This is a genomic window from Amycolatopsis sp. lyj-109, assembly GCF_046548995.1.
Lineage (GTDB): Bacteria > Actinomycetota > Actinomycetes > Mycobacteriales > Pseudonocardiaceae > Amycolatopsis.
Window position 1 is genome coordinate 1 of record NZ_JAJPWR010000031.1, and the last position, 57026, is coordinate 57026.

The window sequence follows — 57026 nt, forward strand, 5'->3', positions numbered from 1 at the left end:
CAGCAGATGCCCTCTCACTTAAGGTCTGTTTGTTCCCTAGACAAGAACAATCATCCCAGGTCAGAGGGCATCTGCCCGTTTACGACATACCCCCGGCCAGCACATTCACCGGTGGATCCGGGTCCGAAGCCCTGAATGACTCATTCAAGACACCGCGGCCACACCAGCGCCACCGAAACCGCCCCCTTCGGACCCGCCCCCTCGACTTTGCCGAAACCCTGGCCACCCCGCGGGGGCGCCCCCCGGGTCCAGCGTATCGGCGCAGACCGACCAAAACCGGCCGGAAATCCGTTCGGCAGCCGGCTTGTCCACACCATGGCGGCGCTGTGGACAACCGGCCGCCGACGGTGTGCGGCAGAGGGCTGAGGTGAGCACCCACCCGCAAGCACGAAAAAGCCCCGCACCCCAAACCAGGGCGCGGGGCTTCCCGAAACAAGAATCAGCCGGTGCGCACGTTCGACGAAACCAGGGCCGCCAGCCGGTCCCCGATCGCCTGCGTGGCTCCCGGCGAAGCCTGGTCCCGCGTGGCCAGGTCGAACGCCACCGACGCCTCGATCCGCCGCGCCGATTCCTTCTGCCCCAGGTGGTCCAGCAGCAGCGCCACCGACAGGACCGCCGCCGTCGGGTCGGCCAGTCCCTGGCCCGCGATGTCCGGCGCCGAACCGTGGACCGGCTCGAACATGCTCGGGTTGCGGCGGGTCATGTCCAGGTTGCCGCTGGCCGCGAGGCCGATTCCGCCCGTCACCGCGGCCGCGAGGTCGGTGATGATGTCGCCGAACAGGTTGTCCGTCACGATCACGTCGAACCGGGACGGGTCCGTCACCAGGTGGATGGTCGCTGCGTCCACATGCGAATACGCGACCGTCACGTCCGGGTGCTCCAGCGAGACCTCTTCGACGATCCGCGACCACAGCGACCCGGCGAACGAGAGCACGTTGGTCTTGTGCACCAGCGTCAGGTGCTTGCGCGGCCGGGCCTCGGCGCGGCTGAACGCGTCCGCCACCACGCGCCGGACGCCGAACGCCGTGTTGACGCTGACCTCCGTCGCGATTTCGTGCTCGGTGTCCTTGCGGATCAGGCCGCCGGTACCCGCGTACGGGCCTTCGGTGCCTTCGCGCACGACGACCATGTCGACGTCGCCCGCGTCCGCCAGCGGCCCCCGGACACCCGGGTAGAGCCGCGCCGGGCGCAGGTTGACGTGGTGGTCCATCTCGAACCGCAGGCGCAGCAGCAGGCCGCGCTCCAGGATCCCGCTCGGCACCGACGGGTCGCCGACCGCGCCCAGCAGGATCGCGTCGTGCTGGCGGAGCTCGCCGAGGACCGACTCCGGGAGCAGCTCGCCGGTCGAGTGCCATCGCGCGGCGCCGAGGTCGTAGTTCGTGATCTCCGCCGTCGGTACTACTTCGCCGAGCACCTTCAGCGCCTCGGAGACCACCTCGGGCCCGATCCCGTCTCCTGGGATCACCGCGAGCCGCATCCACACACCTCCGTCGACCGGACCACCGGCGCACCGATGGCCCACCGCAACAAAACGCCAGCAGCCGGAAGGTTACCGGCCGTAGACAAACCGCCGTAGCCGCACCACCCTTATGCCGCATCCTCCCACGAGGTGAGACACCCAATCGGGTGAACGCAAGCGGGGCGCCCCCGGCGGAAATCCGCCGGAGACGCCCCTGTTCCTGCACAAATCGATCTTGCCGCGGACTAGCGGTGACCAGCCCCGATCGGCTGACGCTCGTTCCCCGGCCGGGCGCCCTGCGAAGCGTCCACCTTGACCACGTTCGCCCGGTTGCCCGCGGCGTTGTGGTGCTCGATGGCCAGCAGCCCAAGGGCGTTGTCGGCCGCGACCGACGCCGCGTTCCGGGTCACGACCAGCGCCGTCCCCGGCTTCGCGACGTAGCCCAGCGCGGCATCGCCGCCGCCCTGCACCGCGTAGCCCGGTGCGAGCGCGTCGAACGACAGCGGCGTGCCGACGTAGTCGATCAGCCCGTTCGTGGTGCCCGGCGCGACGTAGAAGCCGCTGACGCCCACCGTGTAGGAGATCCGGTGGGACTCGGCGTTCGCGTCGATGCCCAGCGCGGCCAGCGAAACCGGCAGCGTGAGCACGTTCGTGTCGAACACGTTGGTGTCGACGTCGCCGAGCTGCCCGTTGACCGCCTGGACGTCGACGGTCGGGAAGCCCGGGGTCAGCGCGACCGTGTTGGCCAGGAGGACGTCGGTCGACGTCGCCTTGGTCACGTAGGTCTCGAAGTCCGGCTGCCCGTCCCCGGTGGTGTCGATGTCGACGAACGGCGAAGTGTTGCTGCCGATGTTCGCCCAGTCACCCCAGGTGGACAGGCCGAAAGCGAGGATCGCGTTCTCCGGCTCACCCTGGGCCTTCGCCAGCGGAGCGGTCGAAGCCGCGCCGATGTAGCGGAGGTCGCCGCCCTTGGCCGTCTTGTTCAGCGTGCAGTCGGTGACCACGTCCGCGTCGCACTCGGGCAGCTGCGGGGACTCCGCCTGCAGCTCGAGCACGCTGATCAGCGAGCGGTACCGCTGCGCGCCGCTGCCCTGGTCGACGCCCTTGCCGGTCAGGTTGAGCACGGCCTGGGTGGCGTCCGGGGTGAACTTCACCGACGGCGGCGTCGAAATCGTCGACACCGGCTTCGGCGCGGCGTAGACCGACACCCGCAGCGGCACCTTGGCCCCGCTGACCGGGGTGAAGGCGACGCGCCCGGAGGCGTCCGCGACGAACTGCCGGGCCAGGCCGGCCTGGGTGGCCTGCATGGTCGGGTCCATGACCTTGCGCAGCGCCTTGGGGTCGGTGATCTTCAGCGTCACCTTCACCTTGGCGGTGCCGCGCGGGGTCAGCTTCACCGACGGCTTGTCCACTGTGTACTCGACACCCGGCAGCGCGTTGACCGCCTGGTAGGCGACCGAGTACTCGGCCGGCGTGACGCCCTTGTTGACCAGCTTGATCGTCTTCGACAGCGTCACCGGACCGGACGCCTCGACCGTGCCGAAGCTGACGCTGACCGCGCCCGGGTCGTCGACGACGTAGGCGAGCACCTGGTTGTCCAGCGCGGCCTTCGCGTCGATCCGGCCGCTGCCGACGCGCTGCGGCGCGTAGGTGTGGCCCGCGCCGTCGGAGACGTCGTGGCCGGCGGTGTCGATCACCGACGCCTTGACCTCCTCGACCGACCAGTCGGGGTGCGACTGGCGGATCAGCGCGGTGATGCCCGCAGTGTGCGGGGCGGCCATCGACGTGCCCGAGAGCACGGTCCGGCCGTTGCCGCTGCCGCGGAACGCCGAGGTGATCGTGTCACCGGGGGCGGCCACGTCCGGCTTGAGGGCCGGGCCGCGGGTGCCGCGCGAGGTGAACGAGCTCGGGGTGTCCACGATCGTCTTGTCGTAGGTCTGGATCGACGCGCGGCCGGTGCCGAAGAGCCGGACCTGCAGCGTGCCCGCGGTCAGCGCCGCGCGCAGCGTCTTCGTGGCGGACCCGGTGAACTGGAAGACCGGGATGGCCGCGTTGCCCGCGATGCCCGCGCTGAAGTGCTCCAAAGTGGACGAGAGGAGCGCACCCTTCGCCCCGGCGGCCTGCGCGTTGTTGGAACGGGCGGCCGAACCGCAGGCGCGGGTCGAGTCGTTGTCGTCCCACTCCAGCCAGACGAACTTGCCCGCCGCCTTCGCCTTGTCGCCGGCGGAGTACGGCGCGCAGCCCGCGGCGTTCGCCGCCGACAGGGCGACGACCGGCGCGGTCAGGTTCAGCGTGTCGTAGCCGGTGTAGTTCTGGCTGTACTGGCCGGTCTTCTGGCCCGCGGCCGTCGTCGGGGCCTTGACCTCGGCGGCGTCGCGCAGGATGCCCGCGTCGCGCGTGCTGGCGACGGTGAGCGCCTCGGGGGTGTTGCCCGGGGAGCCGGCGATGTCGTTGATGTCGCCGCCGTTGCCCGCGGAGATCACCGGCAGCACGTTGTTCGCGGCGAGCTTGCGCACGAACAGCGAGTCCGGGTCGTCCGGCGCGCCGAAGTCGGAGCCGAGCGAGAGGTTGACGATGTCGAGGTGGTCGGTGAAGTCGCCGTCGCCGTCCGGGTCGAGCGCCCAGTCCAGCGCCTGCGAGGTGACGTTCGTCGAGCCCGTGCAGCCGAACACCTTGATGGCGTAGAGGAGCGACTTCGGCGCCGTGCCCGGGCCGATCTGCATCGCGTCGACCTTCTTGGCGTCCAGCTTCTTGTAGTCGCCCTTGAAGGTCTTGCCGTCGGCGGTGATGCCGAAGCCGCCGATGGTGCCGGCGACGTGCGTGCCGTGCTCGCCGCAGGCCAGCGGGTTCGGGTCCGGCTTCGGGGTGGTCTTGCCGGCCGTCGCGGCGTCGTAGTCGTCGCCGACGAGGTCGGTGCCGCCGACGACCTTGGCGCTCGGGAAGAGCGGGGTCGGCTTGGTGGAATCGACGCTCTTGTAGGCGGCCTGCGTGCCGGGGCCACCGAAGTCGGCGTGGGTGTAGTCGATGCCGTCGTCGATGACGCCGACGCGGACGCCGTCGCCGAACTTGCCGGTCTGCTGCCACGCCGCGAGGGTGTTGGTCAGCTGCTCGGCGCTGGCGTTGGTGCGGCTCTTCGGCACGACCGTGCGGATCGCGACGACGTCGGCCCGCTTCGCGACCTCACGCAGCTTCGCGGCGTCGGCGGTGACGACCACGCCGGGAACGGCGTTGGCGGTCTGGGTGACGACCTGCGGCTTGGCGTCGGCGGCGCGCAGCTGGCCGACGACCGAGTCCACCGCGGCGGCGGTGTCGGCCTTGGCGGCCTTGGCGGCCCGCTTGGCCTGTTCCTTGCCCTGCGGCTCCGCGGCCGTGAACGCGTCGACGGCCGGCTTCTTGGCCAGCTCGACGAACGCGGTGACCCGGCCCTGCGCGGCCCCCAGACGCGGCGACAGCTTTCCCTGCAGCTTCGCGTCGTCGATCTTGGCGGGTGCGACGCCGTCGGCGAGCGGCGCATCGGCTGCGCTCGCGACCGGCGCCCCGAGCGCGGCCGCCAAAACGACGGCGAAGGCCGCCGTCGTGGCGCGCGCGGGGAGGCGGGATCTGCTCATGAGTCGGCCCCTTACTCGAGGTCTGGACCCGAACCTGCCTGCCGCTCCTGACACCCCCGACGGTGAAGCGCGGCGCAGCGTCATGCCCTCGACGACGCGTGGTTCGACCTCGCGGGGAGAACCTAATGCCCCAAAACACCTACTTACGTAGGCAAAGGACTCCGTTATGTAGTTGTGATTGCGCACGAAGGCCCCCTGCCGGGTGACAGGGGGCCTTCGAAAGTGTTACGTCAGTTGAAATCGACAGCACGGATCGTGTGCGCCCCGACCGAGGCGCCGATCGGCTCCAGCAGGTGCGCGTCGATGTGGCGGTCGACGCGCAGCAGCATCACCGCGTCCGAGCCGTCCGTGGTCTGGCTGATCTGGGCGGCCTCGATGTTGATGCCGGCCTCGCCGAGCAGCGTGCCGACCCGGCCCATCACGCCCGGCCGGTCCGGGTACTCGACCAGCAGCACGGTGCCCTCGGCCCGCAGGTCGAAGCCGCGGCCGTTGACCTCGACCAGCTTCTCGACCTCGTCCAGGCCGGTCACCGAACCGGACACGGTCAGCACCGCGCCGTCGGCGTGCACCGCGCGCACGGTGACCAGGCTGCGGAACTTGGGGCTCTCCGGCTCGGTCTCCAGCTCGACCTGCACGCCCAGCTTCTGCGCCAGCTGCGGCGCGTTGACGAAGGTGACCTGGTCCTCGACCACGCCGGTGAACACCCCGCGCAGCGCCGCCAGCTGCAGCACGCCGGTGTCCTCGCTGGAGATCTCGCCCTTGACCTGCACGGTCACCGACGTCGGCGACGTCGGGTTGAGCGCCGTCAGCAGCTGGCCCAGCTTCTGGACCAGCGACAGGTACGGGCGGACGTGCTCGCCGACCGCGCCGCCGCCGGAGACGTTCACCGCGTCCGGCACGAAGTCGCCGCGCAGGGCCAGCAGCACCGACTTCGCGACGTCGGTGCCCGCGCGGTCCTGCGCCTCGGCCGTGGAGGCGCCCAGGTGCGGCGTCACGACGACGTTCTCCAGGTTGAACAGCGGGCTCGACGTGGTCGGCTCGGTGACGAAGACGTCGACGCCGGCGCCACCGACGTGGCCCGAGCGCAGCGCGTCGGCCAGATCCTCTTCGACGATGAGCCCGCCACGGGCGGCGTTGACGATGATGACGCCCGGCTTGGTCTTCTTCAGCGCCTCGGCGTCGATGAGGCCCTTGGTTTCCGGGGTCTTCGGCAGGTGGATGGAGATGGCGTCGGCGCGGGTCAGCAGCTCGTCGAGGGTGACGAGCTCGATGCCCAGCTGCGCGGCGCGGGCGGCCGAGACGTAGGGGTCGTAGGCGATGAGGTGCGTGTCGAAGGCGGCGAGGCGCTGGGCGAACAGCTGGCCGATCTTGCCGAGGCCGACCACACCGACGGTCTTGCCCTGCAGTTCGACGCCGGAGAACGAGCTGCGCTTCCACTCGCCGCCGCGGAGGCTCTGGTCGGCGGCCGGGATCCGGCGCGCGACCGACAGCAGCAGGGCGACGGCGTGCTCGGCGGCGGAGACGATGTTCGACGTCGGCGCGTTGACGACCAGGACGCCGCGCTCGGTCGCGGCGGGCACCTCGACGTTGTCGAGGCCGACGCCGGCCCGGGCGACGACCTTGAGCTGCGTGGTGGCCGCGAAGACCTCGGCGTCGACCTTGGTGGCGGAGCGGACCAGCAGCGCGTCGGCGCTCTTCACCGCCTCGAGCAGCGCGGACCGGTCCGTGCCGTCGACGTGCCGGACCTCCACCTCGTCACCGAAGACGCTCAGAACGGAGGGGGCGAGCTTTTCCGCGATGAGGACGACGGGCTTGCTGGGCTTGCTCACGATACGGCTCCCACTATCTGGTCACTTCCAGGACGCTCTGTGTCGACAAACGGTCAAAGCACGTCGTTGTGCCCCGGTCGAGCCGGAGTTTAACGCGCGCGCCGGACCTGTGGCGTCGTCTGGTGTTAACTCGCCCGCAATCCCTCGAAAACAAGAGCCAGCAGCCGCTGCATGCCCCCTTCACCGGGCAGGTGCCCACCCGCCCAGGATGCCGCGTGCAGCAACAGAAGCAGTTCTTCGGCCGTGACGTCCCCGCGGAGTTCGCCCGCACGCTTCGCACGTTCCACTAGCTGGGAACCGACGCCGCGCATTGCGTGGCACGACTCGTACAACCGGGACGATTCGTCGTTCAGCGCGTCGGCGGTGAGCTCGACCAGACCGCGGAAGGTGCCGGTGGCGTCCCCGAGCCCGGCGAGCCACGAGTGCAGGGCGTTCAGCGGCTCCGGGTGGACGAGCAGTTCGCGGGCCCGCTCGGCCTGGGCGTCGAACCGGGCGCGGAGCAACGTCTCGAGCAGCGCGTCCCGGGTCGGGAAATGCCGGTAGAGCGTGCCGATGCCCACCCCGGCGCGGCGCGCGATGTCTTCCAGGGACGCGTCGACGCCGTGTTCGGCGAAGGCGCGTTGCGCTTCTTCGAGGAGGCGCTCGTAGTTGCGGCGGGCGTCCGCGCGCATCGGTTTGACGTCGGTCATCGCACTCCCGACCCTACCGGGTAGCCAATCGGAGGCTGCCTCCGTATATTAACCGGAGGCAGCCTCAGCTTACTGGAGGGACTCGAGGATGACCCTGATCGACGACACGCGGACCCGGCTCGGCGCCATCGGCGCCTGGCTGCCGAGCGCCCCACTGGCCCCACCCCCGGACGTCGAGCGCGCGGCGACGCGCCGGCTCGCCGACGCCGGCTACCGCTCGGTCTGGAGCGGCGAAGGACCCGGCACCCGGGAGGTGTTCGCCCACTTCGGCGACCTCCTGGCCACGGTGCCGGACGTCGTGCTCGGTACCGGCATCGCGAACACCTGGCTGCGGCGCGGGACGACCGCGTACAAGGGTGGGGCGACGCTCGCCCAGGCTCACCCGGGCCGGTTCGTGCTCGGCGTCGGCGTCGGGCACTCGTTCCAGGCCGCGAAACTCGGCGAGGAGTACCGGCCGCTCGACCGGATGCGGGCTTACCTGTCCGAAATGGACACCGCGGCCGCCGAAAACCCGGCGCCGGTGGCATTTCCCCGGGTGCTGGCCGCCGTCGGGCCGAAGATGCTGGCCCTCTCCCGCGACCACGCGGACGGCGCGCACCCGTTCGCCCAGCCGGTCTCGCACACGCCGTACGCCCGGGAAATCCTCGGGCCGGACAAGCTGCTGATCCCGCAGCAGACCGTGCTGCTCGGCAGCCGCGAGGACGCTCGAGAGAGTGTCCGGCGCCGGGTGGCGCAGTCGCGGGAGTACTCCGTCACCGTTTACCTCGCGGGCTGGAAGCGGCTCGGCTACACCGACGCCGACATCGCCGGGCCGAGCGACCGGTTCGTCGACGACCTCGTGCTCTGGGGTGACGCCGCGACCATCGCGAAACGCCTCGGCGAACTCCTCGACGCGGGCGCGGACCACGTGCTGCTGACGCCGTCCGCACCCGCGTTCGAGTCCACTGTGGAAACCCTGCTCGAGCTGGCTCCGGAGGTGACCCGATGAGCGTCGGGATCTGGCGGTTCTTCGACGGCGCCCCGATCGGCGCGCTCCGCGAAACGGCCGCCGAGGTGGAGGAACTCGGCTTCGACGCGATCTGGTTCGGCGAGTACGCCGGCCGGGACGCGTTCACGCAGGCGGCGCTGATCCTGGCGGCGACGTCGAAGCTGACGGTGGCCACCGGGATCGCGCGGTTCGACCGCCGCGCGCCGATCACCGCGGAGGCGGCGATCCGGGCGCTCGGCGAGGCCTACCCGGGCCGGTTCGTCGCCGGCCTCGGCGGCCACTTCCCGGGCGCGCGGCCTCTCGGCGCAATCCGCGAATACCTGGACGGGATGGACGAGGCCGAGCTGCCGGGCCTGCCACCGCCGTCGCCGCGGCCCCGGCGGCTGCTCGCGGCGCTCGGTCCCCGCGTTCTGGATCTGGCGGCCGAGCGCACCGACGGGGCGCACCCGTACTTCGTCCCGCCGGAGCACACGGCGGTCGCGCGGGAGCGGCTCGGCCCGGGCAAGTACCTGGCGGTCGAGCAGGCGGTGATCCTCGACGCCTCGCCGGAGGCCGCCCGCGAAGCGGCACGGGAGCACGCCGACCTGTACGTCCGGCAAGCCCCGCACCACCAGGCGAACCTGCGCCGCCTCGGCTTCACCGACGACGACCTCGCCGACGGCGGCAGCGACCGCCTGGTCGACGCCATCGTCGCGACCGGCGAGCAGGCGGCCGCGGCCCGGATCCAAGCCCACCTCGACGCGGGCGCCGACCACGTCTGCGTCCAGGTCCTGGCCCGCACCCCCAAGTCTTACCGCCTCCTGGCCGACCTCCGCCCGTGAGCGAAGAGTCGACTCGCGTGATCAGGAAGCCGACTCGCGTGATCAAAGCGACGACACGGCGAGGAGTCCAATCACGCGAGTCGACCCTCCAATCACGCGAGTCGACGCTCCAATCACGGGTGAGGACCTTCCTTCAGGCCGGGGTACGCTGGCGGGGCGCGGCAGGGGCCGCGTCCCGTCCGCGGAAAGGGCCGAGCCCACCCTCGCTTCACCGCACCACCAGCTCCGCACCTTCTTTCCTGCCCGGTGCCGGCGGACCACGGGCGACGAGGGAAGGAGGCACCATGGGCACGCTGCCCGCGAAACCCAGCCTGGACCAGCTCCGCAAGCGCGCGAAAGAACTCGCTCGCACCGAGAACGTCAAACTCGCCGAAGCGCAGTTCCGGATCGCCCGGGACCACGGCTTCCCGAGCTGGCCGAAACTCCAGGCGTACGTCCGCCGCGTCACCGAACACGGGGAAACCCTGCAGCACCCCTACCACCAGGACGTCGGCTACTACGCCGAGCGCGCGCTCGGCCTGCTCGCTTCGGCCGAGGACGACACGCCCGGCGCGAAGGAGCCGTTCGACCGCTGGCACCAGCCGCTCACCCGCGACGGCGCCCGCGCGGTCGTCGCCCGCGAGCACGGCTTCGCTTCCTGGAAGGCACTCCGCGACCACGTCAAGTCCCTTGTGGACAGTGGCGAGCCGTTCGCCCGCGCGTACCGGGCGATCGAGGCCCGTGATCCCGAGCGGCTCGAGGCACTGCTGGGCGAGTTCCCCGGACTCGTCGACGCGCGCGGCACCAACGGCAACGACCTGCTCGGCATGGCCGGTGCGACGCACGACGAGCGGCTCAGCCGGATCCTCCTCGACCACGGCGCCGACCCGGCCCGCGGCAACGTCCACGGCTGGACACCTCTGCACCAAGCCGCCTACAGCAACCTGCCGCTCCTGCTCGACCTGCTCCTGGAACACGGCGCCCCGGTCGCCGTCTCCGCCCGCGGCGACGGCGGCACTCCCCTGGTCGTCGCCCTGTTCTGGGGGCACCGTGAAGCCGCGGATAAGCTGGCCGAGCACAGCCGCGCGCCGGGCAACCTGCGGGTCGCGGCCGGGCTCGGCGACCTCGACGTCCTCGACGAGCTCCTGACGTCGGGCCGCGGCGGCGACCACCGGGGCTTTTACCGTCCCCACAGCGGTTTCCCGCCCTGGCAGCCGACGGACGACCCCGCCGAAGTCCGGGACGAAGCCCTCTCCTGGGCGGCGCGCAACAACCGCGCCGACGCGCTGAGAATGCTCGTCGTGAGGGGCGCCGACGTGAACGCCGACGTCTACCGCGGCACCGCGCTGGCGTGGGCGGCGGCGTCGGGCAAGCTCGACGCCGTCCGGACGCTGCTCGACCTCGGCGCCGACGTGAACTTCCGCGGCACGTTCGGCGGCCCGAACCACGGCGAAGGCGTCACGGCCCTGCACCTGGCGGCGCAGTCCGGGCACCTCGACGTCATCCGCGTCCTCGCCGAAAACGGCGCCGACCCCGGCGCGCGGGACGCGATCTTCGGCAGCACCCCGGAGCAGTGGGCGGAGGTGTGCGGGCAGCCGGCCGCGCGCGACCTGCTCCGCTAGACAACCGGAGTCAGTAGTCCGTATCGTCAGAGACGGACTACTGACTCCGGTTTGCTCTCTGGGAGGACCTCATGACCACACCCCGCGAGGTGTTCGCCGCGCTGTCCGACGGCATCAGCGAAGGAAGATGGGAGGAGCTTTCCGCGCTCTACGCCGAAGACGCCGTCGTCGAACACCCCCAGGCCGTGCCGCGGCCGACCCGCATCACCGGCCGCGCGACGGTCCACGAACGGTTCACCGGCGCCCTCGCCGGAACCCTGCGGCTCAAGCGCAAGAACGTCGTCGTGCACGAGACGACGGATCCCGAGGTGATCGTCGCCGAGTACGACTACGACGCCGAATCGGTGACGACCGGGCGGACCATCCCGACGGCCAACATCCAGATCCTGCGCGTCCGCGACGGCCTGATCGTCCATTCCCGCGACTACCACGACTACCTGCGGCTGGCCGTGATCCGCGACGGCGTCGACCAGCTGGCCAAGGCCTACGAGCAGGCGCCGCCGCGCGAACTGTCCCCGGTCACGCCGGAGGGCACGGGCACGGTGTTCGAGCGGCTCGTGCACGGCGTCGCCGGCGGGCGCTGGGACGAACTGCCGGAGCTGTACGCCGAGGAAACGCACGTCACGCACCCGTTCCTGCCGGGCTCCGGCGTGCTGCGCACCCGCGACGAGTTGCGGGCGCACTTCGCGGCGGGCAAGGCGCTGAACCCGGGGTTCGCCGTCGCGGACCTGGTCACCTACCAGGGCATCGATCCCGAAGTGCTGATCGGCGAGTTCGCTTACCAGGGCGACTTCGGCGGCCATGCGGTGCGGATCGCCAACATCTTCGCCATGCGGATCTCGGGCGGCCTGATCGTCGAATCCCGCGACTACGGCGACTACCTCGGCATCGCGGGCGACACCGGGCAGATCCCGGACCTGGCCGCGAAACTCTAGTTCTCGGGCAGGTCGAACTCGCCGTCGTGGACGCCCTTGAGGAACGCGTCCCATTCCGACGGGGTGAAGACCAGGACCACCCCACCGGGTTCCGTCGACTTCCGCATCGCGACGTAGGTGACGCCGTCGGTGTGTGGCACGAAGGCGTACTCGACAACCTCGTCGAGGGTGACGCCCGCAGGTTCACCCCGGATCCACTCGGCCCGGGCAAGGTCGAGGTGGTGCCGGATGTGCTCCTTGTCATCGGTCATGCGACCAGCGTAACGAGACCCCGAAGGGGACGCCCGGCAGCGAGCGTCCCCTTCGGCGTGGCACGAAAGATGGTCAGGCGGTCTCGGTGATCGGCCGGTCCACCCACGACATCAGGTCGCGCAGCTTCTTGCCGGTCGCCTCGATCGGGTGCTGGTTGCCCTGCTCCTCGAGCTTGGTGAAGTTCGGCCGGCCGGCCTCGTCCTCGGCGACCCATTCGCGGGCGAACGTGCCGTCCTGGATCTCGCCGAGGATCTTCTTCATCTCTTCCTTGACCGCCGGCGAGATGACGCGCGGGCCGCGGGTCAGGTCGCCGTACTCGGCGGTGTCGGAGATCGAGTAGCGCTGGCGCGCGATGCCGCCCTCGTACATGAGGTCGACGATCAGCTTCAGCTCGTGCAGCACCTCGAAGTAGGCGATCTCCGGGGCGTAGCCGGCCTCGGTGAGCACCTCGAAACCGGTCTGCACCAGCGCGGACGCGCCACCGCAGAGCACGGCCTGCTCGCCGAAGAGGTCGGTCTCGGTCTCCTCGGTGAACGTCGTCTTGATGACGCCGGCGCGGGCGCCACCGATGGCGGCCGCGTAGGAGAGGGCGAGCGCCTGGGCATTGCCGGAGGCGTCCTGCTCCACGGCGATGAGCGCCGGGACGCCCTTGCCGTCGACGAACTGGCGGCGGACCAGGTGGCCCGGGCCCTTCGGGGCGACCATCGCGACGTCGACGTTCGCCGGCGGCTTGATCAGGTCGTAGCGGATGTTGAAGCCGTGCCCGAAGAAGATCGCGTCGCCGTCGTTGAGGTTCGGCGCGATGTCCTGCTCGTAGATGTGGCGCTGCTTGGTGTCCGGCGCCAGGATCATGATCAGGTCGGCCTCGGCCGACGCCTCGGCCGGGGTGAGCACGCGCAGGCCCTGCTCCTCGGCCTTCGCCCGCGACTTGGACCCCTCGGGCAGGCCGATGCGGACGTCGACGCCGGAGTCGCGCAGGCTCAGCGAGTGGGCGTGGCCCTGGCTGCCGTAGCCGATGACAGCGACCTTGCGCCCCTGGATGATCGAGAGGTCGGCGTCGTCGTCGTAGAAAATTTCCACTGCCATGGGGGTACTGCTTCCTTTCCTGACTTACTTCTCAACGCGGTGATGTAGCGGTGATCGAACGGGCGCCGCGACCCACCGCGACCATGCCGGACTGCACGAGTTCGCGGATGCCATACGGCTCCAGCATCCGCAGCAGCGCACCGATCTTGTCCGACGTCCCGGTCGCCTCGACGGTGAGCGCCTCCGGGGACACGTCCACCACCTTCGCACGGAAGAGCTGGACGGTTTCGAGGACCTGGCTGCGCACGGTGTTGTCGGCGCGAACCTTCACGAGCAGCAGTTCACGCTGCACGGCGGTCGACTGCTCCAGCTCGACGATCTTGATCACGTTGACCAGCTTGTTGAGCTGCTTCGTCACCTGTTCGAGCGGTAGCTCTTCCACGGCGACCACGATCGTCATGCGGGACACCTCGGGGTTTTCCGTGGGCCCGACGGCGAGGGACTCGATGTTGAACCCGCGGCGGGAGAACAGGCCGGAGACGCGCGCGAGCACACCGGGCTTGTTCTCGACCAGGACACTCAGCGTGTGAACGGTCATCTCAGCGCTCGCCTTCCCCGGCGGAGTCGGCTGCTTCCACCGAAACCTCGTCGTCGTCGAACAGCGGCCGGATGCCCCGGACCGCCATGATCTCGTCGTTGCCGGTGCCGGCCGCGACCATCGGCCACACCTGGGCATCCTTCCCGACCACGAAGTCGATCACGACGGGGCGGTCGTTGATCTCCATCGCGCGGCGGATGGTGGCGTCGACGTCCTCGCGGGTCTCGCACCGCAGGCCGGCGCAGCCCAGCGCCTCGGCCAGCAGGACGAAGTCCGGGATGCGGTGCTTGTGCGTCCCGAGGTCGGTGTTGGAGTAGCGCTCCGAGTAGAAGAGGTTCTGCCACTGCCGGACCATGCCCAGGTTGCCGTTGTTGATGACGGCGACCTTGATCGGCGCGCCTTCGATGGCGCAGGTGGCCAGCTCCTGGTTGGTCATCTGGAAGCAGCCGTCGCCGTCGATCGCCCACACGGCCTTGTCCGGGACGCCGAACTGCGCGCCCATCGCCGCGGGCACCGCGTAGCCCATGGTGCCGAGGCCGCCGGAGTTGATCCAGGTACGCGGGTTCTCGTACTTGACGAACTGCGCGGCCCACATCTGGTGCTGGCCGACACCGGCGGCGTACACCGCGTCCGGGCCGACGAGCTGCCCGATCCGCTCGATGACGTACTGCGGCGACAGCGAACCGTCGTCGGGCCACTCGTAGCCGGCCGGGTAGTTGGTGCGCCAGTCGTCGGCCTGGGTCCACCAGTCGGCGAGGTCGGGCTGCCCGCTGTGGTCGAACTCCGCCTTCACGGCGGTGATCAGCTCGCCGATGATCTCCTTGCAGTCGCCCACGATCGGGACGTCGGCCTTGCGGTTCTTGGAGATCTCGGCCGGGTCGATGTCGGCGTGCACGATCGCGGCGTCCGGCGCGAACGACTCCAGCTGGCCGGTGACGCGGTCGTCGAACCGGGCGCCGAGGGCGATCAGCAGGTCGGCGCGCTGCATCGCGGCGACGGCGGCGACCGAGCCGTGCATGCCCGGCATGCCGAGGTGCTGCGGGTGCGAGTCGGGGAACGCACCGCGCGCCATCAGCGTGGTGACGACGGGGATGTTCGTCAGCTCGGCGAGCTGCTTCAGCTGCTCGTGCGCCTCGGCCTTGATGACGCCACCGCCGACGTAGAGCACCGGGCGCCGCGACTTCGCGATCAGCTTCGCGGCTTCACGGACCTGCTTGCCGTGCGGGCGCAGCGTGGGGCGGTAGCCCGGCAGCCGCAGCTCGGTCGGCCAGGAGAACGAGGTCATCTCCTGCAGCACGTCCTTGGGGATGTCCACCAGCACCGGGCCGGGTCGGCCCGTGGACGCCAGGTGGAACGCCTCGGCGATGGTCCGCGGGATGTCCGCCGGGTCCGTGACGAGGAAGTTGTGCTTGGTGATCGGCATGGTGATGCCGCAGATGTCGGCTTCCTGGAACGCGTCGGTGCCGATCAGCGCGCGGGACTGCTGGCCGGTGATGGCCACGACCGGGACCGAGTCCATGTTCGCGTCCGCGAGCGGGGTGACCAGGTTGGTCGCGCCCGGGCCCGACGTCGCCATGCAGACGCCGACCTTGCCGGTGGCCTGCGCGTACCCGGTGGCGGCGTGGCCGGCGCCCTGTTCGTGGCGGACCAGGATGTGGCGGACCTTCGTCGAGTCGAGCAGGGGGTCGTAGGCGGGCAGGATGGTGCCGCCCGGGATCCCGAAGACCACCTCGGCGCCGACCGCCTCGAGCGAGCGCACGAGGGACTGGGCGCCGGTGACGCGCACCGGCGTTCCCGCCGGTGGTGCCGGCTTCGGACGTGCTCCGGGCGTTCCGGGCGTCGGCCCGGGCTTCGCGTCGCTGCGCGACGTCGCACTGGTCATCGGATCTGCCTCGTGGGTCTCGGTGTCACTCGTTCGGGTCTTTTTTGAGCTCGATTGGTGCGGTGGGGCGGGGAATCTCTTCCCTTGGGCAACAAAAAACCCTCGCCGACCGTAAGGTCGCACGAGGGTTCGCGCGTCGACGCAGCGGAAAGCCTTCCCTAAGCGTCGACGCGCTTGGGAAGTACGAGGCCGGTCAGCGGTGTCACGGCGATGACGCTAGACCGAACGTCGGGCGGGTGTCAACTCTGCGGGATGGCGCGTCCGCATCGTGGACACGACAGCGGCGTGCGTCACCCCCGCGCGACCCGGGTCCGAGCCGGTCCGCGGGGCGGTGCACCATTTCCGGGTGGCCGAAAAACAGCAGGACGAAGGCCGGAAGGCCGTCTTCCGCGTCCCCCGCACGTCGTTCATGGCGATCGCCCTCCTGACGCTCTGCGTAACGCCGATCGCGCTCGGGGAGATCCCGTACCTGCAGTGGCTCTACATCTTCCCGATCGCGCTGGCGGTGTTCGTGATCCGCCATCGCACGGTCGCGACGCGCACCGGGCTGGCCGTCCGCACGGTGTTCGGCCACCGCGACATCCCGTGGTCGGCGTTGAAGGGCCTCGCGATCAGGAAGTCGCGCGTGCAGGCGGTGCTGAAGGACGACACGAAGGTGCCGCTGCCGACCGTGCGCACCCGGCACCTGCCGGTGCTGTCACTGGTGAGCGAGGGGCTCGTCGCGGACCCGAGCGGGGTGCTGCAGGCCGAGGACATCAAGCCCGGGACGTCGGAGAACTCGGCCAGCGAGTAAATTGGTCCTACCAGTTTCGCCGGCCACCCTTTGACCTGGGAGTTTCCCGTGCCGCCTCTCCGTTCCCGGACCACCACCCACGGCCGCAACGCGGCGGGCGCGCGCTCGCTCTGGCGCGCCACGGGCATGACCGACAGCGACTTCGGCAAGCCGATCGTCGCGATCGCCAACTCCTACACCCAGTTCGTGCCCGGCCACGTGCACCTGAAGGACCTCGGCGAGATCGTCGCCGGCGCGGTCAAGGAAGCCGGCGGCGTCGCACGCGAGTTCCACACGATCGCCGTCGACGACGGCATCGCCATGGGCCACTCCGGCATGCTCTACTCGCTGCCCTCGCGCGAGATCATCGCCGACTCGGTGGAGTACATGGTCAACGCGCACCAGGCCGACGCGCTGGTGTGCATCTCCAACTGCGACAAGATCACCCCGGGCATGCTCAACGCGGCGATGCGCCTGAACATCCCGGTGGTGTTCGTCTCGGGCGGCCCGATGGAGGCCGGCAAGGCGGTCGTCGTGGGCGGCGTCGCGCAGGCCCCGACCGACCTGATCACCGCGATCGCGGCGTCGGCGAGCCCCGAGGTCGACGAGGACGGCCTGGACATCGTCGAGCGTTCGGCCTGCCCGACGTGCGGATCGTGCTCCGGCATGTTCACCGCGAACTCGATGAACTGCCTCACCGAAGCGCTGGGTCTGTCGCTGCCGGGCAACGGCTCGACGCTGGCGACGCACGCCGCGCGCCGCGCCCTGTTCGAGGAGGCCGGGCGCACGGTCGTCGAGCTGTGCCGCCGCTGGTACGAGGAGGACGACGCCTCGGCCCTGCCGCGCTCGATCGCGTCGAAGGCGGCGTTCGAGAACGCGATGGCGCTGGACATGGCGATGGGCGGTTCGACGAACACGGTCCTGCACGTCCTCGCGGCCGCCCAGGAGGGCGAGGTCGACTTCACGATCGCGGACATCGACGCGATCGGCCGCCGCGTGCCGTGCCTGTCGAAGGTGGCGCCGAACTCCGACTACCACATGGAAGACGTCCACCGGGCGGGCGGAATCCCGGCGATCCTCGGCGAGCTGTACCGCGGCGGCCTGCTCAACGCCGACGTGTGGTCGGTGCACTCGCGGGATCTGGAGTCGTGGCTGGCTTCCTGGGACATCCGGGCCGCTTCGCCGTCCGCCACGGCGGTCGAGCTGTTCCACGCGGCACCCGGCGGAGTCCGCACGACGCAGGCGTTTTCCACCGAGAACCGCTGGTCGTCCCTGGACACCGACGCGGCGGGCGGCTGCATCCGCGACGTCGAGCACGCGTACACGAAGGACGGCGGCCTGGCGATCCTGCGCGGCAACCTCGCGGAGAACGGCGCGGTGATCAAGGCCGCGGGCATCGACGAGGACCTGTGGCACTTCGAGGGCCCGGCGCGGGTCCTGGAGAGCCAGGAGGAAGCCGTGTCGGCGATCTTGAAGAAGGAGATCCAGCCGGGCGAGGTCCTGGTGATCCGCTACGAGGGTCCGGCGGGCGGCCCGGGCATGCAGGAGATGCTGCACCCGACGGCGTTCCTCAAGGGCTCGGGCCTCGGCAAGAAGTGCGCGTTGATCACGGACGGCCGTTTCTCGGGCGGTTCCTCGGGCATTTCGGTGGGCCACATCTCCCCCGAGGCGGCGGCGGGCGGCCTCATCGGCCTGGTGGAGAACGGCGACCGCATCCTCCTGGACGTCCACGAGCGCCGGCTGGAACTGCTGGTGGACGACGCGATCCTGGCCGAGCGCCGCGCGAAGATGGAGGCGTCGGAGCGGCCGTGGCAGCCGAAGGACCGCCAGCGCCCGGTGACGGCGGCCCTGCGCGCGTACGCCCGGATGGCGACGTCGGCGGACACCGGTGCGGTCCGTGATGTGAACAAGTAAATCCGGCCCAGGCCGCCGGGGGACCCCCGGTTTCAACGTTACCGGCAAGCACCGACAGTTTCGGGCGTGAAACCGGGGGTTGTCCCCAGCCCTACCGCGTCAGACCTACCTCGTCAGAACGATGACCACCACGGCGGCCGCCGCGGCCAGCAGCAGCGAAACCAGCCCCAGCGGCAACGGCCGCTTCCGCCACGGAGTGTTCCGCTCCAGCGAAATCGGCCCGGACCCGGTGAACAGCAGGCTCAACGCCGAAGCCGCCAGCAGCAGCTCGAACTCGAACCCCTGCCCCGAACCCTCGAAGAACCCGCCGTGGAACTTCGCGTACACCGCATTGGCCGCCACCCCGAGCAGCCCGGCCGCGGCCAGCGGCGTGAACAACCCGACGATCAGGAGCACCCCGCCACCCAGCTCGGTGATGCCCGTGATCCACGACAGCAGCGTCGTCTGCTTGTGGTAGCCGTACGTCTCCAGCACCCGCGCGAACCCGCCGATGCCCGGCCCGCCGAACAGGCCGAACAGGTGCTGCAGCCCGTGCGCGCCCATGGTCGCGCCGAGCGCCAGCCGCAGGATCAGCAGGCCGAGGCCGAGCCCACCTTGGCGCGGCGTGTCGTCCGACCGATCCTCGTCGACGCCCGACAGGAGGCTGGTGGGCTGCTGCGAAAAGTCGTCTCCACTGCTCACCCGCGAAGGTTAGAAGAATCGCGCGGGCCTGGCGAGCTCAGTATTCGCCGTGGACGAGGTTGTCCGGCAGCTCGCCGCCGGCGTAGCGGGCGATCTCGGCCGCGGCCACGGCGTACGAACGACCACGGACCCCGCGCACGGCCCCGCCGACGTGCGGCGTCAGCAGCAGCCCCGGCGCCGTCCACAGCGGGTGCCCGGCGGGCGGCGGCTCGGGGTCGGTGACGTCGAGGGCGGCCCGCAGCCGGCCCGTGGTCAGTTCGGCGACCAGGGCATCGGTGTCCACGACGGCGCCGCGCGAGACGTTGACCAGCACCGCGCCGTCGCGCATCCGGGCCAGGAACTCCGCGTCGGCCATCCCCCGCGTCCGGGACGTCAGCGGCACCATCAGCACCACGACGTCGTGCAGTTCGAGCAGCCCGGGCAGCTCGCGCACGCCGTGCACACCCTCCCGCGCCGTCATCCCGACCATCGTGCAGCGCGCGTCGAACGGCTCGAGCCGGCGCCGCAGGTGCCGCCCGAGGTCACCGGCGCCGATGACGAGCACCCGCTTGCCCTGCAGCGTGTCCGCCGTCTGCCGCTCCCACCGCCCTTCGCGCTGCGCCGCGGCGAAGACGTCCAGCTTCCGGTACATCGACAGCAGCGCGGCGACGACCCACTCGGCCGTGCTCCCGCCGTGCGCGCCGCGGCAGGTGGAGAGCAGGACACCGTCGGGCACCTTGCCGACCCAGTCCTCGGCGCCGGCGGACAGCAGCTGGATCAGCTTCAGGTTCGGCAACGTGCGCCACAACTGCTCGCCCGGCGGGTGCTTGCCGGGGATGAGCACCTGGGCCTTCGCGGCCTCGGGCGGCACCGGTTCGCCCCACTGGTAGCGCACGGGCAGGACCCGCGGGACCTCGGCGAGCACGGTCATGCCCTCGTCGTCGGGCACCAGCACGGTCAGCGTCATGATCCCCAACGTAATCGAGGAGTACTCACCCATGGTTCACGCACCGGCCCCTAGGCTGGGGGATCATGCGCACCCGCTACCGCTCGGCCTTGCTGGCGATCTTGGCCTGCGGTGTCCTGCTGCCCGCCGGGTGCGCGCGGTTCGACGACACCGCGGCGGGGCAGACGTTCAGCCCCGCGCCCGTCCCGAGCCCCGAATCGCCGCCCGAGGTCCAGGGCCCCGGCGCGGACTCCGGGAGCGACCCCAAGCAGGCCCGGCCGGGCCAGTCGGCCGCGCCCGTGCCGCCGCCGCAGGGCTGCAAGGACTTCGACTCGTCGGTGATCGCGACGTGCCTGGACACCGTCGCCGCGGTGGCCGGCCTGCCGGGTGACGGCTCCACGCCGAGCGCGCTGGCCGGCGAGCGCAAGAGCGGCCGCGTCCTGCTGGCGACGGGCGGCAAGGACGCGACGGACTTCGCGAAGCTCGACGTCCAGGCGGCCGGCGACGGCGGCCTGACCGGGCTCGCGCTGTCACCGTCGTACGTCGAGGACCAGCTGGTGTTCGCCTACATCACGACTGCGACCGACAACCGCGTCGTGCGCTTCGCCAGGGGCCAGTCCCCGAAGCCGGTCCTCACCGGCATCCCGAAGGGCGCGTCCGGCAACCGCGGCACGATCGGCACCGACAACCGGGGCGCGCTGCTGGTCGCGACCGGTGACGCGGGCAACCCGAACGCCGCGGCGGACCCGAACTCCCTCGCCGGGAAGCTGCTGCGGATCGACACCTCCGGCAAGGCCGCGGCGGGCAACCCGAACGGAGCGCTCGTGGTGGCGGCCGGCCTGCACGCACCGGGCGGGGTGTGCGCCTCGGCCGACGGCGGCCGCGTCTGGGTCACCGACCACCTCGCCGACAAGGACGCCCTCTACCGCATCCAGGCCGGTCAGCCGTTGACGACGCCGGCGTGGACGTGGCCGGACAAGCCGGGCGTCGCGGGCTGCGCCGACTTCGTCGACGCGAACGGCTCGCTCTCGGTCGGCACGTCGCTGGCGGGCAATCTGCAGAACCTGCCGGTGGCCCCGGACGGCGCGATCAGCGGCAAGCCGACGGTCAGTCTCGACGGCAAGACCGGCAAGCCGCCGGTGACGTACGGGCGGCTGGCCGGCATGAGCATGATCAACCCGCAGCTGGCGGTGGCGGGAACGGTCAACAAGGACGGCGGCACCCCGGTCTCCAGCGACGACCGCGTCGTCCTGATCACCCCGGCCACGTCCGGCGGCGGCAACGGCAAGGATTGACCCGGCCGGTGCAGTGAGCTGCACTCTTCGTCATCGAATGTGATGACGATCACCCCCTTCTGGCCCACGATCCGGCGATCTTCGTCCTGTTAAGGTCACGTTCGGGCGGATCCTCACCCTGGTCCGCCGAGGGGGATTTCCGGATGGTCACGTCTTTTTGCGCTGCCCGAACGACGGCTGACATCGCGCCGCCGGCGGGCTGACGCCGTTTCCGGGCTTTTCCCGCACCCGAGCACCGGACGGTGTGGCGCCGGTGCGCGTTCACGAAAAGAGAGCCATGAGACCGGTGAAAAGACTCCAGCGGCTCCGGCGCGGCGGCTTGATCGTCGCGCTCGTCGCCGCACTGACCGCCCAAACCGTGCAACAGGCCACGGCGGCGCCGGCCGCCGCACCCCGGGCCGCCGCGGCCACGGCCTCCGAGCTTTCCCCGCGCGCCAAGGTGCTCACGATCTGGCGAGCCGCCGGCACGCAGGTCAAGGCCGAGGCCGAACGGGCCCTGATCGGCTCCGACGCCGACGTCGCCGCGTTTCTGAAGGACAAGCTGGGCCGCCTCGTCGCGCTGGACGACCGGCTGTCGGTGAACCAGATCCTCAACGCCGGCGGCCCGGCGGTGAAAACCGCGGCGCAGCAGGCCCTCGACGCCGCGGACAGCAACCCGGACGCGCTGCGCACCTTCCTCCGCGAGACCTGGACAGGCGCGTCGGACACCGACCTGCGCGTCCGGGTCAACCAGATCATGGCCGCGGGTGGCCCCCAGGTCAAAAAGGCCGCGCAAGCTGCCTTGGACAACGGAAGCTACGCCGCGCTCCACGACTTCTTGAACACGACCTCGGCCCGTGCCGAGGCGACCGACCTCCGGGTCCGGGTCAACCAGATCCTCGCGATCAGCGGTCCGGAAGCGAAGGTGGCCGCGCAGGAGGCGCTGGACGACGGAACCCCGAATCGGCTGCGGCTGTTCGTCGACCGCGACTGGGAAGTCGCCGCGGCCCGCGACCAGGAGACGGCGAGCATCCAGCAGCTGGTCGACGCGGCGAAGATCGCCGGCGCCCAAGCCGCGCAGGAGACCCAGGAGGCGAAGGACGCCGCCGATCGCGCGCTGAAGGAAGCCGACCTCGCGCGGCAGGCGAGCGAGCTGGCCGCCCAGGCCGCGAAGGCGGCCAAGGACAACGCCGCGGGCGCGGCCGAAGCCGCCGGTCGGGCCGCCACCGCGGCCAACCGGGCAGCGAGCGCCGCGGTCACGGCAATCGGCGCGGCCAACGCCGCGACGTCCGCCGCCCGGGTCGCCGCCAACGCCGCGGCGCGGGCCGCCGCGGCCGCGTCGAAGGCCGGACAGGCGTCGACCACCGCGTGGAACGCCGCCGCAGCGGCCCGCGTGGACCGGGGCAAGGCCGGGGACGCGTCCAAGGCGTCCCTCGAAGCGGCCGCCGCATCGGCCAGTGCGCAGCAGACCGTCGACGCGCTCGACCAGGCGAAAGCTGCCCTGGAACACGCCAAGCAAGCCATCGACTCGGCGAACTCGGCCAGTACCAACGCCTCGAATTCGGCGGCAGCCGCGCGCGAAGCCGTCCAGTGGGCGCAGGCAGCCGGCGCGGACGCGCATGAAGCCGAGGCCGCGGCGGCGACCGCGCAGCGGCAGGCCGACCGGGCGAGCCGGGCGGCCGCGTCGGCCCGCGCGTACGCAGGCGAAGCGGCGGACGCGGCGGCACAGGCGCGTGTGCTGGCTGTCCGTGCCGCAGCGGACGCCGCCCTCGCCGCCGCGGCGGCGAAGGACGCGGCGGACCACGCCGTCAACGCCGATCAGGCGGCCCAGCTCGCCACCGACCACGCGAACGCGGCCAGCGCGGCCGCGCAGATCGCGATCGACTCGGCCAAGCAGGCCCAGCGGATCTACGACGCCGCCCGCAAGGTCGACGCGGACCGGATCGCGCTGCAGGCCGAACAGGCCACCGAAGCCGCCCAGCAGGCCCTCGCCGTCCAGGATCGGCTCGGCCTGACCCGCAAGTGGAACGCGGCGCAGGAAGTCCAGCGCGACGCGGAAACCAACCGGCTGCTGACCGAGGCGAACGCGCCGGGTGCCGACCCGGCGCTGGTCACGCTCAACGGCCGGAAGATCGCCCTTCGGCTGCTGACCACCGGCGGCCCGTGGACGAAGTCCGCTGCCGAAGGCGCGCTCTCCGGCGCCGATCGCGAAGTCCAGGAGTTCGTCCGCACCGGCATTGTGCGGTCGGCGGCGCTGGACGACCGCGAGACCCTGCAGGAGATCGTCGACAGCGCGAGCCCGGCCAAGAAGGCGGCCGGCCAGCAAGCGCTCGCGGGCAGCGACACCGATGTCAAGCGGTTCCTCGCTACGCCGGACTACCCGACCGAAGGCAGCGACCTGCGGCTGCAGGTCAACCAGGTCCAGGCCACCGCCCGCGCCGAAGGCAACTCCGTCGTCGTCGCCGAGGCCCAGAAGGCCCTCGACGCCGGCACGGTGGCCGCGTTCCGGCAGTTCCTCGACACCGGGCAGAACATCGCCCGCGAAAAGGATGACCGGATCGCGCTCAACCAGCTGATCGCCAGCACCGCGACCGGGCCCGAAGCCCGGATGCTGGCCCAGGCGGCGCTGGCCGGGCCGCCCGACATGGTCCGGATGTACCGGCTCAACGGCCAGTACATCGCCGCGCGCCACGACCGTGAGTCGGCGGCGCACAACGCGGTCGTCTCCGGACTGGTCTCCGAAGCCACGTCCATCGCGGCGAAGGCGTCCCAGAACGCCGCGCTGGCGCAGTCCGTCGCCGCCAACGCCCGCCACGCGGCCGCGGAAGCGCTCAAGTACGCCGAGCAGGCCAACGCGTTCGCCACCGACGCGATCAACGCGGCCAAGGACGCGGAGAAGTCGGCGCAGGACGCGCGCGATTCGGCGATCCAGGCCGCGCAGTCGGCCGAAACCGCGCAGCAGGCCGCGGTCCGGGCCTCCCAGGCCGCGGTCCGGGCGACGCAGTCGGCGGTGTCGGCACGGTACTCGGCCAACCTGGCGAACCAATATGCGCAAAGCGCCGTCGACGCGGCGCACCAGGCGTACCAGGACGCGGTCGACGCCGGCAACGACGCCAACGCCGCCGTCGCGGCCGCGAACAAAGCCTGGGACGACGCGGTCACCAGGGCGAACAACGAGATCGCCGCGGCCAAGAAGAAGTTCTCCGACGACGTCAACGGTGCCTGCAACGCTGTCCCGGCGGGGCCGGCGCACGACGACTGCGTCACGCGCGCGTCCCGGATGATCAACGACCCGAAGGGCGAAGCCGAACGCAACGTCGCGGTCTGCAACCAGCTCAAGCAGTACAGCGAGCAGGTCTTCAACGACTGCCTCAAGGGCGCGTACAACCCGGCGCTGACGTACGTCATCAACAAGGCGATCGCCGACGCCAAGCAGAAGGCCGAAGACGAAGCCGACTCCGAACGCTGGTGGTCGATCGCCGGCACGATCGTCGCGGGCGCGGTGATCGTCGGCGCCGGCATCTTCTGCCTCGAGGTCTGCACGGCCCCGCTGGTGGGTGCCCTGGTCGGCGCCGAAGCGGGCTTCCTCGCGGGAGCCGCGGGCGCGGGCATCGAACTGACGATCGGCGCGGAGTTCGTCACCGGCATCGCCGCCGACTCCTTCCTGGCGTCCCGCCTGGCGGCGCTGAGCTCGGAGGAGTTCCTCGCCGGCATCGCGGTCCGCAACACCCTCGGCGACCTCGCCCGCAACATCGCCACGAAGCTCGGCGGGGCGTGCATTCCCGGCTTCGCGTCGGCCCACCTGGCCGCCGCGGCCGGCGGATACTGCCTCAACCCGATCCAGTACGAGCGCTGGGGCAGTGAACTGGCCGACAAGGCGTACGAACTGCGCCGGACGATGGGCCTGCTCAGGAAGCCGGGGATCAACGTCGCGGTGGCGAAGATCCCTGGTTACAAGGACCCCATTCTCGGCGAGGGCTACATCGGCGCGATCAGCGGCAGCAAAAAGCACGCCGAAGAGCGCATCGTCGACACGCTGCGACAGAACGGGTTCGACACGAAGACGATCGAGCGCCTGTTCACCGAGCGGAGCCCGTGCCCGGACCGGTGCTCACCGCTGCTCGGTGAAGCGCTGGCGAACGGGACCCCGGTCGACTTCGCGGTCTATTACCTGAAGGAAAGCAAACTGGAAATCGAATCCCTCAAATCGCTGATCGCCCAGCGCGCCCAGGGATATCGCTGACGAATCCGACCGCCGGTGGTGGCCGCGCGCTGCGGCGCCGGCCACCACCGGCCCGGTGTTAAGGTGCCACGGTGACCGACCCGTTCCAGTACGAGAAGGCCGCGCTGCTCGCCGACGACCCGATGTTCCGCGCCCCGGACGAGGCGGTGTCCGCGTGGCGCGAGCTGGCGGAAGCTGTGCGTGCGGAACTCACCAGGATGGGTTTCGCGGCCACGGTCCTCGACCGCTTCAGCCCGGACCCGTGGCCGGCCGGGGCGCAGATCCTCGTGCACGACATCCAGCCGTTCGGCGTCACGCTGGAATGGCACACTCCGCTCCAGGACACGGACTCCTACCGCGCGCACGCCCGCCGCCAGGATCCCGAAGACCCGCTGGTCGGCTACGTGGTCACGGCCACCGAACTGATCGTCCGTTCGCTGCTGGAAGTCGTGCGAGCTGCCGGGTTCCGGACGCTCGTCGACCACGAGGAGCGCCAGACGTACCACTACCGTGTGCTCGAAGCACCCCGGTTCCCGACGGCCTGAATCAGGCCAGCGGCTTCAGCTCCACCCGCCGTCCCTCGGCCGACGACGTCAGCCCGGCCTCCGCCACCTGCAACCCCCGGGCGGCCGAGAAGAAGTCGTACCGGTGCTGGCGCCCGGCGACGACGTCCCGCACGAACTCCTCCCACTGCGCCTTGAAGCCGTTGTCGAACTCGGCGTTGTCCGGCACTTCCTGCCACTGGTCGCGGAAGGGCTCGGTGGCCGGCAGATCCGGGTTCCAGACCGGCTTCGGCGTCGCCGAGCGGTGCTGGACGCGGCAGCGCCGCAGCCCGGCGACCGCGCTGCCCTCGGTGCCGTCGACCTGGAACTCGACCAGCTCGTCGCGGAAGACCCGGGTGGACCACGACGAGTTGATCTGCGCGATGACCCCCGACTCCAGTTCGAAGATGCCGTACGCGGCGTCGTCCGCCGTCGCCGCGTACGCCTCGCCCTGCTCGTCCCAGCGGCGCGGGATGTGGGTCACCGCCTTGGCCGTCACCGCCGAAACGGCGCCGAAGAGGTTCTCGAGCACGTAGTTCCAGTGGCAGAACATGTCGAGCACGATCCCGCCGCCGTCCTCGGCGCGGTAGTTCCAGCTCGGGCGCTGCGCCTCCTGCCAGTCGCCCTCGAAGACCCAGTAGCCGAACTCGCCACGCACCGACAGGATCCGCCCGAAGAACCCGCCGTCGATCAGCCGCCGCAGCTTGAGCAGCCCGGGCAGGAAGAGCTTGTCGTGCACGACGCCGTGGCAGATCCCGGCGTCCCGCGCGAGCCCGGCCAGCTCCAGCGCCGCCGGCAGCGTCTCGGCCAGGGGCTTTTCGGCGTAGACGTGCTTGCCCGCGGCGATCGCCGCCCGCACCGACGGCTCGCGCGCCGACGTCAGCTGCGCGTCGAAGTAGATCTCGACGTCCTGCAGCGCGGAATCGGCGTCGGTGGTCCACGCCGTCAGGCCGTGCCGGTCGGCGAGGTCCTTGAGCTTCGCGGCGTTGCGCCCGGCGAGGATCGGCTCGAGCTGCACACGGCTGCCGTCCGGCAGGGCGACGCCGCCCTGTTCGCGGATCGCCAGGACCGACCGGAGCAGGTGCTGCCGGTAGCCCATTCGGCCCGTCACCCCGTTGAGCAGCACTCCGATGCTGGACTGGTTCATCACTGCAAGCCTTCCTGGTCGGATCCATCCCACGGGATGTCGTATTCGGCCCGGCGTCCGCACATGCCGTAGCCGTCGGGATTCGACGGCGTCGCGACCCGGAGGCCGGACCGGTCGAGGTGGCTCCCGTCGCCGTCGGCGAGGGCCTTGAGGTGCGCACCGGTCAGTTCGGCGGCCCGCAACGCCCCGGCCTGCCAGCGCGGTACCCACTCTGCGACCTTCGGCGCGACGAGCGCGACGGCCGCCCGGTGGAACGCCCGCAGCGGTTCCGGATTGCCGTCCCGGAGGGCGTCACGCAGCGGCAGGTACCCGCGAACGGCCAGGTCACGGCGCCGCTGCGCGGCGTCGCCGGTTTTCGGCAACGCCGCGGCCTCGGCGTAGGCACCCGCGTCGGCGAGCACGTCGGGCGGGAACGTGAAGACGGCGTCCCCGGCCTCCGGCAGCCCGCTGTTCTGCATGAGGACCGTGACGCGCAGGCCGTCGTCCTGCACCATCCGGTGCACGGTGCCGGGGGTGAACCACGCGATCACGCCGGGCTCCAGGGGTGTCTCCCCGTAGCCGTCGACGCTCAGCGTCTGGACGGCACCCCGGCCCCCGGTGACGACGTAGGCCTCGGTGCAGGCGAGGTGGACGTGCGGGCTGCCGCCGCAGACGCCGTCCTCGGCCGCCCAGTCGTAGGCGCGCAGGTGCGAGACGCCGATGCCGCCCGGTAGCGGAAAATCGGTCATGACCAGCCGTGCCCGTCGAGGTAGCGGGTCACCCGGTCGCGGTCCCAGGCCCCGTCGGCGACGACGATCCGGTAGCGATAGGCGAAGCTCTCCCCTGGCGGCAGTTCGAACTCGTCGAAAAACGCCCACGAGAAAGCGACCATGGGCGCTTCCGCGGCCCGGACGAACCAGTGCGACTCGTGGATCGCCTTGTCGTTCTCGGGCGCGTGGGCGAAGACGAGCGTCGAATGCGCGTCGACGTCGTCGTGCTCGCCGACGAACGCGAGCCACGGCGCCTGCGCGCCCATCATCGCCTCGCCCTCCAGGTCGCCGGGGCCCAGGACCTGGCCACCGCCGAAGTCGCGGGGCCCCCGCCAGTGCAGGCCGGTGTACCCGGCCAGCTCGCGGCCCGCGGTGGTCGGGCTGCCGAACACGAGCGGGACGTCGCGGACGTTGGTCAGCTCGATCGCCCAGTCGAGCGCCCAGGACCCTTCGCCCGGCTCGACCGAGTGGACGACGATGTCACGCCGCTCCCGCGCCCACTCGTCACCGCCGTTGGCGACCCAGGTGAGGTCTTCGCAGAAGCTGAGCCGATCGCGTTCGACGGTGAAGCGGGCGAATCCGTCGTGCCGCATGGAGCCGATGCGGTCGGGCAGCTCCTGGTACCAGTCGCCGGGGACGTAGGTGTGGCCACCCCAGAAGTTCTGCCCGGACAGGTGGCTCGAGGTCATCTGCAGGCCCTTGTGCCACCGGTGGTCGGCGGGCCGGTACCCGCTGACGTGCCGGCCGCCGAGGGTCCGCAGCGGGTGGGCGTAGGGCTTGCGCGACTCGAAGGCCACCGGGTCGGGCTTGTACACATAGGACATCAGCTGGACACCACCGGCCTCGACGGACACGTGCTCGCCGTGCCGGTGGGTCACCGTGATCGTCGCACTCATCCACGTCCCCCTGCCTGGTCGCCCGCCATCGAGCGGTAGAAGGGATCGCCCGGCCCGATCTCCCCGCGGCGCACGCCGAGCCCGGTGGACGCGGACTTGTAGAGCGCGGCGATGAACTCCAGCACCTGCCGCCCGTCATCCCCGCTGCACGGCGGCCGCCGCCCGGCCCGGTAGGCGGCCAGGACCGGCGCGAACGCGGCGGCGTGCGAGCTGTCGACGTCACTGGCCGGGGTGTGCCACCGCACGACGGCGTCCCCGGTGACGTGCGGCGCCGACGTGTAGCGCCAGTCCTTGACGCCGTACCCGTAGAGATGACTGAGCTCCGCGGTGGCGCGCTCGCAGTCGATCCGGATCCGGCTCACCTCGTCCGGCGAGAGGACGCTGTTGACGACGGTCGCCAGCGCCCCCGACTCGAACCGGACGAGCGCGGTGGAGACGTCTTCGGTCTCGACGTCGTGCACCAGCCGCGCGGTCATCGCGCGCACCTCGGCCCAGTCGCCGAGCAGGTGGAGCAACAGATCCATCTGGTGGATGCCGTGGCCCATGGCCGGCCCGCCGCCCTCGGTCTCCCAGCGCCCGCGCCACGGAACCGCGTAGTAGGCGGCATCGCGGTACCAGGTGGTCTGGCAGTGCGCGACGAGCGGGCGCCCCAGCTCCCCACCCGCGAGCAGCTCCCGGAAGTGCGCGGCGGCCGAGCCGGACCGCTGCTGGTAGACGAAGGCGGCGTACGGCCCACCCTCCCGCTCGGCGACGGTCATCTCGTCGTACTCGGCGAGCGACCGGCACGGCGGCTTCTCACACCAGGCCCAGGCGCCGCTTCCGAGCACGTCCTTCGTCTGCTCGACGTGCAGGCTCGGCGGCGTGCAGATCGAGACGAGGTCCGGCTCCTGCTCGGCGAGCAGGGTGCCCAGGTCGTGGTAGGGCTTCGCGTGGCCGGTCCCGGCGCAGAACGCGGCCACCCGCGCCTCGTCGACGTCGGCGGCGGCCACGATGTCGACGTCTTCGTGGTGGGCCTCGAAGGCAGTCCGGTGGCTCTCCGCGATGGCCCCGGTCCCGATGACGGCCACCCGTAAGCGCTTTCCCTGAGCCAACCCGGGTCTCCTTCCACGGCTCCGGCGCCCCAGCAGCGCCGATCCGCGCCGCCCGTCCGCCTACGGCGGCGGCGATCTCCGCGGCCGGGCTGCGCCTCTCCGACCGTTCCAGAAAGCGCTTTCTCGCGCAACGGGCGACCATGATGTCAACGTTGTCAACGATCGCGATCCACCGGTCGGACGACTCCCCCACCCGGTCGGAAATTCTCCAGCGGCAGGACTCTTACCGAAGGGGCGCGAAGATCAGCCGCTCTTGCTGCGGCTCTTCCGCGGCTGCCGGCTCTCGGCCCGCATCGCCCGCATGTCCAGGAAAGCGGCAACACCGGACACCAGCGCCGCGAACAACCCGAGGAACCGGCCCAGGCCCGCCCCGATGGCGACCCCGGCGGCCTCGAAGATGCCGCGCTGGTCGGCGTCGAACTCCCAATCCAGGGTGACCCAGCCCAGCACCATCAGCAGCAGCGACGCCGCGGCGACCACCAGCCACAGCTGCGGCAGGCCGCTGACGCGCAGGGTCCGGATTCGCCCGAAAAAGACCACGACCAGCCCGGCCAGCAGCAACGGCAGCGGCGGGCACCAGGCGAAGAAGCTCGAGTGCCACGCGTTGCGGACGACGTCACCCTGGGGCAGCTGCGCGAGGATGTCTTCGATGTCCGGCTTGGTGGCGGTCAGCGTGGTCCACGGAAGGAACGTCGAACCCAGCGCGAGCAGCCCGGCCGCCAAGCCGAGCCACTCGCGCCAGGTGACGCTTTTGACGAATGCCGGCAACGTCAAGAACCGACGCGCTCGATGATCAGCTCACGGACCCGCTTGGCGTCGGCCTGCCCCTTGGTCGCCTTCATGACCGCGCCGACGATGGCGCCCGCCGCGGCGACCTTGCCGCCGCGGATCTTGTCCGCGACGTCCGGCTGCCCCGCCAGAGCCTCGTCGATCGCCGCGAGCAGCGCCGAGTCGTCCGAGACGACCTTCAGCCCCCGCTTCTCGACGACCTCCCGCGGCTCGCCCTCACCCGCGAGCACACCCTGGACGACTTCCTTCGCCAGCTTGTTCGTGAGTTCGCCGGACGTGACCAGCCCGATCACGTCGGCCACCTGCGCCGGAGTGATCGCCAGCTCGGTCAGCTCGACCTCGCGGGCGTTGGCCTCCTGGGCGAGGGTGTTGACCCACCACCCACGGGCGTCGTCCGGCGACGCGCCGGCCTCGACGGTGGCCGCGACGAGGTCGACGGCACCGACGTTCAGCAGGTCACGCAGGGCCTCGTCGGAAAGCGACCACTCCTGCTGGATCCGCTTCCGCCGCTCCGAAGGCATCTCCGGCAGCGTCCCGCGCAGCTCCTCGACCCATTCGCGCGAGGGCGCGATCGGGACCAGGTCGGGCTCCGGGAAGTACCGGTAGTCCTCGGCGGTCTCCTTCGTCCGGCCCGGCGACGTGGTGCCGTCGGCCTCCTGGAAGTGCCGCGTCTCCTGCTTGATCGAACCGCCGGCGGCGAGGATCGCCGCCTGCCGCGTCATCTCGTAGCGGACGGCACGCTCGACGCTGCGCAGCGAGTTGACGTTCTTCGTCTCGGTGCGCGTCCCGAACTCGGTCGCGTCCTTCGCCATCAGCGAGACGTTCGCGTCGCACCGCAGCGAGCCCTGGTCCATGCGGACGTCGGACACGTCAAGCGCGCTCAGCAGGTCCCGCAGTGCGCTCACGTACGCCCGCGCGACCTCGGGGGCCCGCTCACCGGTGCCCTCGATCGTCTTCGTGACGATTTCGATCAATGGCACGCCGGCCCGGTTGTAGTCGAGCAGGGAGTGCTCGGCACCGTGGATCCGCCCGGTCGCGCCGCCGACGTGCAGCGACTTGCCGGTGTCCTCCTCCATGTGCGCCCGCTCGATCTCCACGCGCACGACCTCGCCGTCGTCGAGCGTGACGTCGAGATAGCCGTTGAAGGCGATCGGCTCGTCGTACTGCGACGTCTGGAAGTTCTTCGGCATGTCCGGGTAGAAGTAGTTCTTCCGCGCGAACCGGCACCATTCGGCGATCTCGCAGTTCAGCGCGAGACCGATCCGGATGGCTCCCTCGACGGCCTTGCCGTTCAGGGCCGGCAGCGCACCGGGCAGGCCGAGGCAGGTCGGGCAGACCTTCGTGTTCGGCTCACCGCCGAACTCGTTCGCGCACCCGCAGAACATCTTCGTGTTCGTGCTGAGCTCGACGTGGACCTCGAGCCCGAGCACCGGGTCGAACCGCTCGATAACGTCGGCGTAGTCCATCAACTCGGCCACGGCAGTCACTTCGTTCCTCCCAGCTCCGGGACCTTGTGGATGAGCGCCCCACCAGCGGCGGCGTCGCGGGCGGCCTCGTAGGCGGCGCCGACCCGGTAGAGCCGGTCGTCGGCGAGCGCCGGGGCCATGATCTGCAGCCCGACCGGCAGCCCGTCCTCGTCGGACAGCCCGCTCGGCACGCTCATGGCGGCGTTGCCGGCGAGGTTCGACGGGATCGTGCACAGGTCGGCGAGGTACATCGCCATCGGGTCGTCCACGCGCTCGCCGATCTTGAACGCCGTGGTCGGCGTCGTGGGCGAAACGAGGACATCGACCTGTTCGAAGGCGGCGTCGAAGTCACGCGTGATGAGCGTGCGCACCTTCTGCGCCGAGCCGTAGTAGGCGTCGTAGTAGCCGGACGACAAGGCGTAGGTGCCCAGCATGATCCGCCGCTTGACCTCGGCGCCGAAGCCCTTCTCCCGCGTCAGCGACATGACCTCTTCGGCGCTGTGCGTGCCGTCGTCGGCGACGCGCAGGCCGTAGCGCATGGCGTCGAACCGCGCGAGGTTCGACGAGCACTCGCTCGGCGCGATCAGGTAGTACGCGGGCAGCGCGTAGACGAAATTCGGACAAGACACCTCGACGACGTCGGCGCCGAGCGCCCGCAGCTGCTCGACCGCGGCCTGGAACGACCGCAGTACGCCCGGCTGGTAGCCGTCGCCGCCGAACTCCTTCACGACGCCGACCTTGACACCCTTCAGGTCACCGTTCGCACCCTGGCGCGCAGCGGCGACGACCGGTGGCACCGGGGCGTCGATCGACGTCGAGTCCCGCGGGTCGTACCCGGCGATGACCTCGTGCAGCAGCGCGGCGTCGAGCACTGTCCGCGCGCAGGGCCCGGCCTGGTCGAGCGAGGACGAAAAAGCGACAAGGCCGTAGCGCGACACCCCGCCGTAGGTCGGCTTGACCCCGACGGTCCCGGTGACGGAACCGGGCTGCCGGATCGAACCACCGGTGTCGGTGCCGATCGCGATGGCGGCCTCGAAGGCCGCGATCGACGCAGACGAGCCACCGCCCGACCCGCCCGGGATGCGGGCGTGGTCCCACGGGTTGTGCGTCGGACCGTACGCGGAGTTCTCGGTCGACGACCCCATGGCGAACTCGTCCATGTTCGTCTTGCCGAGAATGACCACACCGGCCTCGCGCAGCTTGCGCGTCACGGTCGCGTCGTACGGCGGCAGCCAGCCTTCGAGCGTTTTCGAACCACAGGTGGTCGGCACGCCCTCGGTGGTCAGCACGTCCTTGAGCGCGAGCGGCACGCCAGCCAGCGACGACGCGGGCGCCTTGCCGTCGGCCAGGCCGTCGTCGACCTTCTTGGCCGCGGCCAGCGCGCCCTCGGTGTCGACGTGCAGGAACGCGTGGATGTGGTCGTCGACCTCGGCGATCCGGTCCAGGTGGGCCTGCGTGACCTCGACCGCGGACACCTCGCGCGAGTGGATCTTCTCCGCCAGCTCCGCGGCGGTCAGCTTGATGAGCTCGGTCACTGCTCTTCCCCCAGAATCCGCGGCACCCGGAAACGGCCCTCTTCGGCAGCTGGCGCACCGGCCAGCGCCTGCTGCTGCGTGAGCCCGGGGACGACGACGTCCTGTCGGAAGACGTTCGTCAGCGGCACGGCGTGCGACGTGGGCGGCACGTCGGCGGCGGCGACCTCGCTCACCTTGGCCACCGAGTCCAGGATCTGGTCGAGCTGGCCGGCGAAGACGTCGATCTCGTCGTCGGTCACGGCCAGCCTGGCCAGCTTCGCGAGGTGCGCGACCTCGTCTCGGGAAATGTTGGGCACGCGGGTGACTCCCGGGTTGTGCTGTGCGGGTTGTCTCGGAAGCTGCAAGTCTATGGTGGCGGCGCGGGCGGACTCGACTGGGTTACGCCCGGCGCAGGCCGGCTGCCGTCCGGCGACGCTCACATCCCGCCCGGCGGACAGCAGGTCCCACGAGCCGGGTGGGTCTGTCACAATCGGCGACCGGCATCGAGCGTCCCACGGCAAGGCTGGGACGCCAGAGGTGAGAGGGGCGCGTGGTGTCGTTCCTGATCCGGGTCCTCCTTCCGGACAGCCCGGGGACCCTCGGCGCGGTCGCCACGGCGCTCGGCACGGTGGGCGCCGACATCCTCAGCGTGGACGTCGTCGAGCGCGGCAGCGGGATCGCCGTCGACGACCTGGTGGTCGAGCTCCCGTCGGGCCGCCTGCCCGACGCGCTGATCACGGCGGCCGAGAGCGTCGAGGGCGTCGAAGTGGACGCGGTCCGTCCCTACGCGGGCGTCCTGGACACGCACCGTGAGCTCGAGCTCGTCGAAGAGATCGCCGCGCGGCCGAAGTCCGGGCTCGACATCCTCGCCGAGGGCGTCCCCCGTATCGTGCGCGCCGGCTGGGCGATGATCGTCGAGCATTCGGAGACCGGCGCGGTCCGGCTGGCCTCGTCCAGCGCGGCTCCGGAGACACCGATCACCGACCTGCCCTGGCTGCCGCTCGAACGCGCGACGGTCCTCGACAGCGAGGAAGCCTGGATCCCGGAGACGTGGAAGGAGCTCGGCACCGAGCTCGCGGCGACCCCGCTCGGCAAGCCGGGCAAGGCGCTGCTCGTCGCCCGCCCCGGCGGCCCGAACTTCCGCGCCGCCGAGGTCGCCCGGCTCGCCCACCTCGCCGGCATCGTCGCGGTTGTCCTCGATGGCTAGACCCTCATGCCATCGAAAGGGACGAGCCCCAAGAGGGTTCGTCCCTTTTCGCGACAAGGCCCAGGTCAGACGTCGATCTGATAGGCGATGAGCACGATGTGCGGGAACGGCCGCCAGTCCCGCTCGGCCAGGCGCGTGAACCCGAGACGCTCGTAGAGCCGATGCGCGCTGCGCATCCGGTCGGCACTGCTCAGCACCACCTTCCGGAGCCCCAGCGCGCGAGCACGGTCGAGCACCGCCCTGACCAAGGCTTCGCCGACACCACGGCCACGTGCCGACGGCGCCACCGCCAGCATCCGGAACTCCAGCTCGCCCGGGCGCGAGATCTCGGCGTACTCGGACCCCGGGCGCACGACGGTCACGGTGCCGATCACCTCCCCGGCCCCGTCCACGGCGACGAGGACCTCAGCCGCCTCGACCCGCCGGGCGACGTCCCGCAACGTCGCGTCGTAGCCGACGTCGTCGGCCAAGTGGCCATCGGCCTTGTACGCCTGCACCGTGACTTCGCCCGCCGCGGCGTACTCCTCGGCCCGCGGCGGCCGGATCTCGACGTCACCCATCCGTTCCCCCAGTCTCTTCCTCGGCGGTCTCGTCGCCGACCGGCAGCGCCACCTCCCGCGCCGCGTCGGGGCCCTGCTCCAGCAGGACGCGGAAGCCGGCTTCGTCGAGCACCGGCACCTTGAGCTGAACCGCCTTGTCGTATTTCGAACCAGGCGAGTCCCCGACGACGACGAACGAGGTCTTCTTCGAGACCGACCCGGCGGCCTTGCCACCGCGCGCCATGACGACTTCCTTGGCTTCGTCGCGCGAGAAGCCGTCGAGCGAGCCTGTCACCACGATCGACAGCCCCTCGAGGTGGCGCGGGATCGACTCGTCGCGCTCCTCCTCCATCCGCACGCCGGCGCGTCGCCACTTTTCGACGATCTCGCGGTGCCAGGCGACGTCGAACCACTCCTGCGTCGCGTGGGCGATGGTCGGACCGACGCCGTCGACCGCCGACAGCTCCTCCTCGGTGGCCTGCTCGATCCGTTCGACCGAACCGAACTCACGCGCCAGCGCCTGCGCAGCGGTCGGCCCCACGTGCCGGATCGACAGGGCGACCAGCACCTTCCACAGCGGCCGGTCCTTCGCCGCGTCGAGGTTGGCGAGCAGCTTCCGCGCGTTCGCCGACAGCTCGCCCGCCTTGGTCCGGAACAGTTCGACTTCGGCGAGGCTGTCCTCGTTCAGGTCGAAGACGTCGCCCTCGTCGGCGACCACTCGCGCGTCGAGCAACGCGACCGCCGCCTCGTACCCGAGGACCTCGATGTCGAAGGCGCCCCGCCCGGCCAGGTGGAAGAGGCGCTCACGCAGCTGCGCGGGGCAGAACCGGGTGTTCGGGCAGCGGATGTCCTTGTCGCCTTCTTTCTGATAGGCAAGCTCGGTGCCGCATTCCGGGCAGCGGGTGGGCATGACGAACTCGCGTTCGTCGCCGGTGCGGGCGTCCACCACCGGCCCGAGGACCTCGGGGATGACGTCGCCGGCCTTCCGGATGACGATCCGATCGCCGATCAGTACGCCCTTGCGCTTGACCTCCTCCTGGTTGTGGAGGGTGGCCCTGGCCACGGTCGACCCCGCGACCGTGACCGGCTCGGTGACGGCGAACGGGGTCACCCGCCCGGTCCGCCCGACGCCGACCTGGATGTCCAGCAGCGTGGTGATCGCCTCTTCCGGCGGGTACTTGTAGGCGATCGCCCAACGCGGCGCGCGCGACGTCGTGCCCAGCCGGCGCTGCAACGCCACCTGGTCGACCTTGATGACGACGCCGTCGATCTCGTGCTCGGCATCGTGCCGGTGCTCGCCCCAGTAGGCGATGTGCGCCGTGAGCTCGTCAGCTGAAGTCAGGACCTTGCTGTGCGGCGACACGGGCAGCCCCCACGCGGCCAGGGCGTCGTACGCCTCCGACTGGCGCTGGGGTTCGAAACCCTCGCGTTTGCCGAGGCCGTGGCAGATCAGCCGCAACCGGCGCTCGCGAGTGATCTTGGGGTCTTTCTGCCGCAGCGAACCGGCCGCGGTGTTGCGCGGGTTCGCATACGGAGGCTTGCCAGCCTCGACCATCTTCGCGTTCAGCTCGAGGAAGTCCTCGACGCGGAAGAAGACCTCGCCGCGCACCTCGACCAGGGCAGGTAACGGGAACTGGCCGGTGCCGGTCAGCGTCTGCGGCACCTGATCGAGGGTGCGGACGTTGAGCGTGACGTCCTCACCGGTCCGGCCGTCACCGCGCGTGAGCGCCCGGGTCAGGTGGCCGTTCTCGTACAGGAGGTTGATCGCCAGGCCGTCGATCTTCAGCTCGGCGAGGAATTCGGTGCGCCCGACCTCTTTCTCGACACGTTCCACCCACGCCAGGAACTCGTCCTGGTCGAACACGTTGTCCAGGCTGAGCATGCGCTCGAGGTGGTCGTGCGCGGTGAACTCGGTCGAGAACGTGCCCCCGACGCGCTGGGTCGGCGAATCGGGCGTGACCAGCGCCGGGTGCGCATCCTCGAGCCGCTGCAGTTCGCCCAGCAGCTCATCGAACTGCCCGTCCGAGACGATCGGCGAGTCCAAGACATAGTAGCGGAACTGGTGGTCGCGCAGTTCCTCGGCGAGGGCGCTGTGCCGCTCACGCACGTCGGCCGGGACGTCGGTGACGTCCTCCGCGGCCACCGGGGCGTCGACCGCCGCAAGCTGGTCCTGGGGAAGTTCGGTGCTGCTCACGGGTGGTAACCCTAGCCGGAGGTACCGACATTTTCGTCCGGTCCGCCGCCCAGCCCGCGGACCAGTTCACGGAACTCCAGAAGGGTGATCGAACCGGCCGGCTCGGCCTCCGCGGTCTCGACGCGCCGTAATCGTTCGGCGGCGAGCCGTTCACCCAATGTCGCGTCGAGCGGCAGGAAGGTCATGGTCCGCCGGGTCGCGTCGTCGAGATCGCCGAAGCGCGGATGGAAGACGGCGACGTCGACCACGTGCTCGTCGTCGTCCACCTGAGCGACGACCCGGACGTCGGCCAGCGCGATCCGGTGCTCGCCGAGGTTCACCGTGACCTCGGTCGGATCGGGTACCGGCGGGACCGAGTCGTGGTACTCCCAGATCGCGTCGTCCGGCGGCGCGGCAGCACGCCACGCGTCGGTGAACGGCCGCACTTCGGGATCTTCCTGGCCGGTCACGACCAGGGCGTAGATCGCCTGACGACCACGCTCGAGCGAGAAGTGCAGCCGCGGGTGCAGCGCCTCGACCAGCTGGCAGAGCTCGTGCTCGACGCGGTTCAGCTCGCCTTCGCCGAGTGCCGCGCTCACCATCGGGAGAAGCTCGAACCAGCCGTGCCAGAAGGAGTCCGCGGCAGCCGCCGGGTCATCCGGCACGGGCTGCTCGGGCCAAGCTGTGCGCGGGTCGGGCGGATCGGCGGCGGCGTCCTTGCGGCGGAACATACGCATGGTTTCGGGTGGTCCTCGTTCGGTCGGCGACCTCGCCAACGCTACTTGCCGGCCGAGGCGGGCGTCGGCCAGTTGCCGAATTCCATCACCAGCCCTCCGGCGGCTCCACGAAGGCTTTGCCGAGGTCCCGGGTGAGCGACAGGGCTCGGCGCATCCACTCCGGCGACGCGCCGGCGAGGCCGCAGGCGGGCGTCGGCACCGCCCGTTCAGCGAGGACGCTGCGGTTGAATCCGAGCCGGTCGGCCAGCCGGAACGCAGGCTCGCCGACGTCCTTCAGGCGCGGCGACGGCGAAGCCTCGGACACCGTTGCCGGGACCGCGCCCAGGAACAGGGTGGCCCCGCCGTCCCACACTTCGCCGATCTCGTCGAGGAACGCGGCGGAGGCCCCATCGAGTGCGGAGAGGTCGAAGGCCAAGGCGTCCGCACCGGCCTCTCGCAGCAGACCGAGGGGCGGTTTGGCGGCACAGCAGTGCAGGATCACCGGGCGGTCGGTGATCCGCCGGGCGCCGTCGATGACGGTGGTGAGCAGCTGACGGGCTTCGGGCGCCGGCACCGCGGGGACGTTCCCGTAGCCGGACGGCGTCGACAGGCCGCCGGCCAGCACCGCGGGCAACGACGGTTCGTCGAACTGGACCACCACCGGCGCGCCGGTCCTGGCCTGCACTTCCGCGACGTGTTCGGCGAGGCCGTCCAACAGCGACGACGTGAAATCGCGCAAGGCCCCGCGATCGGTGAGCACCCGATGCCCGCGGGGCAGTTCGAGTCCCGCGCCGAGCGTCCACGGCCCGGCCAGCTGGACCTTGAAGACCGGCGGGGTGGCCCCAGCCTTTTCGCGCGCCTCCTGCACAGCGTCGAGATCCCAGCGAAGGAGATCGACAGCCCGGCGATGGTCGTGCCCCGGCCGGGACGCAACGCGGTAGCCACTCGGCACGACGTCGACGGCCAGGTCGACGAGCAGCGCGGCGGTCCGGCCGAGCATGTCCGCACCGACGCCACGCGCCGGCAGCTCGGGCAGGTGCGGGAAGTCGGGCAGCTCCCCGAAGACGACCGCGGCCGCCTCGACAGGATCGTTGCCCGGCATCGAGCCGATCGCCGTCGCGGCTCCGCTGGGCCAGATTCGCTCACTCACGACCCCCGATTCTGGTCGACCCCCACATGCCGGCACCGGCCGGGGCGCCGGGGATGCGGACATTCACCGCATTTCCCTTGACTGGCACCATGAGCGCGTCCGCGACGATAGGGTGACCGGCCATGACGAGTTCGCCACCGCAGCCGGGCTGGTACCCGGACGCGCGCGACCCCCATCTGCACCGATGGTGGGACGGCCAGGCCTGGACCGCCGACACCCGGCCGGCTCACCCAGCCCCGCCCCAGAGTGATTCCGCGCCGATCGAGCTGGACATCGAACGTGCCCACGACCCGGCCCGGATCCAGAACCAGGTCAATCGCGCAACACGCGGCCGAGGCGGCACGCGCGCCGGTGGCGGGACCCTGTTCACCGAGCCGGTCCTCGTGGTCAACCAGCGCGCCAAGCTCATCGAGATGGCCAACGAGTTCGGTGTCTTCGACCAGCACGGCAACCAGCTCGGCGGGGTCGTCGAGGTGGGCCAGAGCACGCTGAAGAAGGCGATCCGGCTGCTGACCAACTACGACCAGTTCCTGACCCACAAGTTCGAGGTCCGCGACGCCAACCACAGCACCGTCCTCAAGGTCACGCGGCCGGCGAAGGTGTTCAAATCCCGGTTCCTGGTCACCAGGGCCGACGAGACGCCGATCGGCGAGATCGTCCAGGAAAACGTCTTCGGCAAGATCCGATTCGGCTTCATCGTCGGCGGCCAGTCGGTCGGCGGGATCTTCGCCGAGAACTGGCGCGCCTGGAATTTCTCGATTCGCGACCACGCCGGCACCGAGGTCGCCCGGGTGACCAAGACCTGGGGCGGGTTCCTCAAAGCCGCTTTCACCACGGCGGACAACTATGTCGTGGAGATCCCTCACCCACTGCCGGATCCGCTCGCCAGCATGGTGGTCGCCGCGGCCTTGACGATCGACACCGCCCTGAAGCAGGACACCGACTGAGCAAGTGACCGGCGTCTCATCTCCTCCCGGTGGACAGCGGGCCCGGCACGGCTCAGGGTGAAGAAAGGCCGGGGCACCGCAGTCTCGCCGGAACGGAGGTCACCGTGGAACCGTTGCCGGAAAACAGCGACAGGAACTGGACCGAGCCCGGCATCTACGAAGTCTCGTCCGGCGTCTACCGGATCCCGTTGCCGCTGCCCAACGACGCTCTGCGCGCGGTCAACGTCTACGCGGTCACCGACGGCGAGAAGCTGGTCCTGGTCGACTCCGGATGGGCGCTGGAGGTGGCCCGGCAACAGCTCGCCGACGCCTTGACCGGACTCGGCGCCGAGCTTGCCGACGTCAGCGAGTTCCTCGTCACCCACGTGCACCGGGACCACTATTCGCAGGCGGTGGTCCTCCGGCGTGATTTCGGTTCGAAGATCGCCCTCGGCCAGGACGAAGAACCGTCCCTGAAGGCGTCCGGCAATCCTGATCGCCTGCCGATGGAAGCCCAGGTCGATCTCTTGTTCCAAGCCGGGGCCGGCGAAGTCGTGCAAGCGCTGGCCCGGCAGTTCGGCACAAACCGGCGACACACGGAAGCCGACCTCTGGGAAGCACCCGACGAATGGCTGACGCCAGGCCCGCGGCCGATCCTGCCTGGGCGAGAGTTCGAGGTCGTCGCCACTCCGGGACACACGTCCGGACACGTCGTCTTCGTCGACGACACCGCCGGCCTGTTGTTCTCCGGCGACCACGTGCTGCCGCACATCACGCCTTCCATCGGGTTCCAGCCGGTGCCGGCCGAGCTTCCGCTCAACGACTTCATCGACTCCCTTCGCCTGGTGCGTGCCATGCCGGACCGCCGCATGCTTCCCGCGCACGGCCCGGTGTCCGAAAGCGTCCACACCCGGGTCGACGAACTACTGGAACACCATCGACAGCGGCTCGAGACGGTCGCCTCGCAAATCGCGGCCGGCGCGACTTGTGCGTACGAGGCCGCACATCGGATCGGCTGGACCCGCCGCAACCGCAAACTGTCCGAAATGGACTCCTTCAATCAGATGCTCGCGGTCCTCGAAACCGCAGCGCACCTCGACCTCCTGGTGTCGCAAGGCAAACTGAGCGCCCAGATCGTCGACGGGGTTCGTCGTTACTCACTGACCTGAGCCGCGCACGGCCAGTACTGCGGGTAGCCGCCTCGTTGCAGTTAGGTTCACCGTCCAACCTCCTGCATACTGGATGAAATGGAGGTCATCAGACGCGCCCGGGCAACGGACATCGAGGCGCTCGTGCGCCTGTTCGGTGCATCAGGCGAACCGTTGGCAGCCGCGCTCCGCGAACTCATGAACACCCCGCACGTCACGCTGGTCGTGGCCGAGGACGACAACGGCGTCGCCGGTACTGCACAGCTGACACTGCTCCGGGGCCTCGCGTGGGACGGCGCACCCCGAGGTCTGCTCGAAGGCATCCGCGCCGCTCGCCGCGGCGTGACCAGCGCGCTCCTGACCTGGGGCATCGACGAAGCCCGCCGGCGCGGCTGTACGCGCATCCACCTCGATTCAGGACTGAACCGCGGCGACCTGCGAGATTTCTACGCACGTTTCGGTTTCGAGTACAGCTACCAAGGATTCACTCGCATCCTGTGATACTGGCGTCGTGGCCGACTACACCATCCGCAGGGCACAGCGTGAAGACATCGGTGCGATTGTGCACATGCTGGCAGACGACCAGCTCGGTGCCACCCGGGACGACCCCAGCAACCTCGATCCGTACGTGCGTGCCTTCGACGAGATCAACGCCGACCCCAGTCAGCTTCTGATGGTCGTCGCGCTAGACGACAAGCCGGTCGGCACCTTGCAGCTCACAATCATTCCGGGCCTCGCCAGGCGCGGTGCGCTTCGAGGCCAGATCGAGGCTGTGCGGATCCACGCCGACCACCGAGGCACCGGACTGGGTGCCGATCTCGCTCGCTGGGCGATCGACGAGTCGCGGCGGCGCGGGTGCGCCCTCGTGCAACTCACGTCGGACACCTCCAGGACGGAAGCGCACCGGTTCTACGAGCACCTCGGATTCGTGCCCAGTCACACAGGATTCAAGCTCAAGCTCTAGGCAGCGTCGACTGACACACGCACTATTGTCTACTTTGGACATCAGCTTCCTCCATGATCGCGACAGGACGGCCACACCCGCGAACGATCCCGAAACAATCGCGGTTCGTCAAGCAAAGGGCGCGAATGGACCGTTCGCGCCCTTTCGATGACTTTCCTTGCGAACCGTCGTACGGTCGGGCTCATGACATCTTCACAACCAATCCGCAACCTCGTCCCCGCACTTGACCAGAGCACCGACGGCGAACTCCCGTTCGTTGTACGTTCGGTTCGCGCTGACCCGGACACGTTGCAGCGCATGAAAGACGACCAGGTCATCGACCTGATCCGCGATACCGACGCGGAGATCTCGAAGCTGCAAGCGCTGCAGCTGAGAGCGATCGCGGACCTGAGTGTGCGCCGGAGACGGGCGCCCAGCGCGTCATCGGAAGTCGCGTTGGCCTTGTCCATAACGGAACACCGCGCCAGCTCCATCGTTTCCGCGGCCAACGCACTGATTGGTCGCCTCCCACGCATGCTGAACCTAATGGACGACGGCCGGCTCGACCTCTATCGCGCCATGAAGGTCACTGATGCGACGGCATGGCTGTCGGGAGATCATGTACGCGTCGTCGACGAGGCGCTCGAGGACCGCGTTCCGGGACGGAACGCCACCCAAGTCCGCAGGGCTGCGACCTACGCGGCCGCACAGGCCGATCCCGAGGGCGCAGCGCTCCGCACCGAGCGAAAGCTCATCGAGCGGCGGCTCACGCTGCACCACCAGGACACCGGCGTGGCTCACCTGTCGGTCAACAACGCACCGACCGAAAAGGCAACTGCCGCGTATGCCCGCGTCGACCAGGCCGCCCGGGCACTGAAGACGCCGGACGAACCGCGAACGCTGGACCAGCTCCGCGCGGACGTGGCCATCGATCTGCTGCTCAGCGCCACCGGAGGCCCGGGCGAACGCACCGAGGTTTTCCTGCACATCGACCTGGCCACCTACCTCGGCCTCAATCAGACACCGGCAGCGTTGGCCGGGCGTGGGCCCATCGCGGCGGCGCTGGCTCGCCACATCATCGGCGGGTCCGATACGACGCTGCGCCGAGTTCTCACCGACCCGAGAACCGGTCACGCGGTCGAACTGTCCCCGACGCGCTACTCGCTCGATCAGGACGAGTTCATCCGGGTTCGCGACCAAGAGTGCCGTCAGCCCGGATGCACGCGCCCCGCGCAGAGTTGCGGGATCAAAGCAACTCGCACCAAGGGTGCGGCCGAAGGCGCTGCGGACCAGGCAATCACCTTCTGCTCGCGGCACAGCAAGTTGAACGGACTGCCTGGCTGGGACTACGAAGTCACGCCGGACGGCACGATGAACGTCACGACACCGACAGGACAGGTCCATTCGACAACTCCGCCGTCGATGCACCCCGGCCGCCGACGGACGAACCGGCTACGGAAGCCGCGGAGGTGACCGAGGATCAGCGGGTGCCTGAGATCTTCGCACTACCGAGGACGACGTCCCCGCCTTCGGGATCAGGGTGGTAGAGAACGACGACCTGCCCCGGAGCGACTCCGCGCAGCGGCTCGCGCAAGTGCACCGTCATGGTGTCGTTGTCCACATCGGCGACCGCATCGACGATGCCTCCGTGAGCCCTGACCTGGACCACACATTCGGTGGGTTCGCTCAGCGGCCGGCCGCTGGGCCAGATCGCCCGGTCCGCCTCGATCACCTTGACGCCGAGCCCGGCCACGGAGCCGACCTTGACGGAGCCCGACACCGGTTCGAGCGACAGGACGTACCGAGGACGGCCATCCGGCGCCGGAGCGTCGATCCCCAGCCCCTTGCGCTGGCCGACCGTGAAGCCGTGCACCCCGGTGTGGCGACCGAGGACCGCACCCGTTTCCGCGTCCACGAGCTCGCCGGGACGCTGCCCCAGCCGGTTCTCCAGGAACTTCTTGGTGTCGCCGTCCGGGATGAAGCAGATGTCGTGACTGTCCGGCTTGTTGGCAACGGACAGACCTCGTCGCTCCGCCTCGGCCCGCACGTCGGTCTTCCAGGAGTCCCCGAGGGGAAACATTGCATGGCTGAGCTGTTCCGGCGTCAGCGAGGCGAGTACGTACGACTGGTCCTTGCCGCTGTCCGCGCTACGACGCAACTCGGGCACACCGTCGACCACGGAGAGGCGTGCATAGTGGCCTGTCGCGACCGCATCGAATCCGAGCGCCATTGCCTTCTCGAGGAGCGCTTCGAACTTGATCTTCTCGTTGCAGGTGACACACGGATTCGGGGTACGTCCGGCGGCATATTCGCCGACGAAGGTTTCAACGACTTCTTCGGTGAAACGCTCGGCGAAATCCCAGATGTAGAAGGGGATTCCGAGGATGTCAGCGGCCCGTCGGGCGTCGTGCGAGTCCTCGATCGTGCAGCACCCGCGCGATCCGGTCCGCAGAGTTCCCGGTTTGGCCGACAGGGCCAGGTGCACACCGACGACGTCGTGCCCAGCATCGACCGCGCGCGCCGCGGCGACCGCCGAGTCGACTCCTCCGCTCATCGCGGCCAAAACCCGCATTGCCTTACACCTCTTGCTTCTGTGTCTGCTTGCGCATTCCGGCAAGGCCGGCCTGCCGGGCGCGCATGACGACGCCGCCGATCTCCGCAGCCACGGCCTCGACGTCCGCGGCGGTGGATGTGTGGCCGAGAGAGAAACGGAGGGAACCACGGGCCGCCGCCGGGTCGGCTCCCATGGCGAGCAGCACGTGGCTCGGCTGGGCGACGCCTGCCGTGCATGCTGATCCCGTCGAGCATTCGATGCCCTTGGCATCGAGCAGCATCAACAGGCTGTCGCCGGCGCACCCAGGAAAGGTGAAGTGGGCATGGCTCGGCAGCCTCTCGCCTGCCCCACCGTTGAGGACAGCGTCTGGTACCTCGTGCTGGACGGCCTCGACAAGCCCGTCTCGGAGTTCCTCGACGCGCTTCGCGTACTCGGCTCTGCTCGCGACGCTGATTCGGACCGCAGCGGCGAACCCCACGATCGCCGGAACGTCCAGGGTGCCGGAGCGGACGTTGCGCTCCTGGCCTCCGCCGTGGAGCAGGGGTGCGCAAGGTACGTCACGTCCGAGCAGAAGCGCTCCCACTCCGAACGGGCCGCCGAGCTTGTGCCCGGTCAAGGTGAGCGCCGCGGCGCCGCTGGCGGCGAAGTCGACCGGTGCGGCTCCGACGGCCTGGACCGCGTCGGTGTGGAACGGGATTTCGAACTCGGCGCACACCGCCGCCAGCTCGGCGATCGGGTTGATCGTGCCGACCTCGTTGTTCGCCCACATCACAGTGGCCAACGCCACAGCCTCGGGATCCGCGGCGATGGCTGCCCGGAGAACGTCAGGCAAGACCCTTCCCTGGCTGTCCACGTCAAGCAGGGTGACTTCGGCACCGCTGTGGGTTTCGAGCCATTCCACGGTGTCAAGCACGGCGTGGTGCTCCGCCGCACCGCACAGGATGCGGCGACGCTGCTCCTGCTCGCCACGACGGGCCCAGTAGATGCCCTTGATCGCGAGGTTGTCGCTCTCGGTGCCCCCGCCGGTGAAGATCACCTCGGAAGGACGAGCGCCCAGCGCCTCGGCGATAGTTTCGCGGGCTTCCTCGACCATCCTGCGGGCCTGGCGACCCGAAGAGTGCAGCGCCGAGGCGTTGCCCACGGTGGGCAGCGCCTCGGTCATCGCCGCTATGGCTTCGGGCAACATCGGAGTGGTCGCCGCGTGGTCGAGATAGGTCATCGCTGTTCCAGAGTAGTCCGCTCCAGCGCGTGACGAAGCCCACCCTGGCTGTCAAAGTGGGCTGTCACACCTTTGACGGCCACCGCCCGGTCAGCCGGACGCCCACCAGCGCAAGCGCCACCAAGGCCGCCGTGAGCAGGGCCATCGCCGGCGACGGGTCGAGAACCGAGCCGAACACGCCGAGCAGGACACCACCCAGACCGATGAGCAGCGCGGAGCCGACCCAGTCCGCGAGCTGCACCGCTGACGTGTTGAATCCCCGCTCACCTTCGGGTGAGTAGCGGAGCAGAAGGACGGAGATCGCGGGCATCGCGATCCCCATGCCTGCGCCGCCGACCGCGCAAGCCACGAATGCGATCCAGCCGGGGAACCACGGTTGCGAAACCAGGCCGAAGCAGACCAAGCCTGCCGCGACCAGCCAGAAGCCGGTGCGCAGCGATGCCTCCCTCGACCAGCCGAGGTAGCGGCCTTGAGCCGCCGACGCCGCGGACCACCCCAGGGCCGTGATCGTCAGCGGCAGGCCGGCGAGGGCGGGACTGTAGCCGTGGACTGCGCTCATCGTCAGCGGGAGATACGCCTCCATCCCGGCATACGCTCCGGCGATCAGGGCGCGGGAGGCGTTGACCGTCGGCAGGCCGGGACGGGAAGTCAACGTTCCGGCCGGCAGCAGTGTCCGGAGGGCGTAACCCAGCGCGATCAGCCCGACTGTGCCGTAGCCAAGCGCGACGAGCGACTGGTGCTGAGCCGCCCACGTCAACGCCGCGACGCCGAGCGCGGCGATGATCGCATGGCCGACGCTTGCCCGTCGGCCGCCGGTGGCGGGTTCGTGCGTGGGCAGGCGCCGGACGACCACGACCAGCATGAGCACGCCGACAGCCACCAGCGGAACCAAGCCGAGGAAGACCCAGCGCCAGCCGACGCTGACCGTCACGATCCCGGCGATCGAAGGCCCGATGACTGCCGGCAGGACCCAGGCGGCAGCGTTCGCGGCGTAGATGACCGGGCGTTCGTGGTCGGTGAATGTCAGCGCGATCAGGAGTGAGACCGAGACGAGGAGCAGCCCCGAGCCGAAGCCCTGCAACGCGCGGCCGAAAAGGAGCATCGGCATTCCGCTCGCCGCTCCCGCGACCACGAGACCGGCCGCGAACAGCAAGGGCCCTGCCAGCAGTGCGGGCGCCGGGCCGCGGCGGTCGCCGATCCGGCCCGAAAGCACCGTGGCGACGACGCTGGAGATCAGGAAGATGGTGAAAGGCCACGAGTAGAGCGCCAACCCGTGCAGGTCGGCGACCAGGGTGGGCATGGCCGTCGCCACACCCATGCTCTCGAATGCGACCAAGGTGACCACGAGCAGGAGCGCGACCGTGGTCAGCCGGTGTTCCGTGCTCCAGAGCACACTGCGGCGACGGGGTGCGGAGTCGATCGTCGAGGCCATGATCAGAAGCGTGCAACCTCCAGTCTGCTGGAGGTCAAGGTGATTCAGGCGGTGCGATGCGCCACCGGTTCCAGCGGCAGGTCTCGGGCCAGGGCGGCCGCTTCACCGCGGGAACTCACGTCCAGCTTGTCGAGGATGTTGCGGACGTGGAACTTCACCGTGTGCTCGCTGAGCTGCAGTTGTTCGGCGATCTGACGATTGCGCAGGCCCTGGGAGATGCCTGACAGGACTTCCAGTTCGCGCGGGTTGAGCCGGTCGAGCGGACGCAGCTCCGGCGGTTCGGCCACGCCGAGCGGGAGGGCCGCGGTGACCGTCGTGCCCCAATCCGGCACAGCGTCGACCTCCCAGTGGCCGCCGAGCGCCGCGAGCCGCTCGGTCAGGCCTCGGGGCGGGATTGCGTCGGCGACTTCGGGGCAGTCGTCGCGGACGGTAATCCGCAGCACCGAGCCGTCCACGCGCCAGGACGCCCTCACGCGCGTGGTCGCGGGACGGTCCAACGCGGTGAGCACCAGGCCCCGGGTCAGCGTCCGTGCCGTATGGGCGATGTCCTGCGGGAGGGACACGTCACCGATCGGGTCGACCAAGGCGACGTCGACCTCCGTGTGCCGGACCAGGTCGGCCAGCTGGGTTTTGAGGACGGCGAACGCTGCACCCGCCTGCTCCGCGGACAGGAACCTGGTCGCGGTCGACAACGCCTTTGAGCTCGAGCAGCGCGTCGGCGGCGAGGTCGACCGCGGTGCGGCGGGCGACGGCGTCGGGAAGCCGGCCGGAGCGGAGGACCGACAGAAGCGTCACCAGGGTTGCCGCGTGTGTCTGGCCGAGGTCGGTGATCACCTGGGCGCGTGCGGAGGCCGCCGCGAGGCTACTGGCCAGGACGTCCGGACCCGGGTCCGTTGCCCGCTGGCCCGCGTCGGTGCTGACGATGTGCCACAGCTGGGCCGCGAGCTCCAGCTCCGCGGACGGCGGCTCCGCGGCCTCCGGCACCACGGCGATCACGGCACCTTGGCCGACCGCCGGTGTCGAAGCGAGCAGGACCAGACGGCGCTCGAGGCCACCGAGCACGCCGTCGATCAGCAGGGCCTTGCCCGGCTCGCTGCGGTCGACCAGCCGCTGCAGCTCGACGCTCGTCACGGCGTGCGTGATCGCTTCGTCGCCGATGACCTTGAGCGGGCTGCGGGGACAGTCACCCGTCTGCATCGCGGCCGCCCGGTGCGGGATCAGCTTGCCCAGCTCGGCGGCGAACCGGCTGAGCAGCTGGGGCCGCGGTGCCGACAGGAGCCGCTCGACGACGTCCAGCACTTGCCGCGGCTCCGACCAGGAAGCGTCCATGGCCTCCAAGGTAGGCGCGTCCGGGATCCGGCGACCTGCTCGTCCGGCTAGTGAACACTGCTCGTCCGGGCGGTTCGGCGGCTCCGCCGGGCGAGTTGACTTCCGGGGGAGGACATTCGAACCGAAGGTCACGAACCGAGGAGCGAGACAACACCATGCGAGCGATCACCTTCTCCGCATACGGCGGACCGGAAGTCCTGCAGCTGTCCGACGTCCCGGCGCCGGAGCCAGGTCCGGGACAGGTGCGGCTGGCCGTGCGGGCCGCCGGGGTCAACCCGATCGACTGGAAGATCCGCAACGGCGCCATGCAGCAGAACTTCCAGGTCCCGTTCCCGCACATCCCCGGCCTCGAGGTCGCCGGAGTAGTCGACGCCGTCGGGGAGGGCGCGGACTTCGCCGTGGGCGACGAAGTGTTCGGCTGGTCGGAGACAGGTGCCTACGCCGAGTACGCGCTCGCGAAGACGATCGCGCCGAAACCCGCGAGCCTTTCGTGGGCGGACGCCGCCGCGTTGCCGGTCGCCGGCGAGACCGCGCTTCGCGTCCTCGGGCTGCTCGGGGTCCGTGAGGGCGAGACTCTGCTGCTCCACGGCGCCAGCGGCACCGTCGGGCGGTTCGCGGCTCAGGTCGCGGTCGCGCAGGGGGTGACCGTCATCGGGACCGGGGGAAGCCGGAGCCTCGACGACCTCAAGTCGCTGGGCGTCGTTCCGGTCCTCTACGGCGACAGCTGGGTGGAGCGGGTCCGCGAGGCGGCGTCCGGGCCGATCGACGCCGTTTTCGACGCCGCCGGGCACGGGGTGCTGCCGGGGTCCGTCGAACTGCGGGGCAGCAAGGACCGGATCGTCACGATCGCCGATGCGGCGGCGTTCGAGCTGGGGATCCCGTTCTCCAGCGGGGGTGAGCAGACCCGTGAGGTCCTCACCGGGATCGCCGGCTGGGTGACCGATCGCGGGGTCGGCATCGCGCACGGCAAGAGCTATCCCCTGGCCGAGGCGGCCGCGGCCCAGGTCGAAAGCGAGGGCGGGCACCCTGGCGGAAAATTGACCATCGCCGTCAGCTGACCGAAGGGACCCAATCCGGGCCTGTCGCCGGATCGCGGCGACAGGGCCCGGATCACTTCGCGGGAGGCGAAGCCAGTGGGGCCGCCTGGCGGCGCGGTGTCCGGCGGCGCTGCTGGGCCGGAATCTGCACCGTGCCCAGCGCGGAATGGACCGCTGCCTCGGCGAGGGCAGCCAGTTCGCGGCGGGTCTCCGCGCGGCCGGGGGCGATCTCCGGGCAGACGTGGATCTCGAGCACCAGACCGCGCACGGCCGCGACCCGGCGCAGGGACGCGATCAGCGACTCCGGTCCGATGAACGCCGGGCGGCTGGTCTCGCGGCCGTCGGCGAGGCGGTACCGCAGCGCGATCGGGCGCACCGGGACACCGCCGTCGATGGCCGCCTGGAACGTCGCCGTCGTGAAGCGGCCCGAGGCCAGGCCGCACCACGTCGTGCCCTCCGGGGTGACGCTGACCAGGGCGCCCGTCCGCAAAGCGTCGGCCAACGACGCCATCGTGGCCGGCAGCGTCGTCAGCCGCTCACGGTCGAGGAAGATGCTGCCGCCGCGGCGGACCAGGCCGCCGAGCACCGGCCAGCCCGCGATCTCCTTCTTGGCCAGTGCGCGCATCGGCCGCAACGCGTTGATCGCGACGACGTCCAGCCACGAGATGTGGTTGTTGACCACCAGTGCGCCACGGCCGGCGGGCGCGGTCAGGAAGTCGGCGCCGCCCCGGATGTCCAGCCGGACGCCGAACGCCCGCAGCACGCCGCGGAAGATCAGCCGGAGCGGGCGCTCGCGGCCCGGGGCGACCAGCAGCAGAGGCGCGGACACCAGCGCCGCGAGGACGACCGAGATCGCCGCCGCGAAGCGCAGGACCCGTCGCGGGAGGCCGACCACCGGATCGTCGGCGGTCAGGCAGCCGTCGCCGCACGGCGAGGCCGGCATCCAGGCGTGGCTCATCACTGGCCCCCGAGGAAGAACTTCAGGTACCGCTCGTCGACGTTGTGCAGGTCCAGCAGCACGAAGAAGTCCGCGACACCGAAGTCCACGTCCAACGCGGGCGGCCCGCAGACCTTGGCGCCGAGCCGGACGTAGCCCTTGATCAGCGGCGGCAGCGCGGGCCGCGCCGGGCGCTCGATGTCTGAGGCGTCCCACGGGATCAGCGGCGTGACGCGCGTGGCCTCGTCGGAGTAGTGCTTGGCGCGCAGGACGTCCCACACCCCGGCGGCGAAGGAACCGTCGTCCACCAGCGGGACCGACGCGCAGCCGGCGAGGTAGCGGTGGCCGGAAAGCAGCATGTAGCGGGCGATCCCGGCCCAGACCAGACTCACGACGGCACCACTGCGGTGGTCCGGGTGCACGCAGGACCGGCCGGTCTCGACCAGCGACGGGCGCAGGCCCTCGATCGCCGTCAGGTCGAATTCGCTGTCGGCGTAGAGCTTCCCGGCCCGGGCGGCGCGCTCCGGCGGCAGCATGCGGTAGCAGCCGACGATCTCGCCCGTGTTGTCGTCGCGAACCACGAGGTGGTCGCAGAACTCGTCGAACTCGTCGATGTCGAGACCGGGCCACGGAGAGTGGAGGCGCGCACCCATTTCCTCGGCGAAAACCCGGTGCCGCAGTTTCTGCGCCGCGACCACTTCGTCGTTCGCGTGCGCGACGAGAAGCGAGTAACGGGGGGCGTCGGAGGGAAGCTCGGCACCCGCCTGATCAGTGCTGACGAGGAGCTGTGACGTCGTCATGGTCAAGGTGTACCTGCGCGGAGGAAGCCGCGGAGAGTGCCATCCGATGACCGATAAATGCACGTTCAGTTAATGGCGGGTTCTCTGTCCCGAAAACGCACGAAAGGGCCTTCCGGGTCACCCCGGAAGGCCCTTCGCAGGCGAGGGTCAGCCCTTGCGCTTCTCGACCGCTTCGGTCAGCTGCGGCGCGACGTTGAACAGGTCGCCGACGATGCCGAAGTCGGCGATCTCGAAGATCGGCGCCTCCGGGTCCTTGTTGACGGCAATGATCGTCTTCGACGTCTGCATGCCGGCGCGGTGCTGGATCGCGCCGGAGATGCCGAGCGCGATGTACAGCTGCGGCGAGACCGTCTTGCCGGTCTGGCCGACCTGGAACTGCGCCGGGTAGTAGCCCGAGTCGACAGCCGCACGCGACGCACCGACCGCCGCGCCGAGCGAGTCGGCCAGCTTCTCGACGACGTCGAACTTCTCCGCCGAGCCGACGCCGCGGCCACCGGAGACCACGATCGACGCCTCGGTCAGCTCCGGCCGGTCGCCCCCGGTCACCGGCTCGACGCCGGTGATCTTGGTGGCCTTCGCCGCGTCGACGGCGGGGAGCTCGACGGTCTCCTCGGCCGCCGCACCCTCGGCGGGCTCGGCTTCGACCGCGCCCGGGCGGATCGAGACGACCGGCGCGCCCTTGGCGGACTTGGACTTGACCGAGAACGCGCCACCGAAGATGGACTGGTCGATGACGCCGTCGCCGTTGACGCCCACGGCGTCGTAGATCAGGCCGGAGCCCAGACGCACGGCCAGGCGGGCGGCGACCTCCTTGCCCTCACCGCTGGCGGTGACGAGCACGGCCGCCGGGGACGCCTGCTGCGCGAGCGCGGCGAGCACATCCACCTTGGGCGTGACCAGGTAGTTCGCGGCGTCGTCGCCTTCCGCGACATACACCTTGGCGGCGCCGTGCGACGCCAGCGCCTGCTTCGCCTTGGCGGCGGTCCCCGTCGGGCCGACGACGACGGCCGACGGCTCACCGAGCGCGCGGGCCGCGGTCAGCAGCTCGAGCGTGACCTTTTTGACCTCACCGTCGACGTGGTCGACGAGGACGAGTACTTCAGCCATGGTTCTACTTCCTCCTCGAAGAGCCGTTGTCAGATGAGCTTCTGGCCGACCAGGTACTCGGCGACCTTGGTGCCGCCGTCACCTTCGTCCTCGGCCTTCTCGCCGGCCGTGCGCGGCGGCTTCGGCGAGGACTCGGTCACCGTGGACCACGCATTGGCGAGGCCGACCTCGCCCGCGTCGATGCCCAGGTCGGCGATGGTGAACGTCTCGACCGGCTTCTTCTTCGCGGCCATGATGCCCTTGAAGGACGGGTAGCGCGGCTCGTTGATCTTCTCGCCGACGCTCACGATCGCGGGCAGGCTCGCCTCGAGGTGGGTCAGGCCGTCCTCGGTCTCGCGGGTGGCCTTGATCGTCGAGCCGTCGACGGTCAGCTCACGCACGTAGGTCACCTGCGGCAGGCCGAGCAGCTCGGCGAGGATCGCCGGGATGGCGCCACCGCGGCCGTCGGAGGACTCGTTGCCGGCGATGACCAGGTCGAAGCCCTCGACCTTGCCGATCGCGGCGGCGAGCACCTTGGCGGTGGCGATCGCGTCGGAGCCGTGCAGGGCCGCGTCGGAGACGTGGATGGCCTTGTCGGCACCCATGGAAAGCGCCTTGCGGATGGCGTCGGTCGCGCGGTCCGGGCCCACCGAGATCACGGTGACCTCGCCCTCGCCTGCTTCCTTGATCTTCAACGCTTCTTCGACGGCCTTCTCGTTGATCTCATCGAGCACGGCGTCGGCGGATTCGCGGTCAAGGGTGTGGTCGGACCCGTTGAGCTTCCGCTCCGAGTAGGTGTCCGGTACCTGCTTGACCAGGACGACGATGTTGGTCATGGGTCTGCTTCGACCTCCCGGTTCGTGGCCCGCGGTCGACCACGGGACAGTGCTCTACTGGCCGGTAGATTAGGGCCAATCGGCGCGCGGGACCCGTCGAGGTGACGCCATTCACCTGGATGCGCAATCTAATGGGACCATCGTCCCGGTAGTCGACCGGTTACCCCACCCGAACTGCCGTTCGTCCGATCGGAGCAACCACGGCCTACTGGCAGTGGGTGTAAGGCATTAACCTCCCCCACCATGCCCGCGCGCATCGCCGTCATCACCGACTCGAGCTCCTGCCTGCCCGACCTCGTCGCGTCTCGCTGGGCCATCGGCGTCGTCCAGATCCAGCTGAGCCTGGGCAGCCACCACGACGACGAGAATCGCTTCGACCGCGGCGAAGTGATCGACGCGATGAGATCCGGGCAGGTGATCACGACGGCGCCCCCGGACCCGGGGGCGTTCTTCTGGGCCTACCAGGAGGCGGCCACCGCCGGCGCGACCGCCATCGTCAGCATCCACATCTCCGGCCGCATGTCCGACACCGTCCGCGCGGCCCGGGAGGCCGCCCAGCAGGTCCGCATCCCGGTGCACGTCCTGGACAGCCGGACCACCGGCATGAGCCTCGGCTTCGCCGCTGTGTCCGCCGCCCGGGCGGCCGCAGCCGGCGCGGACGCCCACCGGGTCATCGAAGCCGCCGAACGCCGGTGCATGACGAGCACCGAGTTCATCTACGTCGACACCCTCGAGTACCTGCGCCGCGGCGGCCGGATCGGTGCCGCCCAAGCCATGCTCGGTAATGCGTTTTCGATCAAACCGCTGCTCACGGTCAAGGACGGCGAGGTCGCACCGCTCGCCCGTGTCCCGGGTACGCGGCGCGCGCTGGCCAAGATGGTCGATCTCGCGGTGAAGAAGTCCGGCGGGTTCCGCGCCGACATCGCCGTGACCCGGTTCGGCGCCAGCGACCACGAGCTGGAGATCGGCAGGCAGATCGAACGCCGGGTGCCGGCCATGGTCGAGAGCATGGTCGTCGAAGCGAGCACGGTCATCGGTGCGCACCTCGGCCCCGGCGCGCTCGGCATCACGGTGTCACCGGTGGACTGACCCGCCGCCCCGGAACCAGCAGGATCACCAACGGCAGCAGCACCCCGAGCCCGGTCGTGCCGATGATGAGCACCTGGTCGATCCGCTCGAAGTGCCCGAGGTGGCCGAGGTGGTAGAGGAAGTGCGGGACGCCGAACAGCAGGGCCGAGACAGCCGTGAGCCGTGCCACCGCTGTGGTGCCGATCACGGCGGTCCCGATCAGCAGCGCCGCGAGTCCCAGGTTGAGCCCGCCGAAGTCGCGCAGGAGGTGCTCGTTGAACGGCCCGTCCATCGACACCCAGCCGGTGCGGAAGCCGGGAAAGTCCTGGTAGAAGCCGGTGGGCGACACCAGTGGCCAGATTCCGACCACAGCCTCGACCAGGCCGAAGACGACGAGCAGTACGCGGGTGATGGTTCGTTGCATGACCACGGAACGAGACGGCGGCGCCGGACGTGACACCCGCTAGGGTCGCGGAGGTGACCACCCCAGCCACCCGGGCCGAGGCGCTGCATCTGACCGGCGAGCGGACTGTCCCCGGCATCGCCGAGGAGAACTACTGGTTCAGGCGCCACGAAGCCGCGTACGCCGCCCTGCTCCCCCACTGCGCGGACGCGACGGTGCTCGAAGCCGGCTGCGGCGAGGGCTACGGCGCGAGCCTCCTCGCGGCCACGGCCCGCCGGGTGCTTGCGCTGGACTACGACGTCCCGACCACCGAGCACGTCGCCCGCCGGTATCCCGAGGTCGCCGTCGCGCGGGCGAACCTGGCCTTCCTTCCGGTCCGGAACGGCGGGGTCGACGTCGTGGCCAACTTCCAGGTGATCGAGCACCTGTGGGACCAGGCCGGGTTCCTCGCCGAGTGCCGGCGGGTGTTGCCGGAAAACGGCAAACTGCTGGTCACGACGCCGAACCGGTTGACCTTCACGCCGGACAGCGACACGCCGCTGAACCCGTTCCACACCCGTGAGCTGGCACCGTCCGAATTGGCCGGGCTGCTCGCCGACGCCGGCTTCGACGTCGAAACGCTGCACGGGCTGCACCACGGCGAGGCCGTGCGCGCCCTCGACGAGCGGTACGGCGGCTCGATCATCGACGCCCAGCTCGACGTGGTCATGGGCAAGCTGCCGGGGCAGGCCGAGTGGCCGGACGCCCTGCTCGCCGACGTCGCCGCGATCGACGCCGCAGGGTTCGACATCCACGGCGACGACCTCGACGCCAGCCTCGACCTGATCGCCGTGGCGGTGCGCCGATGAGCGAGGGCACCTTTTGCCTCGTCGTGCACAGTCACCTGCCGTGGCTGCCGCACCACGGGAGCTGGCCGGTCGGCGAAGAGTGGCTCTACCAGGCGTGGGCGCACTCCTACCTGCCCATGGTCGAGCTCCTGGAGCGCTTCGCCGACGAAGGCCGCCGCGAGGTGCTGACGCTGGGCGTGACGCCGGTGCTCGCCGCGCAGCTCGACGACCCGTACAGCATCCGCGCGTTCCACGACTGGCTCGGCCACTGGCAGCTGCGCGCCCAGCACGCGGCGACGCTGTGGCGCGGCGACCCGCTGCTGCGCGAGCTCGCCGCGGCCGAACACCGGACTGCCGTCCGCGCGGCCGAAGAGCTCGGCACGCGGTGGCGGCACGGCTTCTCCCCGGTCCTGCGGTCCCTGGTCGACAATTCGACCATCGAGCTGCTCGGCGGCCCGCTGGCCCATCCGTTCCAGCCGCTGCTGGACCCGCGGGTGCGGGAGTTCGCGCTGAACGCCGGGCTCGCCGACACGGCCCTGCGACTCGGGACTCGGCCCGAGGGCATTTGGGCGCCGGAATGCGGCTACGCGCCTGGTATGGAAAACGACTACGCGGCGGCCGGCGTGCGGCGGTTCATGGTCGACGGGCCGTCGCTGCGCGGCGAGACCTGGGCGGCGCGGCCGGTCGGCGGCACCGACGTCCTCGCGTTCGGCCGGGACCTCGAGGTCACCTACCGCGTCTGGTCGCCGAAGGCCGGGTACCCCGGCCATGCCGCCTACCGCGACTTCCACACCTGGCAGCACGAGGTCGGCCTCAAGGCGGCGCGGGTCACCGGCAAGACGGTCGAGCCGCGGGACAAGGCGCCGTACGACCCGGCGCTCGCCGCGGACGTGCTGGGGACGCACGTCAAGGACTTCGTCGAGACCGTCGTGACGCGGCTTCGGTCGCTGAAGCGGCAACACGGGCGTGAGGCGCTCGTGGTCGCCGCGTACGACACGGAGCTGTTCGGGCATTGGTGGCACGAAG

General features: G+C 70.4%; 49 protein-coding genes and 1 pseudogene (1 of these 50 running past the window's edge). 19 read left to right on the top strand and 31 right to left on the bottom strand.

Annotation, left to right across the window (positions count from 1 at the left end; translation table 11 throughout):
- Positions 1–439: 439 nt before the first annotated feature.
- From ACLJQF_RS42045 to ACLJQF_RS42060, 4 genes are all read right to left on the bottom strand, one after another.
- A complete protein-coding gene (locus ACLJQF_RS42045; protein WP_410615897.1) occupies positions 440–1477 on the bottom strand; it encodes a 3-isopropylmalate dehydrogenase in 1038 nt (345 codons plus the stop codon).
- A gap of 227 nt (positions 1478–1704) precedes the next feature.
- The gene (locus ACLJQF_RS42050; RefSeq protein WP_410615898.1) at positions 1705–5067 is read right to left on the bottom strand and encodes a S8 family serine peptidase; all 3363 of its coding nucleotides are present in this window, start codon (positions 5065–5067) and stop codon (positions 1705–1707) included.
- Positions 5068–5297: 230 nt separating this feature from the next.
- The gene (serA, locus tag ACLJQF_RS42055) at positions 5298–6896 is read right to left on the bottom strand and encodes a phosphoglycerate dehydrogenase (RefSeq protein ID WP_410615899.1); all 1599 of its coding nucleotides are present in this window, start codon (positions 6894–6896) and stop codon (positions 5298–5300) included.
- A 125-nt stretch (positions 6897–7021) separates the two neighbouring features.
- Positions 7022–7585 (bottom strand): TetR/AcrR family transcriptional regulator, encoded by a 564-nt coding sequence (locus ACLJQF_RS42060; protein WP_410615900.1) that lies wholly within the window; start codon positions 7583–7585, stop codon positions 7022–7024.
- A gap of 88 nt (positions 7586–7673) precedes the next feature.
- Here ACLJQF_RS42060 and ACLJQF_RS42065 point away from each other — a divergent pair, with 88 nt between their 5' ends.
- The 4 genes from ACLJQF_RS42065 (at position 7674) to ACLJQF_RS42080 (ending at position 11930) form a co-directional block, all read left to right on the top strand.
- Positions 7674–8573 (top strand): TIGR03620 family F420-dependent LLM class oxidoreductase, encoded by a 900-nt coding sequence (locus tag ACLJQF_RS42065; RefSeq protein WP_410615901.1) that lies wholly within the window; start codon positions 7674–7676, stop codon positions 8571–8573.
- Entirely contained in the window at positions 8570–9394 is an 825-nt protein-coding gene (locus tag ACLJQF_RS42070) for a TIGR03620 family F420-dependent LLM class oxidoreductase (protein WP_410615902.1), read from the top strand. Before ACLJQF_RS42065 ends, ACLJQF_RS42070 begins: the two co-directional genes overlap by 4 nt.
- 284 nt (positions 9395–9678) lie before the next feature.
- Positions 9679–10995 (top strand): ankyrin repeat domain-containing protein, encoded by a 1317-nt coding sequence (locus tag ACLJQF_RS42075; RefSeq protein WP_410615903.1) that lies wholly within the window; start codon positions 9679–9681, stop codon positions 10993–10995.
- A 71-nt stretch (positions 10996–11066) separates the two neighbouring features.
- Positions 11067–11930: a nuclear transport factor 2 family protein gene (locus ACLJQF_RS42080; RefSeq protein ID WP_410615904.1), complete on the top strand. Its 864-nt coding sequence runs from the start codon at positions 11067–11069 to the stop codon at positions 11928–11930.
- Here ACLJQF_RS42080 and ACLJQF_RS42085 read toward each other — a convergent pair.
- From ACLJQF_RS42085 to ACLJQF_RS42100, 4 genes are all read right to left on the bottom strand, one after another.
- Positions 11927–12181: a DUF397 domain-containing protein gene (locus ACLJQF_RS42085; protein ID WP_410615905.1), complete on the bottom strand. Its 255-nt coding sequence runs from the start codon at positions 12179–12181 to the stop codon at positions 11927–11929. The two genes, ACLJQF_RS42080 and ACLJQF_RS42085, sit on opposite strands and share 4 nt — an antisense overlap.
- 73 nt (positions 12182–12254) lie before the next feature.
- A complete protein-coding gene (ilvC, locus tag ACLJQF_RS42090; protein ID WP_410615906.1) occupies positions 12255–13268 on the bottom strand; it encodes a ketol-acid reductoisomerase in 1014 nt (337 codons plus the stop codon).
- A 31-nt stretch (positions 13269–13299) separates the two neighbouring features.
- Entirely contained in the window at positions 13300–13806 is a 507-nt protein-coding gene (ilvN, locus tag ACLJQF_RS42095) for an acetolactate synthase small subunit (protein ID WP_086842284.1), read from the bottom strand.
- A gap of 1 nt (position 13807) precedes the next feature.
- Complete coding sequence (locus ACLJQF_RS42100) at positions 13808–15688, bottom strand: acetolactate synthase large subunit (protein WP_410615907.1); 1881 nt, start codon at positions 15686–15688, stop codon at positions 13808–13810.
- A gap of 346 nt (positions 15689–16034) precedes the next feature.
- On the opposite strand from ACLJQF_RS42100, the gene ACLJQF_RS42105 reads away from it, so the two are divergent.
- Together ACLJQF_RS42105 and ilvD are read left to right on the top strand one after the other, a co-directional pair.
- Positions 16035–16481: a PH domain-containing protein gene (locus ACLJQF_RS42105; RefSeq protein ID WP_410615908.1), complete on the top strand. Its 447-nt coding sequence runs from the start codon at positions 16035–16037 to the stop codon at positions 16479–16481.
- A 48-nt stretch (positions 16482–16529) separates the two neighbouring features.
- The gene (ilvD, locus tag ACLJQF_RS42110) at positions 16530–18374 is read left to right on the top strand and encodes a dihydroxy-acid dehydratase (RefSeq protein ID WP_410615909.1); all 1845 of its coding nucleotides are present in this window, start codon (positions 16530–16532) and stop codon (positions 18372–18374) included.
- Positions 18375–18479: 105 nt separating this feature from the next.
- Here the strand turns inward: ilvD and ACLJQF_RS42115 are convergent, their stop codons facing one another.
- Together ACLJQF_RS42115 and ACLJQF_RS42120 are read right to left on the bottom strand one after the other, a co-directional pair.
- Positions 18480–19055: a DoxX family protein gene (locus ACLJQF_RS42115; RefSeq protein ID WP_410615910.1), complete on the bottom strand. Its 576-nt coding sequence runs from the start codon at positions 19053–19055 to the stop codon at positions 18480–18482.
- A 37-nt stretch (positions 19056–19092) separates the two neighbouring features.
- Positions 19093–20001, bottom strand: coding sequence for a 2-hydroxyacid dehydrogenase (locus tag ACLJQF_RS42120; protein WP_410615911.1), 909 nt, complete (start codon positions 19999–20001; stop codon positions 19093–19095).
- 65 nt (positions 20002–20066) lie between these two features.
- On the opposite strand from ACLJQF_RS42120, the gene ACLJQF_RS42125 reads away from it, so the two are divergent.
- The 3 genes from ACLJQF_RS42125 to ACLJQF_RS42135 all read left to right on the top strand — a co-directional run bounded on the left by ACLJQF_RS42125 (position 20067) and on the right by ACLJQF_RS42135 (position 26021).
- Positions 20067–21275: a PQQ-dependent sugar dehydrogenase gene (locus ACLJQF_RS42125; protein ID WP_410615912.1), complete on the top strand. Its 1209-nt coding sequence runs from the start codon at positions 20067–20069 to the stop codon at positions 21273–21275.
- Between the two features lie 286 nt (positions 21276–21561).
- A complete protein-coding gene (locus ACLJQF_RS42130; protein WP_410615913.1) occupies positions 21562–25497 on the top strand; it encodes a nucleic acid/nucleotide deaminase domain-containing protein in 3936 nt (1311 codons plus the stop codon).
- A 71-nt stretch (positions 25498–25568) separates the two neighbouring features.
- Positions 25569–26021 (top strand): hypothetical protein, encoded by a 453-nt coding sequence (locus ACLJQF_RS42135; RefSeq protein ID WP_410615914.1) that lies wholly within the window; start codon positions 25569–25571, stop codon positions 26019–26021.
- A 1-nt stretch (position 26022) separates the two neighbouring features.
- On the opposite strand, the gene ACLJQF_RS42140 is transcribed toward ACLJQF_RS42135, so the two are convergent.
- The 8 genes from ACLJQF_RS42140 to gatC form a co-directional block, all read right to left on the bottom strand.
- Entirely contained in the window at positions 26023–27165 is a 1143-nt protein-coding gene (locus ACLJQF_RS42140) for a Gfo/Idh/MocA family protein (RefSeq protein WP_410615915.1), read from the bottom strand.
- Positions 27165–27893: a cupin domain-containing protein gene (locus ACLJQF_RS42145; protein WP_410615916.1), complete on the bottom strand. Its 729-nt coding sequence runs from the start codon at positions 27891–27893 to the stop codon at positions 27165–27167. Before ACLJQF_RS42145 ends, ACLJQF_RS42140 begins: the two co-directional genes overlap by 1 nt.
- Positions 27890–28810, bottom strand: coding sequence for a PmoA family protein (locus ACLJQF_RS42150; RefSeq protein ID WP_410615917.1), 921 nt, complete (start codon positions 28808–28810; stop codon positions 27890–27892). The genes ACLJQF_RS42145 and ACLJQF_RS42150 overlap by 4 nt, the downstream gene beginning before the upstream one ends.
- The gene (locus tag ACLJQF_RS42155; RefSeq protein ID WP_410615918.1) at positions 28807–29877 is read right to left on the bottom strand and encodes a Gfo/Idh/MocA family protein; all 1071 of its coding nucleotides are present in this window, start codon (positions 29875–29877) and stop codon (positions 28807–28809) included. Before ACLJQF_RS42155 ends, ACLJQF_RS42150 begins: the two co-directional genes overlap by 4 nt.
- 267 nt (positions 29878–30144) lie before the next feature.
- Positions 30145–30675 (bottom strand): hypothetical protein, encoded by a 531-nt coding sequence (locus tag ACLJQF_RS42160; RefSeq protein WP_410615919.1) that lies wholly within the window; start codon positions 30673–30675, stop codon positions 30145–30147.
- Positions 30672–32177, bottom strand: a complete 1506-nt coding sequence (gene gatB, locus ACLJQF_RS42165) for an Asp-tRNA(Asn)/Glu-tRNA(Gln) amidotransferase subunit GatB (RefSeq protein ID WP_410615920.1) — start codon at positions 32175–32177, stop codon at positions 30672–30674. Before gatB ends, ACLJQF_RS42160 begins: the two co-directional genes overlap by 4 nt.
- Positions 32174–33691 (bottom strand): Asp-tRNA(Asn)/Glu-tRNA(Gln) amidotransferase subunit GatA, encoded by a 1518-nt coding sequence (gene gatA, locus ACLJQF_RS42170; protein WP_410615921.1) that lies wholly within the window; start codon positions 33689–33691, stop codon positions 32174–32176. The genes gatB and gatA overlap by 4 nt, the downstream gene beginning before the upstream one ends.
- On the bottom strand, positions 33688–33987 hold the full coding sequence (gene gatC / locus ACLJQF_RS42175) for an Asp-tRNA(Asn)/Glu-tRNA(Gln) amidotransferase subunit GatC (protein ID WP_043780795.1): 300 nt from the start codon (positions 33985–33987) through the stop codon (positions 33688–33690). Before gatC ends, gatA begins: the two co-directional genes overlap by 4 nt.
- A 236-nt stretch (positions 33988–34223) precedes the next feature.
- Between gatC and ACLJQF_RS42180 the strand changes: the two genes are divergently transcribed.
- Positions 34224–34877: an amino acid-binding protein gene (locus ACLJQF_RS42180; protein ID WP_410615922.1), complete on the top strand. Its 654-nt coding sequence runs from the start codon at positions 34224–34226 to the stop codon at positions 34875–34877.
- A 65-nt stretch (positions 34878–34942) separates the two neighbouring features.
- Here ACLJQF_RS42180 and ACLJQF_RS42185 read toward each other — a convergent pair whose 3' ends face one another.
- The 4 genes from ACLJQF_RS42185 to ACLJQF_RS42200 all read right to left on the bottom strand — a co-directional run bounded on the left by ACLJQF_RS42185 (position 34943) and on the right by ACLJQF_RS42200 (position 39455).
- Entirely contained in the window at positions 34943–35437 is a 495-nt protein-coding gene (locus tag ACLJQF_RS42185) for a GNAT family N-acetyltransferase (RefSeq protein ID WP_410615923.1), read from the bottom strand.
- Complete coding sequence (gene ligA, locus ACLJQF_RS42190) at positions 35430–37610, bottom strand: NAD-dependent DNA ligase LigA (protein ID WP_410615924.1); 2181 nt, start codon at positions 37608–37610, stop codon at positions 35430–35432. The genes ACLJQF_RS42185 and ligA overlap by 8 nt, the downstream gene beginning before the upstream one ends.
- 11 nt (positions 37611–37621) lie before the next feature.
- Entirely contained in the window at positions 37622–38326 is a 705-nt protein-coding gene (locus ACLJQF_RS42195; RefSeq protein ID WP_410615925.1) for a hypothetical protein, read from the bottom strand.
- A gap of 85 nt (positions 38327–38411) precedes the next feature.
- Positions 38412–39455, bottom strand: a complete 1044-nt coding sequence (locus tag ACLJQF_RS42200; protein WP_410615926.1) for a methionine synthase — start codon at positions 39453–39455, stop codon at positions 38412–38414.
- 122 nt (positions 39456–39577) lie between these two features.
- Between ACLJQF_RS42200 and ACLJQF_RS42205 the strand changes: the two genes are divergently transcribed.
- The 5 genes from ACLJQF_RS42205 (at position 39578) to ACLJQF_RS42225 (ending at position 43945) form a co-directional block, all read left to right on the top strand.
- The gene (locus ACLJQF_RS42205) at positions 39578–40402 is read left to right on the top strand and encodes a phospholipid scramblase-related protein (RefSeq protein ID WP_410615927.1); all 825 of its coding nucleotides are present in this window, start codon (positions 39578–39580) and stop codon (positions 40400–40402) included.
- Positions 40403–40506: 104 nt separating this feature from the next.
- Positions 40507–41550, top strand: a complete 1044-nt coding sequence (locus tag ACLJQF_RS42210) for an MBL fold metallo-hydrolase (protein ID WP_410615928.1) — start codon at positions 40507–40509, stop codon at positions 41548–41550.
- 78 nt (positions 41551–41628) lie between these two features.
- The gene (locus tag ACLJQF_RS42215; protein WP_410615929.1) at positions 41629–42030 is read left to right on the top strand and encodes a GNAT family N-acetyltransferase; all 402 of its coding nucleotides are present in this window, start codon (positions 41629–41631) and stop codon (positions 42028–42030) included.
- A gap of 10 nt (positions 42031–42040) precedes the next feature.
- Positions 42041–42493, top strand: a complete 453-nt coding sequence (locus ACLJQF_RS42220) for a GNAT family N-acetyltransferase (protein ID WP_410615930.1) — start codon at positions 42041–42043, stop codon at positions 42491–42493.
- Positions 42494–42676: 183 nt separating this feature from the next.
- A complete protein-coding gene (locus ACLJQF_RS42225; protein WP_410615931.1) occupies positions 42677–43945 on the top strand; it encodes a DUF222 domain-containing protein in 1269 nt (422 codons plus the stop codon).
- Positions 43946–43952: 7 nt separating this feature from the next.
- Here ACLJQF_RS42225 and mnmA read toward each other — a convergent pair whose 3' ends face one another.
- The 4 genes and pseudogenes from mnmA to ACLJQF_RS42245 all read right to left on the bottom strand — a co-directional run bounded on the left by mnmA (position 43953) and on the right by ACLJQF_RS42245 (position 49006).
- Positions 43953–45044 carry a tRNA 2-thiouridine(34) synthase MnmA gene (mnmA, locus tag ACLJQF_RS42230; RefSeq protein ID WP_410615932.1) on the bottom strand — a complete coding sequence of 364 codons (1092 nt, stop codon included), beginning with the start codon at positions 45042–45044 and terminating at the stop codon, positions 43953–43955.
- Between the two features lie 4 nt (positions 45045–45048).
- The gene (locus ACLJQF_RS42235; RefSeq protein ID WP_410615933.1) at positions 45049–46245 is read right to left on the bottom strand and encodes a cysteine desulfurase family protein; all 1197 of its coding nucleotides are present in this window, start codon (positions 46243–46245) and stop codon (positions 45049–45051) included.
- 64 nt (positions 46246–46309) lie between these two features.
- Positions 46310–47677, bottom strand: coding sequence for an MFS transporter (locus ACLJQF_RS42240; protein ID WP_410615934.1), 1368 nt, complete (start codon positions 47675–47677; stop codon positions 46310–46312).
- A 44-nt stretch (positions 47678–47721) separates the two neighbouring features.
- Positions 47722–49006: pseudogene (locus tag ACLJQF_RS42245) on the bottom strand (LuxR C-terminal-related transcriptional regulator).
- Positions 49007–49161: 155 nt separating this feature from the next.
- On the opposite strand from ACLJQF_RS42245, the gene ACLJQF_RS42250 reads away from it, so the two are divergent.
- Entirely contained in the window at positions 49162–50064 is a 903-nt protein-coding gene (locus ACLJQF_RS42250; RefSeq protein WP_410615935.1) for an NADP-dependent oxidoreductase, read from the top strand.
- A 52-nt stretch (positions 50065–50116) separates the two neighbouring features.
- On the opposite strand, the gene ACLJQF_RS42255 is transcribed toward ACLJQF_RS42250, so the two are convergent.
- The 4 genes from ACLJQF_RS42255 to ACLJQF_RS42270 form a co-directional block, all read right to left on the bottom strand.
- Positions 50117–51001, bottom strand: a complete 885-nt coding sequence (locus ACLJQF_RS42255; RefSeq protein ID WP_410615936.1) for a lysophospholipid acyltransferase family protein — start codon at positions 50999–51001, stop codon at positions 50117–50119.
- Positions 51001–51780: a GNAT family N-acetyltransferase gene (locus ACLJQF_RS42260; RefSeq protein ID WP_410615937.1), complete on the bottom strand. Its 780-nt coding sequence runs from the start codon at positions 51778–51780 to the stop codon at positions 51001–51003. Before ACLJQF_RS42260 ends, ACLJQF_RS42255 begins: the two co-directional genes overlap by 1 nt.
- Before the next feature lie 147 nt (positions 51781–51927).
- Entirely contained in the window at positions 51928–52887 is a 960-nt protein-coding gene (locus ACLJQF_RS42265; RefSeq protein WP_043780820.1) for an electron transfer flavoprotein subunit alpha/FixB family protein, read from the bottom strand.
- A 29-nt stretch (positions 52888–52916) separates the two neighbouring features.
- Positions 52917–53702: an electron transfer flavoprotein subunit beta/FixA family protein gene (locus ACLJQF_RS42270; RefSeq protein ID WP_410615938.1), complete on the bottom strand. Its 786-nt coding sequence runs from the start codon at positions 53700–53702 to the stop codon at positions 52917–52919.
- Positions 53703–53945: 243 nt separating this feature from the next.
- Between ACLJQF_RS42270 and ACLJQF_RS42275 the strand changes: the two genes are divergently transcribed.
- Positions 53946–54791 carry a DegV family protein gene (locus ACLJQF_RS42275; protein WP_410615939.1) on the top strand — a complete coding sequence of 282 codons (846 nt, stop codon included), beginning with the start codon at positions 53946–53948 and terminating at the stop codon, positions 54789–54791.
- On the opposite strand, the gene ACLJQF_RS42280 is transcribed toward ACLJQF_RS42275, so the two are convergent.
- On the bottom strand, positions 54769–55194 hold the full coding sequence (locus ACLJQF_RS42280) for a hypothetical protein (protein ID WP_410615940.1): 426 nt from the start codon (positions 55192–55194) through the stop codon (positions 54769–54771). The genes ACLJQF_RS42275 and ACLJQF_RS42280 overlap by 23 nt on opposite strands.
- Positions 55195–55247: 53 nt before the next feature.
- Here ACLJQF_RS42280 and ACLJQF_RS42285 point away from each other — a divergent pair, with 53 nt between their 5' ends.
- Together ACLJQF_RS42285 and ACLJQF_RS42290 are read left to right on the top strand one after the other, a co-directional pair.
- Positions 55248–56021 carry a methyltransferase domain-containing protein gene (locus tag ACLJQF_RS42285; RefSeq protein WP_410615941.1) on the top strand — a complete coding sequence of 258 codons (774 nt, stop codon included), beginning with the start codon at positions 55248–55250 and terminating at the stop codon, positions 56019–56021.
- Positions 56018–57026, top strand: partial view of a 1,4-alpha-glucan branching protein domain-containing protein gene (locus ACLJQF_RS42290; RefSeq protein WP_410615942.1) — the 5' portion only. The gene runs 497 nt beyond the window's last position; only the first 1009 of its 1506 coding nucleotides appear in the window; it begins with the start codon at positions 56018–56020; the stop codon falls past the right edge of the window. Before ACLJQF_RS42285 ends, ACLJQF_RS42290 begins: the two co-directional genes overlap by 4 nt.

Excerpts from the sequence above, each read along its gene's own strand:
- ACLJQF_RS42045 (WP_410615897.1), bottom strand. The coding sequence starts at position 1,477 with ATGCGGCTCGCGGTGATCCCAGGAGACGGGATCGGGCCCGAGGTGGTC.
- ACLJQF_RS42205 (WP_410615927.1), top strand. The coding sequence starts at position 39,578 with ATGACGAGTTCGCCACCGCAGCCGGGCTGGTACCCGGACGCGCGCGAC.
- ilvN (WP_086842284.1), bottom strand. The coding sequence starts at position 13,806 with ATGACCGTTCACACGCTGAGTGTCCTGGTCGAGAACAAGCCCGGTGTG.
- ACLJQF_RS42075 (WP_410615903.1), top strand. The coding sequence starts at position 9,679 with ATGGGCACGCTGCCCGCGAAACCCAGCCTGGACCAGCTCCGCAAGCGC.
- ACLJQF_RS42265 (WP_043780820.1), bottom strand. The coding sequence starts at position 52,887 with ATGGCTGAAGTACTCGTCCTCGTCGACCACGTCGACGGTGAGGTCAAA.
- ACLJQF_RS42065 (WP_410615901.1), top strand. The coding sequence starts at position 7,674 with ATGACCCTGATCGACGACACGCGGACCCGGCTCGGCGCCATCGGCGCC.
- ACLJQF_RS42085 (WP_410615905.1), bottom strand. The coding sequence starts at position 12,181 with ATGACCGATGACAAGGAGCACATCCGGCACCACCTCGACCTTGCCCGG.
- ACLJQF_RS42140 (WP_410615915.1), bottom strand. The coding sequence starts at position 27,165 with ATGAACCAGTCCAGCATCGGAGTGCTGCTCAACGGGGTGACGGGCCGA.
- ACLJQF_RS42185 (WP_410615923.1), bottom strand. The coding sequence starts at position 35,437 with ATGGGTGACGTCGAGATCCGGCCGCCGCGGGCCGAGGAGTACGCCGCG.
- ACLJQF_RS42125 (WP_410615912.1), top strand. The coding sequence starts at position 20,067 with ATGCGCACCCGCTACCGCTCGGCCTTGCTGGCGATCTTGGCCTGCGGT.
- ACLJQF_RS42100 (WP_410615907.1), bottom strand. The coding sequence starts at position 15,688 with ATGACCAGTGCGACGTCGCGCAGCGACGCGAAGCCCGGGCCGACGCCC.
- ACLJQF_RS42270 (WP_410615938.1), bottom strand. The coding sequence starts at position 53,702 with ATGACCAACATCGTCGTCCTGGTCAAGCAGGTACCGGACACCTACTCG.
- ACLJQF_RS42145 (WP_410615916.1), bottom strand. The coding sequence starts at position 27,893 with ATGACCGATTTTCCGCTACCGGGCGGCATCGGCGTCTCGCACCTGCGC.
- ACLJQF_RS42225 (WP_410615931.1), top strand. The coding sequence starts at position 42,677 with ATGACATCTTCACAACCAATCCGCAACCTCGTCCCCGCACTTGACCAG.
- ACLJQF_RS42260 (WP_410615937.1), bottom strand. The coding sequence starts at position 51,780 with ATGACGACGTCACAGCTCCTCGTCAGCACTGATCAGGCGGGTGCCGAG.
- ACLJQF_RS42235 (WP_410615933.1), bottom strand. The coding sequence starts at position 46,245 with ATGACCTATCTCGACCACGCGGCGACCACTCCGATGTTGCCCGAAGCC.
- mnmA (WP_410615932.1), bottom strand. The coding sequence starts at position 45,044 with ATGCGGGTTTTGGCCGCGATGAGCGGAGGAGTCGACTCGGCGGTCGCC.
- ACLJQF_RS42280 (WP_410615940.1), bottom strand. The coding sequence starts at position 55,194 with ATGCAACGAACCATCACCCGCGTACTGCTCGTCGTCTTCGGCCTGGTC.
- ACLJQF_RS42050 (WP_410615898.1), bottom strand. The coding sequence starts at position 5,067 with ATGAGCAGATCCCGCCTCCCCGCGCGCGCCACGACGGCGGCCTTCGCC.
- ACLJQF_RS42080 (WP_410615904.1), top strand. The coding sequence starts at position 11,067 with ATGACCACACCCCGCGAGGTGTTCGCCGCGCTGTCCGACGGCATCAGC.
- ACLJQF_RS42070 (WP_410615902.1), top strand. The coding sequence starts at position 8,570 with ATGAGCGTCGGGATCTGGCGGTTCTTCGACGGCGCCCCGATCGGCGCG.
- ACLJQF_RS42195 (WP_410615925.1), bottom strand. The coding sequence starts at position 38,326 with ATGCGTATGTTCCGCCGCAAGGACGCCGCCGCCGATCCGCCCGACCCG.
- ACLJQF_RS42215 (WP_410615929.1), top strand. The coding sequence starts at position 41,629 with ATGGAGGTCATCAGACGCGCCCGGGCAACGGACATCGAGGCGCTCGTG.
- ACLJQF_RS42060 (WP_410615900.1), bottom strand. The coding sequence starts at position 7,585 with ATGACCGACGTCAAACCGATGCGCGCGGACGCCCGCCGCAACTACGAG.
- ACLJQF_RS42120 (WP_410615911.1), bottom strand. The coding sequence starts at position 20,001 with ATGACGCTGACCGTGCTGGTGCCCGACGACGAGGGCATGACCGTGCTC.
- ACLJQF_RS42250 (WP_410615935.1), top strand. The coding sequence starts at position 49,162 with ATGCGAGCGATCACCTTCTCCGCATACGGCGGACCGGAAGTCCTGCAG.
- ACLJQF_RS42240 (WP_410615934.1), bottom strand. The coding sequence starts at position 47,677 with ATGGCCTCGACGATCGACTCCGCACCCCGTCGCCGCAGTGTGCTCTGG.
- ilvC (WP_410615906.1), bottom strand. The coding sequence starts at position 13,268 with ATGGCAGTGGAAATTTTCTACGACGACGACGCCGACCTCTCGATCATC.
- ACLJQF_RS42255 (WP_410615936.1), bottom strand. The coding sequence starts at position 51,001 with ATGAGCCACGCCTGGATGCCGGCCTCGCCGTGCGGCGACGGCTGCCTG.
- ACLJQF_RS42150 (WP_410615917.1), bottom strand. The coding sequence starts at position 28,810 with ATGAGTGCGACGATCACGGTGACCCACCGGCACGGCGAGCACGTGTCC.
- ACLJQF_RS42275 (WP_410615939.1), top strand. The coding sequence starts at position 53,946 with ATGCCCGCGCGCATCGCCGTCATCACCGACTCGAGCTCCTGCCTGCCC.